The sequence below is a fragment of the Kitasatospora sp. NPDC057015 genome (genome assembly GCF_042673745.1).
Lineage (GTDB): Bacteria > Actinomycetota > Actinomycetes > Streptomycetales > Streptomycetaceae > Kitasatospora.
Genome location: NZ_JBHUSG010000005.1, coordinates 258911 through 314092, shown reverse-complemented (window position 1 = coordinate 314092; position 55182 = coordinate 258911). Strand labels below are relative to the sequence as shown.

54 protein-coding genes and 2 pseudogenes (2 of these 56 only partly in view) are annotated in these 55182 nt (G+C 73.6%); 26 read left to right on the top strand and 30 right to left on the bottom strand.

All coding sequences use genetic code 11. The annotated features are described in order from the left end of the window. Positions 1-273: the final stretch of a UDP-glucose dehydrogenase family protein gene (locus ACFTWP_RS07750; protein ID WP_380263329.1), read on the top strand. The gene continues 1065 nt to the left of window position 1, outside the view; the window shows 273 of its 1338 coding nt (coding positions 1066-1338); its start codon lies beyond the left edge, outside the window; it ends in the stop codon at positions 271-273. Between the two features lie 167 nt (positions 274-440). On the opposite strand, the gene ACFTWP_RS07745 is transcribed toward ACFTWP_RS07750, so the two are convergent. After that, positions 441-746: a cupin domain-containing protein gene (locus ACFTWP_RS07745; RefSeq protein ID WP_380263328.1), complete on the bottom strand. Its 306-nt coding sequence runs from the start codon at positions 744-746 to the stop codon at positions 441-443. A gap of 160 nt (positions 747-906) precedes the next feature. Between ACFTWP_RS07745 and ACFTWP_RS07740 the strand changes: the two genes are divergently transcribed. From ACFTWP_RS07740 to ACFTWP_RS07730, 3 genes are all read left to right on the top strand, one after another. Next, positions 907-1317, top strand: a complete 411-nt coding sequence (locus tag ACFTWP_RS07740; RefSeq protein WP_380263327.1) for a CoA-binding protein — start codon at positions 907-909, stop codon at positions 1315-1317. A gap of 49 nt (positions 1318-1366) precedes the next feature. Continuing rightward, the gene (locus tag ACFTWP_RS07735; protein WP_380263326.1) at positions 1367-1603 is read left to right on the top strand and encodes a DUF397 domain-containing protein; all 237 of its coding nucleotides are present in this window, start codon (positions 1367-1369) and stop codon (positions 1601-1603) included. Between the two features lie 61 nt (positions 1604-1664). After that, positions 1665-1991: a YrhB domain-containing protein gene (locus ACFTWP_RS07730; protein ID WP_380263325.1), complete on the top strand. Its 327-nt coding sequence runs from the start codon at positions 1665-1667 to the stop codon at positions 1989-1991. A gap of 52 nt (positions 1992-2043) precedes the next feature. Here the strand turns inward: ACFTWP_RS07730 and ACFTWP_RS07725 are convergent, their stop codons facing one another. Then, positions 2044-2268 carry a DUF397 domain-containing protein gene (locus tag ACFTWP_RS07725; protein WP_380263324.1) on the bottom strand — a complete coding sequence of 75 codons (225 nt, stop codon included), beginning with the start codon at positions 2266-2268 and terminating at the stop codon, positions 2044-2046. Beyond that, on the bottom strand, positions 2265-3107 hold the full coding sequence (locus ACFTWP_RS07720) for a helix-turn-helix domain-containing protein (protein WP_380263323.1): 843 nt from the start codon (positions 3105-3107) through the stop codon (positions 2265-2267). Before ACFTWP_RS07720 ends, ACFTWP_RS07725 begins: the two co-directional genes overlap by 4 nt. A 342-nt stretch (positions 3108-3449) precedes the next feature. Here ACFTWP_RS07720 and ACFTWP_RS07715 point away from each other — a divergent pair, with 342 nt between their 5' ends. Both ACFTWP_RS07715 and ACFTWP_RS07710 read left to right on the top strand, forming a co-directional pair. After that, a complete protein-coding gene (locus ACFTWP_RS07715) occupies positions 3450-4058 on the top strand; it encodes an ATP-binding protein (protein WP_380263322.1) in 609 nt (202 codons plus the stop codon). Further along, positions 4055-4342, top strand: a complete 288-nt coding sequence (locus ACFTWP_RS07710; protein ID WP_380263321.1) for a hypothetical protein — start codon at positions 4055-4057, stop codon at positions 4340-4342. Before ACFTWP_RS07715 ends, ACFTWP_RS07710 begins: the two co-directional genes overlap by 4 nt. Before the next feature lie 60 nt (positions 4343-4402). On the opposite strand, the gene ACFTWP_RS07705 is transcribed toward ACFTWP_RS07710, so the two are convergent. After that, positions 4403-4783 (bottom strand): hypothetical protein, encoded by a 381-nt coding sequence (locus ACFTWP_RS07705; protein ID WP_380263320.1) that lies wholly within the window; start codon positions 4781-4783, stop codon positions 4403-4405. 394 nt (positions 4784-5177) lie between these two features. Here ACFTWP_RS07705 and ACFTWP_RS07700 point away from each other — a divergent pair, with 394 nt between their 5' ends. Then, positions 5178-6371 carry a hypothetical protein gene (locus ACFTWP_RS07700; protein WP_380263319.1) on the top strand — a complete coding sequence of 398 codons (1194 nt, stop codon included), beginning with the start codon at positions 5178-5180 and terminating at the stop codon, positions 6369-6371. A gap of 115 nt (positions 6372-6486) precedes the next feature. Here the strand turns inward: ACFTWP_RS07700 and ACFTWP_RS07695 are convergent, their stop codons facing one another. The 5 genes from ACFTWP_RS07695 to ACFTWP_RS07675 form a co-directional block, all read right to left on the bottom strand. Beyond that, complete coding sequence (locus tag ACFTWP_RS07695; RefSeq protein WP_380263318.1) at positions 6487-6840, bottom strand: hypothetical protein; 354 nt, start codon at positions 6838-6840, stop codon at positions 6487-6489. Continuing rightward, complete coding sequence (locus ACFTWP_RS07690; protein WP_380263317.1) at positions 6837-7310, bottom strand: hypothetical protein; 474 nt, start codon at positions 7308-7310, stop codon at positions 6837-6839. Before ACFTWP_RS07690 ends, ACFTWP_RS07695 begins: the two co-directional genes overlap by 4 nt. An 84-nt stretch (positions 7311-7394) precedes the next feature. After that, a complete protein-coding gene (locus tag ACFTWP_RS07685) occupies positions 7395-8681 on the bottom strand; it encodes a dipeptidase (RefSeq protein ID WP_380263316.1) in 1287 nt (428 codons plus the stop codon). A gap of 23 nt (positions 8682-8704) precedes the next feature. Further along, positions 8705-9238, bottom strand: coding sequence for a 5-(carboxyamino)imidazole ribonucleotide mutase (gene purE / locus ACFTWP_RS07680; RefSeq protein ID WP_380263315.1), 534 nt, complete (start codon positions 9236-9238; stop codon positions 8705-8707). Continuing rightward, positions 9235-10425 (bottom strand): 5-(carboxyamino)imidazole ribonucleotide synthase, encoded by a 1191-nt coding sequence (locus tag ACFTWP_RS07675; protein ID WP_380263344.1) that lies wholly within the window; start codon positions 10423-10425, stop codon positions 9235-9237. Before ACFTWP_RS07675 ends, purE begins: the two co-directional genes overlap by 4 nt. A 201-nt stretch (positions 10426-10626) precedes the next feature. On the opposite strand from ACFTWP_RS07675, the gene ACFTWP_RS07670 reads away from it, so the two are divergent. After that, positions 10627-11196: a GtrA family protein gene (locus ACFTWP_RS07670; protein WP_380263314.1), complete on the top strand. Its 570-nt coding sequence runs from the start codon at positions 10627-10629 to the stop codon at positions 11194-11196. Positions 11197-11271: 75 nt separating this feature from the next. Here ACFTWP_RS07670 and ACFTWP_RS07665 read toward each other — a convergent pair whose 3' ends face one another. Beyond that, positions 11272-12543 (bottom strand): ATP-binding protein, encoded by a 1272-nt coding sequence (locus ACFTWP_RS07665; RefSeq protein ID WP_380263313.1) that lies wholly within the window; start codon positions 12541-12543, stop codon positions 11272-11274. Positions 12544-12652: 109 nt separating this feature from the next. Then, positions 12653-13327, bottom strand: a complete 675-nt coding sequence (locus tag ACFTWP_RS07660) for a response regulator transcription factor (RefSeq protein WP_073924168.1) — start codon at positions 13325-13327, stop codon at positions 12653-12655. A gap of 332 nt (positions 13328-13659) precedes the next feature. Between ACFTWP_RS07660 and ACFTWP_RS07655 the strand changes: the two genes are divergently transcribed. Further along, positions 13660-15168: a peptide MFS transporter gene (locus tag ACFTWP_RS07655; RefSeq protein ID WP_380263312.1), complete on the top strand. Its 1509-nt coding sequence runs from the start codon at positions 13660-13662 to the stop codon at positions 15166-15168. A gap of 150 nt (positions 15169-15318) precedes the next feature. Here ACFTWP_RS07655 and hutI read toward each other — a convergent pair whose 3' ends face one another. From hutI to ACFTWP_RS07620, 7 genes are all read right to left on the bottom strand, one after another. Further along, positions 15319-16530 (bottom strand): imidazolonepropionase, encoded by a 1212-nt coding sequence (gene hutI / locus ACFTWP_RS07650; RefSeq protein WP_380263311.1) that lies wholly within the window; start codon positions 16528-16530, stop codon positions 15319-15321. A gap of 85 nt (positions 16531-16615) precedes the next feature. Further along, complete coding sequence (locus ACFTWP_RS07645) at positions 16616-17965, bottom strand: formimidoylglutamate deiminase (RefSeq protein WP_380263310.1); 1350 nt, start codon at positions 17963-17965, stop codon at positions 16616-16618. Beyond that, positions 17956-19140: an allantoate amidohydrolase gene (locus ACFTWP_RS07640; protein ID WP_380263343.1), complete on the bottom strand. Its 1185-nt coding sequence runs from the start codon at positions 19138-19140 to the stop codon at positions 17956-17958. The genes ACFTWP_RS07645 and ACFTWP_RS07640 overlap by 10 nt, the downstream gene beginning before the upstream one ends. Before the next feature lie 20 nt (positions 19141-19160). Further along, positions 19161-20831 (bottom strand): urocanate hydratase, encoded by a 1671-nt coding sequence (gene hutU, locus ACFTWP_RS07635; RefSeq protein ID WP_380263309.1) that lies wholly within the window; start codon positions 20829-20831, stop codon positions 19161-19163. 122 nt (positions 20832-20953) lie between these two features. Further along, a complete protein-coding gene (locus ACFTWP_RS07630; protein WP_380263308.1) occupies positions 20954-21796 on the bottom strand; it encodes an EamA family transporter in 843 nt (280 codons plus the stop codon). A 148-nt stretch (positions 21797-21944) separates the two neighbouring features. Then, a complete protein-coding gene (locus tag ACFTWP_RS07625) occupies positions 21945-22322 on the bottom strand; it encodes a hypothetical protein (RefSeq protein WP_380263307.1) in 378 nt (125 codons plus the stop codon). A 97-nt stretch (positions 22323-22419) separates the two neighbouring features. Then, positions 22420-23289, bottom strand: coding sequence for a MurR/RpiR family transcriptional regulator (locus tag ACFTWP_RS07620; RefSeq protein ID WP_380263306.1), 870 nt, complete (start codon positions 23287-23289; stop codon positions 22420-22422). Between the two features lie 197 nt (positions 23290-23486). Here ACFTWP_RS07620 and ACFTWP_RS07615 point away from each other — a divergent pair, with 197 nt between their 5' ends. Beyond that, entirely contained in the window at positions 23487-23882 is a 396-nt protein-coding gene (locus ACFTWP_RS07615; RefSeq protein WP_380263305.1) for a hypothetical protein, read from the top strand. A 30-nt stretch (positions 23883-23912) separates the two neighbouring features. On the opposite strand, the gene hutH is transcribed toward ACFTWP_RS07615, so the two are convergent. Continuing rightward, positions 23913-25490 (bottom strand): histidine ammonia-lyase, encoded by a 1578-nt coding sequence (gene hutH / locus ACFTWP_RS07610; RefSeq protein WP_380263304.1) that lies wholly within the window; start codon positions 25488-25490, stop codon positions 23913-23915. 162 nt (positions 25491-25652) lie between these two features. Here hutH and fdhD point away from each other — a divergent pair, with 162 nt between their 5' ends. Next, a complete protein-coding gene (gene fdhD / locus ACFTWP_RS07605; protein WP_380263303.1) occupies positions 25653-26558 on the top strand; it encodes a formate dehydrogenase accessory sulfurtransferase FdhD in 906 nt (301 codons plus the stop codon). 123 nt (positions 26559-26681) lie between these two features. Here fdhD and ACFTWP_RS07600 read toward each other — a convergent pair whose 3' ends face one another. The 4 genes and pseudogenes from ACFTWP_RS07600 to ACFTWP_RS07585 form a co-directional block, all read right to left on the bottom strand. After that, positions 26682-27023, bottom strand: a complete 342-nt coding sequence (locus ACFTWP_RS07600) for a hypothetical protein (RefSeq protein WP_380263302.1) — start codon at positions 27021-27023, stop codon at positions 26682-26684. Positions 27024-27838: 815 nt separating this feature from the next. Next, positions 27839-29038: pseudogene (locus ACFTWP_RS07595) on the bottom strand (diguanylate cyclase domain-containing protein); the annotation flags it as partial. A gap of 302 nt (positions 29039-29340) precedes the next feature. Beyond that, positions 29341-30453, bottom strand: a complete 1113-nt coding sequence (locus tag ACFTWP_RS07590) for an adenylate/guanylate cyclase domain-containing protein (protein WP_380263301.1) — start codon at positions 30451-30453, stop codon at positions 29341-29343. A gap of 189 nt (positions 30454-30642) precedes the next feature. Beyond that, positions 30643-31560: a biotin--[acetyl-CoA-carboxylase] ligase gene (locus tag ACFTWP_RS07585; RefSeq protein WP_380263300.1), complete on the bottom strand. Its 918-nt coding sequence runs from the start codon at positions 31558-31560 to the stop codon at positions 30643-30645. A 280-nt stretch (positions 31561-31840) separates the two neighbouring features. Between ACFTWP_RS07585 and ACFTWP_RS07580 the strand changes: the two genes are divergently transcribed. From ACFTWP_RS07580 to ACFTWP_RS07555, 6 genes are all read left to right on the top strand, one after another. Then, entirely contained in the window at positions 31841-33430 is a 1590-nt protein-coding gene (locus tag ACFTWP_RS07580) for an acyl-CoA carboxylase subunit beta (protein ID WP_380263299.1), read from the top strand. 25 nt (positions 33431-33455) lie between these two features. Then, complete coding sequence (locus ACFTWP_RS07575; protein WP_380263298.1) at positions 33456-33674, top strand: acyl-CoA carboxylase epsilon subunit; 219 nt, start codon at positions 33456-33458, stop codon at positions 33672-33674. 130 nt (positions 33675-33804) lie between these two features. Beyond that, entirely contained in the window at positions 33805-33930 is a 126-nt protein-coding gene (gene mmpB / locus ACFTWP_RS07570) for a morphogenic membrane protein MmpB (RefSeq protein ID WP_380263297.1), read from the top strand. Between the two features lie 112 nt (positions 33931-34042). Further along, positions 34043-34642: a nucleoside triphosphate pyrophosphatase gene (locus tag ACFTWP_RS07565; protein WP_380263296.1), complete on the top strand. Its 600-nt coding sequence runs from the start codon at positions 34043-34045 to the stop codon at positions 34640-34642. Between the two features lie 208 nt (positions 34643-34850). Continuing rightward, positions 34851-35636, top strand: coding sequence for a hypothetical protein (locus ACFTWP_RS07560; protein ID WP_380263295.1), 786 nt, complete (start codon positions 34851-34853; stop codon positions 35634-35636). Positions 35637-35855: 219 nt separating this feature from the next. After that, positions 35856-37631 carry an acetyl/propionyl/methylcrotonyl-CoA carboxylase subunit alpha gene (locus ACFTWP_RS07555; protein WP_380263294.1) on the top strand — a complete coding sequence of 592 codons (1776 nt, stop codon included), beginning with the start codon at positions 35856-35858 and terminating at the stop codon, positions 37629-37631. Positions 37632-37793: 162 nt separating this feature from the next. Here the strand turns inward: ACFTWP_RS07555 and ACFTWP_RS07550 are convergent, their stop codons facing one another. Both ACFTWP_RS07550 and ACFTWP_RS07545 read right to left on the bottom strand, forming a co-directional pair. Then, positions 37794-38750: a DeoR/GlpR family DNA-binding transcription regulator gene (locus tag ACFTWP_RS07550; RefSeq protein WP_380263293.1), complete on the bottom strand. Its 957-nt coding sequence runs from the start codon at positions 38748-38750 to the stop codon at positions 37794-37796. A 198-nt stretch (positions 38751-38948) separates the two neighbouring features. Beyond that, positions 38949-40403, bottom strand: coding sequence for an NAD(P)H-quinone dehydrogenase (locus ACFTWP_RS07545; RefSeq protein WP_380263292.1), 1455 nt, complete (start codon positions 40401-40403; stop codon positions 38949-38951). A gap of 158 nt (positions 40404-40561) precedes the next feature. On the opposite strand from ACFTWP_RS07545, the gene ACFTWP_RS07540 reads away from it, so the two are divergent. Continuing rightward, on the top strand, positions 40562-40999 hold the full coding sequence (locus ACFTWP_RS07540) for a gamma-glutamylcyclotransferase (protein ID WP_380263291.1): 438 nt from the start codon (positions 40562-40564) through the stop codon (positions 40997-40999). A gap of 70 nt (positions 41000-41069) precedes the next feature. Here the strand turns inward: ACFTWP_RS07540 and ACFTWP_RS07535 are convergent, their stop codons facing one another. Further along, the gene (locus ACFTWP_RS07535) at positions 41070-42080 is read right to left on the bottom strand and encodes a hypothetical protein (protein WP_380263290.1); all 1011 of its coding nucleotides are present in this window, start codon (positions 42078-42080) and stop codon (positions 41070-41072) included. Between the two features lie 289 nt (positions 42081-42369). Between ACFTWP_RS07535 and ACFTWP_RS07530 the strand changes: the two genes are divergently transcribed. From ACFTWP_RS07530 to ACFTWP_RS07505, 6 genes are all read left to right on the top strand, one after another. After that, entirely contained in the window at positions 42370-44631 is a 2262-nt protein-coding gene (locus ACFTWP_RS07530) for a HAMP domain-containing protein (protein ID WP_380263289.1), read from the top strand. 114 nt (positions 44632-44745) lie between these two features. Further along, positions 44746-46500, top strand: a complete 1755-nt coding sequence (gene pgsB, locus ACFTWP_RS07525; RefSeq protein WP_380263288.1) for a poly-gamma-glutamate synthase PgsB — start codon at positions 44746-44748, stop codon at positions 46498-46500. After that, complete coding sequence (locus ACFTWP_RS07520; RefSeq protein ID WP_380263287.1) at positions 46497-46979, top strand: poly-gamma-glutamate biosynthesis protein PgsC/CapC; 483 nt, start codon at positions 46497-46499, stop codon at positions 46977-46979. Before pgsB ends, ACFTWP_RS07520 begins: the two co-directional genes overlap by 4 nt. An 80-nt stretch (positions 46980-47059) precedes the next feature. Further along, positions 47060-48142, top strand: a complete 1083-nt coding sequence (locus tag ACFTWP_RS07515; protein ID WP_380263286.1) for an NlpC/P60 family protein — start codon at positions 47060-47062, stop codon at positions 48140-48142. 231 nt (positions 48143-48373) lie between these two features. Beyond that, positions 48374-49207 (top strand): purine-nucleoside phosphorylase, encoded by an 834-nt coding sequence (locus tag ACFTWP_RS07510; RefSeq protein ID WP_380263285.1) that lies wholly within the window; start codon positions 48374-48376, stop codon positions 49205-49207. Positions 49208-49472: 265 nt separating this feature from the next. Then, positions 49473-51179 carry a phospho-sugar mutase gene (locus tag ACFTWP_RS07505; protein ID WP_380263284.1) on the top strand — a complete coding sequence of 569 codons (1707 nt, stop codon included), beginning with the start codon at positions 49473-49475 and terminating at the stop codon, positions 51177-51179. Between the two features lie 93 nt (positions 51180-51272). On the opposite strand, the gene ACFTWP_RS07500 is transcribed toward ACFTWP_RS07505, so the two are convergent. From ACFTWP_RS07500 to ACFTWP_RS07485, 4 genes are all read right to left on the bottom strand, one after another. Continuing rightward, positions 51273-51725, bottom strand: coding sequence for a PH domain-containing protein (locus ACFTWP_RS07500; protein WP_380263342.1), 453 nt, complete (start codon positions 51723-51725; stop codon positions 51273-51275). A gap of 308 nt (positions 51726-52033) precedes the next feature. Continuing rightward, positions 52034-52771: an ABC transporter permease gene (locus ACFTWP_RS07495; RefSeq protein WP_380263283.1), complete on the bottom strand. Its 738-nt coding sequence runs from the start codon at positions 52769-52771 to the stop codon at positions 52034-52036. Then, positions 52768-53511, bottom strand: coding sequence for an ABC transporter ATP-binding protein (locus ACFTWP_RS07490; RefSeq protein ID WP_380263282.1), 744 nt, complete (start codon positions 53509-53511; stop codon positions 52768-52770). The genes ACFTWP_RS07495 and ACFTWP_RS07490 overlap by 4 nt, the downstream gene beginning before the upstream one ends. Before the next feature lie 53 nt (positions 53512-53564). Beyond that, complete coding sequence (locus ACFTWP_RS07485) at positions 53565-54176, bottom strand: TetR family transcriptional regulator (RefSeq protein ID WP_380263281.1); 612 nt, start codon at positions 54174-54176, stop codon at positions 53565-53567. A 323-nt stretch (positions 54177-54499) separates the two neighbouring features. On the opposite strand from ACFTWP_RS07485, the pseudogene ACFTWP_RS07480 reads away from it, so the two are divergent. Next, a pseudogene (locus tag ACFTWP_RS07480) lies at positions 54500-54922 on the top strand (PDDEXK nuclease domain-containing protein); the annotation flags it as partial. Positions 54923-55051: 129 nt separating this feature from the next. Beyond that, a protein-coding gene (gene deoC / locus ACFTWP_RS07475) for a deoxyribose-phosphate aldolase (RefSeq protein ID WP_380263341.1) crosses the window boundary here: on the top strand, positions 55052-55182 show its start. 856 nt of this gene lie beyond the right edge of the window; only the first 131 of its 987 coding nucleotides appear in the window; the start codon lies at positions 55052-55054; its stop codon lies off the right edge, out of view.

Genomic DNA, 55182 nt, shown 5'->3' with positions numbered 1-55182 from the left:
GGCGCGCAGGTCACCGTGTACGACCCCAAGGCGATGGACAACGCCCGCAAGATGTTCCCCAGCCTCGCGTACGCGGACAGCGCGCTGGAGGCCGCGCAGGGCGCCCACGTCGTGCTGCACCTGACCGAGTGGCAGGAGTTCCGCGAGCTGGACCCGGCCGAGCTGGGCGCGGTGGTCGCGGAACGCCGGCTGCTGGACGGCCGCAACGTCCTGGACGGCGCCGCCTGGCGCGCGGCCGGCTGGACGTACCGCGCGATGGGGCGGCCGAGCTAGCGCTCCCGTCGAGCAGCAGTCCCGTCGTACGAGCCCGCCCCGACGTGATCGGGGCGGGCTCGCCCGCTGTCCCGCCGGGTGGCCGGGTGACCGGGTGGCCGGGTGGCCGGGTGGCCGGGTGGCCGAGGTCGGACGCCCGGCCTGCCGTCGGTGCCCCTCCAGTTCCGTCAGTCCCCCTCCAGTTCGAGGACGACCAGCGTGCCCGTACTGCCCGGGCGGACGGCGTGCGGGGTGCCCGCCGGCACCAGGTACAGCTCGCCCGCCCGCACCGGCACCGGGGTGCCGTCCACCTCCAACTCCAGCCGACCGTCGAGGACGATCAGGGCCTCGTCGGCGGCGTGCCGTTCCTCCTCCAGCGGCAGCCCGTCCATCCGCAGCACCTTCACGCAGGCCGCTCCCACCCGGCCCAGCCCGCGCGAGCTCCACGCCTGCGGCAGACCCACCGCCGTCGCCACCAGGTCGACCACACTCACGGCACACCCCTCCCACCGGACCGGCCGGTCGAGTCGACCGGCCTCCGGGTCACGTTCAACGGATGCCTCGGAAACTACTCGCCCGGCGGCGCGAAGTGGTCGACCGTTTGGCAAAGACTCGGGCCGGAATTGCTGCGGCGGCCCGCCCGTTGGAGCAGGCATGACGAACTACGGAGACGACGCCACCGTCCGCGAGATCCTCACCGGCACCGGCGAGGTGTGGGCCGTGGTCGGCCTGTCCAACAACACCGCGCGGGCGGCCTACGGAGTGGCCCGGGTGCTGCAGCGCTACGGCAAGCAGGTGGTGCCGGTTCACCCCAAGGCGGAGACCGTCCTCGGCGAGCAGGGGTACGCCACCCTCGCCGACGTACCGTTCCCGGTCGACGTGGTGGACGTGTTCGTGAACTCCTCGCTGGCCGGCGCGGTCGCGGACGAGGCCGTCGCGGTCGGGGCCAAGGCGGTCTGGTTCCAGCTCGACGTGGTCGACGAGGCCGCCTACGCTCGCACCACCGAGGCCGGTCTGAAGATGGTCATGAACCGCTGCCCCGCGATCGAGATCCCGCTGCTCTGAGGCCGGCTCCGCGCCCGGCCCCGGACCGACCACCAGGAGCACCCGCACGATGACGGACGCGCCTTCGCCGAAGCCCACCCTGGACCTGACGGACGCCGTCTGGCTCGCCGCCCCCGGCCAGTCGGACGGCCCACAGATCGCCTTCGTCGACGACCACATCGCCATGCGCAACGGCGCCGACCCCGACGGCCCAGTGCTGGTCTTCACCCCGGGCGAGTGGGAGGCGTTCCGACTCGGCGCCGTGGACGGCGAGTTCGACATCGGCTACGTACCCAAGTCGCGCTGACGGAGACCCGCTGACGGAGGCCGGCCCGGGCTCCGCCTGGTGGCCGTGGGAGCATCGCCCCATGTTGACCAAGGACGAGGCGACGGCACTGGTGATGGAGCAACTGGCCCTGGTGGAGGACAAGTACTGGCTGAACCGGCCCGAACGCACCCGCCCGGACGGGCCGGAGTGCCTGTTCGCGATCAGCCACATGGACCGGGTCTCCTTCGGGTGGGTCGCCTACTGGACCCTTCGGGAGGCCGTCGAGGGCCGGACGACCCGCCCCCGGCTCGGCGGGAACGGCCCCTTCCTGGTGGACCGCGAGAACGGCACGGTCCACCAGGTCGGCACGGGCCGGAGCCCGCGGCACTACGTGGCCGAGTACGAGCGGACCCGAGCCGCCGGCTGAGGCGGCCCGCACCGCAGGTTCCGGTGCGGGCCGCCTCCGCGATCACCTGCGCTCAGCCGTCGACCCGGACGAGCCCCCCGGCACCCACGGCCCGGGCGAAGTCGGCGAAGACCTGGGCCGGGTAGCGGTGCGCCGGACCATCGGGGTCCTTGCTGTCCCGGACGGCGGTGACCGCGCCCAGGAGCCCACACTCGACACAGTTGTCGTTGGGGTCGCTGAAGCTCGCCTTCCTCCACTGCACGGGAAGGGCGGAGGCCACGGGGAAGGACGGGTTCATTTGAGCTGGTCTCTCTTCTCTTGGATGAGGCTGAGCGACTGGTCGAGATCCAGTGCGGTCGCAATGATCTCGTCGAAGGCCGCTCGGTAGATGTCCACGTGATCCGGCTCTTCGACCCAGTTCCCGCCGAGCATTCCGCTCAGCAGAACGAGATCAAGGTCCCGCTGGCGGAACTCCAGGAGGGCAAAGGGCCCACTCATTCCAGGATTCGGCGGAGCCACCGTCGGCATGATCTGGATCTTGATGTTCGGGTACCGGCTCAGATGGACCAGCTTGTCGAGCTGGTCGACCATCACACCGTCCCCCGCGCCCATGCTCAGCGCCGACTCATGGATGACGGCCCACACCTTGAGCGGATTCTCCGAGCGCGTGAGAACCGCTTGCCGAGCGAGCCGAACCTCCACTCTCTCCTCGACGCTGGACGTCTTGAGCACGCCCATCGAGATGATGGCGTGAGCGTATGCCCGGGTCTGGAATAGCCCAGGAATGAAGGACACCTCGTACGACTTGTTGGCGATCGCCGTCTCTTCGAGCCGGATCAGGTCGGTGTACAGCGGGTTCAGCTGGTCGTAGCCCGCCACCCAGCCCGGCCGTCTCTTCTCCTTGAGGATCTCGACCAGGACTTCCTTGAGCTCCTCGTCGCACCCGTAGAAGTCCAGGAGCGCGCGAACCACCTCGGGCTTCAGCTGGACGCGGGCGTTCTCGTATCTGCTCAGCTTGACCAGGTTGATCCCTCCGACGCCGGCCACGACCTCCTCGGCCGACATGCCCTTGGCCTCGCGCAACTTCCTGAGCTCACCCGCGATGCGCCGATACCGCACGGCTGGCACAGATGCCATCTGATCGCCCCTCCAGACCTGTTCGTGGACCAGTGTGCCCGTCCCGTCGGACGGTCCGCCACCTCCTTCATGCCCGCTGGCCCGGCACCTTCAGATCCCAACTGAAAGTTTTCATATTTCTTCGACATGACTTGCCCTGATGGTGAATCAGGAGCCATGCTGAGTGCGACGAACCGAGAGCTGAGGGTGACATCCATTGATGCTCTGCTTCGTCCGCCTATCACCGCCCCGGCATATCTAGGCGGGCGTTAGTGCCCTGCACAGGGCCCCGCCCGATCCGTCACCGACAGCCCTCACGCACGCAACCCACCTCACCCAGCCACCCGGCCAGGAGGATCCGCCATGCACCAGAACCACTTCCGCCTCCCCGCGTCCGAGTCGTCCGTAGCCGTCGCCCGAAGACTCGCCGTGGCCCAACTGGGCACCTGGGTGGGGGAACTGGATCCGGACGACCGGGCGGTCATCGAACTGCTGGTCTCCGAACTGGTGACCAACGCGGTGCGCTACGGCAAGACGGAGACCACCACCGTCGAACTCATCGGGACCGAGGACGGCACCCTCATCGTCACCGTCGAGGACGCCAACCCGACCGAACCGCAGCCGCGGGCCCCGGGGGCCGACGACGAGGGCGGGCGCGGCCTGTTGCTGGTCGACGCCCTCGCGGTGCGGCGGGGCGTGATCCGGCTGAACTCCGGCAAGAAGACGTGGGTCGAGCTGCGGCTGTCGGACGGCACGGAGGCCCGACTCCGCACGTTGGCGACCCCTCGCCGGATGGCCGACTCCCGCCCGGGCCCACCGGATCAACTTCCGTCGCCGCTGCTCGACCACCGCATCCGCGCGCTGCGGCCCCGGCCGGGCGTGGGCGACCTCACCGCCCGGCGGCCACCCCTCGGTCGCCATCGCTGCTCCGGGCCGGCGGCGGCCGGGACGCCCGTCGGAGGGCGGCCGTGACCAGGAAGGCCGTCCCGGCGCCGAGCCCCGTCACCGTCGAGATCGAGGACGTGACACCGCCCGCCACCTTCGACCGTCTCCCCGACGCCCTGGCCGCGTTGTGGGGTTCGCTGCGCACACTGCCGCTCGGCGCCACCCAGTACGACGCCTACCGGTACTTCCTGACCCGCCCGAACGCCGTCGAGCGGGTCACCGAACACCTGGACCGGGACGGGGAGTTGCAGCTCTCCTTCCGGATGGACGGCCGCCTGCACGCCGTCCGGATCCGTCCGGCCGGGGCGTAGCGGAGCGGCGGCGGGCCGACGGGGAGTGCCGCCGGCGCCCCCACCGGCCGACCGGCGGGCCTACCGGCCGCCACCCCCGGCCGGTCCGGCCGCCACCGTCCGGGCCCGGACCGCGATCGCATCCGACTGCCGCTCCACCAGGGCGAGTTGTTGCCGGTACGCACCCACGGCCTCGGCCAGGACCTCGGCTCGCAGCGGATCCGACACGTCCATGCGCTCGGCCGCCGCCACGGCCTCCTCCAGGAACGCCGACCACATCTCCGGCCGCGCCCAGCGCTTCAGGCCACTGCTGGACGCCACCAGTGCCCGGGAGAGCTTCGGCAGGTAGGCGGCCGGGCTCACCGAGGCCATCAGGCGGAAGGCCCGCAGCTCCACCATCGGGCTGAGCCGGCCCTCGTCCAGCAGCAGCACCCTGGTCCGCAGCACCATGTCGTGATTCATCCGTCCCCCTCGTCGCCCCGCCCCGACGCCGTACCCGCCGACGCCAGGGCAGCGCGACGGACGCACCGGCCTCTCCGGGGAGAAGTCGGCACGTGGGATCGAGGTGGATGGATCGAGTCTGAGGGGCGGCGACGGCCCGGACAAGATCGGACGGACGTGCTCTCGGTCCTACCGGAAAGGCCCTCTGACAAGGCATGATTGGACTCGACACGCTGCCGACAGCAGTCTGGGGGACCGGGCGAGGGCCTCCGGTCAGGGTCTCCGTTCAAGACTGCGGAGACGCCGGCCGCGAGCGGGATCCGAGCCGACGGGACGGCTCGGAAATGCACGTGCCCGCCTCGGCGGCGGGCCGTAGGGTGACCGGCACAGAGATCGTCTGATTGCCGGAGGTTACGTGCGGGTCGCAGAAGTACCTGGCTGGGAAAGGGAATTCCCGCTCCGATACCTGCTCGTCCGAGAGAGCCGGGACGAGGAGGACCCAGAGGCCGTCGACCTGCTGGCGCGATGCGCGGACGTCGAGGGGCTGTACCTGGAGCCCGTTCCCCCGCCCCGGGAGATCCTCACCCTGCGCGGCTGCCCCCGCGACAGTCGGCTCGCCGAACTGGCCACCCGGCCGACGCAGTCGGAGCGACTCCTCGGCAACTTGCTGCTGGAGGTCTTCGACCCGGCCGGCCGGGTCCCGCCGGACTCCTGCATCCTCGTGGACGTCTCCGTCATCACCCACCGCCCGACCCTCGGCGACCCCGAACGAATCGATCTGGTCATCGGCACCGGGGTCGGGGACGGCCTGTACGACGGCAGGAAGTTCCTGCCGCCGGTCACGCCCCACTTCGAGTTCTCCTCGCTCAAGGGGCGCACCGAACTGATCGGCAGCTGCCTCGACATCGGCGGCCTCTACGTGGAGCTCCCCAGACGGCCGGACCCGATCCAGCTGATCGGCTGCGAACCCACCGAGGTGCTGCTCGACCGCCTGCTCGACCCGAACCCGCGGCGGGGCGACCGGGGCCAACTGGTGGCGCTGGACCGCACCGGCCGGATCATGTCCGACCACGACGTCGTCCTCGACGTCACCTCGGCCCGCCCCTCCGTCCTCGGCGGCTCCCTGCTGGACGTCACCCTCGCCGACGGCGGCCTCGACCGCCCCGCGCCCGAGGCGCGCGCCGTTCGCGAGCTCTGGTACGACGGCGAACCGACCGTGCCCAACCAGTGGGCACCACTCGCCACCCGGGGCCGGTGGGAGTGGCTGCGTCTCACCAACCTCGGACCGTACCGCCCTGATCCCGGTCATTCCGGTGGCGAGTACCACCTCGACGGCCGCTTCGTCACCGACGCGCCGGGCCTGTTCCTCGCCATCGGCGAGGCCGTCCTTGGGCCCGGCCGCGAACTCGGCAGGTCCCTCTTCTGGCTGCGGGACCGGCTGGGCGGCGGACCTTCGGTAGTACCACCGTTCACCCTGGTCTGGCACGACGCCCAAGTCGCCCGCCAGGCGCTCGCCGACGACATCGCCACCGCCGACCCCGGGCTGTCCCTCTTCGAAGAGGTCCTGGACATCCTGCGCGAACGCGGGGTCACCGTGGTCCTCGCCTAGGGACGAGAGGTTCCGCCCTTGACGAGGCGTGACGAGTACGCCGTCTCCCGCGCGCGGCTCGATCCGCCGCAAGCGCAGCACGGGGGACCGATTGTCGCCGCCCTGACTCCCCCGGTCAGTCCGTCACCTTGGGATGCCCGGTGCCCGCGTAGGTGATCCAGACAGTGCGGTCACCCACGTCCAGGACGTACCAGATACGGCCTCCGCCGGTGACCTCGTACTGCCACCGTTCCAACTCCTGGCCCTTGAACCGGGCGGTACCGAGCTTGCCCTTGAGGCGGTGGTGCCGTTCGGGACTGTCGGTGGCTCGCGGCGTCGCGCGAAGTCGGTCGAATGCGCGGCGCAGATTGCCCGGTGCCTGGCGGCTCAGTTGCTCCCATCCGTCGGCTGCCTCACTGTTGGCGAACCTGAGGTCGTACTCGTCGGCGGTGGGCGGCGGCGCGGCGCGGTCGCCGCGCTTGGGGCTCACTCCGCCGGCCCGGGGGCAGGAACGGGCCCAAGGTCGCCCTCGGGTTCACGGGTGAGGATGTCGAACAGAGCCGGGTCGGCGTGGATCTCTGCGCTGTGCCGCCACTGGGCGAGGAGGAGCGCGATCGGGGTGAGGTTGTCGAGGGCCACTGCTCCGCGAGCGGTGTCCACCAGTTCCGAGATCAGGGTGTCGATGTCCTCGGCCGGTAGGAAGGTGCTCCACGGCAGAGCCTCGGGCAGTGCCTCCCTGAGTGCCGGAACGTTCTCGGTGCGGACCAGCGCGGCCAGCAGTCGAGAGGTGAAGTCGACGACATCCGCGTCCCGCTCCATCCGGTCCACCCGCATCAGGGCGAGGTCACCGGCGTCGCGTCGTCGCAGTCGAAGGACACGGACAGCATCCAGTCTTCGCGCGGTGGCGGCCGGGTGGTGGAGCAGCTCGCTGAAGGGCACGTCCTCGAAGGCTGCAGTCATGACATCCACACTAGCTTGGATATCGATGGTCCGGAGGCAACGGCAGTCGGCGGTCCGGCCCCGGAGGCCCGGACCGCCCCGGGATCAGTCCGTGCCCGGCCCGTCCGGTTGCTCCCCGTCCAGTTGCTCGATGGTGGCCAGTGACGGCCGCCGGGTGCGCTGGAGGTCGCGGGCGACGTCCTCGGCGGCGCGCAGGACGCGTACCGCGTTGTGCCAGGTGAGCTTGGCGAGGTCGGCCCGGGACCAGCCGCGGTGGAGGAGTTCGGCGATCAGGTTGGGGTAGCCGGAGACGTCGTCGAGGCCGGCCGGGACGAAGGCGGTGCCGTCGAAGTCGCCGCCGATGCCGATGTGGTCGACGCCGGCCACCTCCCGCATGTGGTCCAGGTGGTCGGCGACGGTGGCGGGGGTGGCCTCCGGGCGGGGGCGGGTGACCTCGAAGGCGCGCTGGCAGTCCATCGCGGCGGGCGTGGTCTCCAGCGCGTGGAAGCCGTGGGCGCGCATGTTCTCGTCGGCGGCGAGGGTCCACTCGATCGCGGCGGGCAGGACGAACTTCGGCACGAAGGTGACCATCGCGACCCCGCCGTTGGCCGGCAGCGCGGCGAGCACGTCGTCGGGGATGTTGCGCGGGTGGTCGCAGACCGCGCGGCTGGAGGAGTGCGAGAAGAGCACCGGCGCCTCGCTGACCCGCAGGGCGTCGCGCATGGTGGTGTCGGCGACGTGCGAGAGGTCGACCAGCATGCCGAGGCGGTTCATCTCGCGGACCACCTCCTCGCCGAAGCGGGTGAGTCCGCCGCTCCTCGGCTTGTCGGTGGCCGAGTCGGCCCAGGGCAGGTTGTCGTTGTGGGTGAGCGTCAGGTAGCGCACGCCCAGCCGGTGCAGGGCACGGAGGGTGGCGAGTGAGCTGTTGATGCTGTGGCCGCCCTCGGCGCCCATCAGCGAGGCGATCCGGCCCTCGGCCCGGGCCGCCTCCATGTCGTCGGCGGTGAGGGCGAGCCGGAGCCGGTCCGGGTAGCGGTCGGTGAGCGCCCGGACGAAGTCGATCTGCTCCAGGGTGGCGCTGACGGCGCGGTCGCCGGCGAAGTCCGAACGGACGTAGACGGACCAGAACTGGGCACCGACCCCGCCCGCTTCCAGGCGGGCGAGGTCGGTGTGCAGGCGCATGCTCTGGTCGGCCGCGAGGTCGACGGCGTCCAGGTCGTAGCCGGCCTGGGCGCGCATCGCCCAGGGGAGGTCGTTGTGGCCGTCGACCACCGGGGCCTCCCTGAGCAGGGCCCTGGCGCGGTCGACCAGCGCGGCGGCCGGCTCCGCACCCGTCGCCGCAGGCGCGGGGGTCGGTTCGGGGGTCGGCTCGGGGATCAACTCAGAAGTCATATGACCTCTTGTATCCCGGAGGGCTACTTCCCGAAACCGAAGGACGTGGAGCCCGCCACCTTGGCGCGCAGCTTCTTGCCCTTCTCGGTGGCCTGGCTGTTCAGCTCGGCCTGGAACTCGGTCATCCGCTCGGTGAGCTCCGGGTCGAAGGCGGCCAGGATCCGCACGGCCAGCAGGCCGGCGTTGCGCGCGCCCGCGACCGAGACGGTGGCGACCGGCACGCCGGCCGGCATCTGGACGATCGACAGCAGGCTGTCCATGCCGTCCAGGTAGCGCAGCGGCACCGGGACGCCGATCACGGGCAGCGGGGTGACCGAGGCGAGCATGCCCGGCAGGTGGGCGGCGCCGCCGGCGCCCGCGATGATCGCCTTGAGGCCGCGGGTGTGGGCCCTCTCGCCGTACGCGACCATCTCGCGCGGCATCCGGTGCGCGGAGACGACGTCGACCTCGTACGGGATCTCGAACTCGTCGAGCGCCTGGGCGGCGGCCTCCATCACGGGCCAGTCGGAGTCCGAGCCCATGACGATGCCGACGACGGGACCAGTGGGGTTGGTCATTCGGTGATCGTTCCTCGCAGGTAGGCGGCCGCGTGGCGGGCGCGCTCGCGGACGTCGTCGAGGTCGTCCCCGAAGACGTTGACGTGGCCGACCTTACGGCCGGGCTTCACGTCCTTCCCGTACATGTGGATGCGCAGCCCGGGGTCACGGGCCATGCAGTGCAGGAAGGCGTGGTACATGTCCGGGTAGTCGCCGCCGAGGACGTTCACCATCACGGTCCACTTCGCGCGCGGGCGGGGATCGCCGAGCGGGAGGTCGAGGACGGCGCGCAGGTGGTTCTCGAACTGCGAGCTGGTCGAGCCGTCCTGGCTCCAGTGGCCGGAGTTGTGCGGGCGCATGGCCAGCTCGTTCACCAGGATCCGGCCGTCGCGGGTCTGGAACAGCTCGACCGCGAGGTGCCCGGTGATGTCGAGGTCGCCGGCGATCCGCAGCGCGAGCGCCTGGGCCTCGGCCGCCAGGGCCGGGTCCAGGTCGGGTGCGGGGGCGGTGACCTCGGCGCAGACGCCGTTCTCCTGGACGCTCTCCACCACCGGGTACGCGACGGCCTGGCCGCTGGGCGAGCGCACCACGTTCGCGGCCAGCTCGCGCAGGAAGTCGACCTTCTCCTCGGCGAGCACCGGGACGCCGGCGAGGAACGGCGCCTGCGCCTGCTCCTCGTCGTCGACGACCCAGACGCCCTTGCCGTCGTAGCCGCCGCGGACGGTCTTCAGCACGACGGGGTAGCCGGCGCCCTCGTTCGCGAAGGCGGTGACGTCGGCCGGGTCGGCGACCAGGCGGTGGCGGGGGCAGGGGACGCCGATCGAGTCCAGCTTGGCCCGCATGACGCCCTTGTCCTGGGCGTTGACGAGCGCGTCCGGGCCGGGCCGCACCGCGATGCCGTCGGCCTGCAGGGCCCGCAGGTGCTCGGTCGGGACGTGCTCGTGGTCGAAGGTGACCACGTCGCAGCCGGCCGCGAAGCGGCGCAGGGTGTCCAGGTCGCGGTAGTCACCGAGGACCACGTCGGAGACCACCTGCGCGGCGGAGTCCTGCGGTGTGTCGGCGAGGAGCTTGAACCTGATGCCCAGCGGGATGCCCGCCTGATGCATCATGCGGGCCAGCTGCCCGCCGCCGATCACGCCCACCACTGGAAAATTCGCCTTACCCGGGAAAGTCACCCTGCAAGGATATCCGGGCCGGTGGGGGCCGATGGACGGGTCGCCGCGGGGCTCCGCGGCCCGTTGCGGGGGCGGGCCCCGGCGCACCTCTCTGCAGGAGCCCCCCGCGGAAGCGAGTAGCCTGGATCGCTGGGTCCCGGAGCACGCTGATCGGATCATGTGTGCGGTGGGTTCACGGAGTGCTGCGCGACCGCGCAGACACCTCTCGTCCGCAGGCACAGGAGACAGCCGGGTATGACGACGACCGCCCCCTCGCGACCTTCCCTCACCCAGCGGCTCCGCGGCCTCTCCGGTGAAGTGGTCAAGTTCGGCATCGTCGGGCTGATCGGCGTCGTCGTGAACTTCGGCGTCTCCAACGCCGTCCTGCACCTCACCGGCTGGGCCCCCGTCCGGTGCTCGGTGATCGGTACCGCCGTGGCCATCGCGGCCAACTACCTCGGCTACCGCTACTGGGTCTACCGCGACAGCGACGCGGCCTCCCGCCGCCGCGAGATCACCCTGTTCCTGATCTTCAGCGGCATCGGCATGCTGATCGAGAACGGCACGGTCTGGTTCACCACCTACACCCTCGGCCTGCACGGCCCGCTGGCCTACAACGTCTCGAAGGCCATCGGTACGGGCATCGGCACGCTGTTCCGCTTCTTCTCGTACCGCACCTGGGTCTTCAAGGCGATCCCCGAGCTCGCCGAGCCGGAGGACGTGCAGCTCCCCCGCCCGCAGGACGGCGCCGGCCAGGCCTCCCGCACCGGCTCCGTGCCCGCCGAGCGGATGCCGGCGCGCGAGAAGGTCGAGTACGCGAAGTAGGGCCCCGCAGGCCCCGGCCCCCCATCGGACGGACCGCCCCCACGGGCCCGGCCGGCCGCCCGGGCCCGCCCGGTGTCAGGGCTTCGGCGCCGCCTCCGGCGGGTCCTCCCGGTGGCTGCGCCCGAGGAAGAGCGCGAACACCGGCGGCCGGAGCGAGAGCAGTTCCAGCCGTCCGCCGTCGGCCTCCGCGAGGTCGCGGGCGACGGCCAGTCCGATGCCGGTGGAGTTGCGGCCGCTGACGGCCCGCTCGAAGACCCGGTTGCCCAGTTCCGGCGGCACGCCGGGGCCTTCGTCCTGCACCTCGACCACGATCGAGGTGCCGGAGGGCCGGACCCGCAGCACGATGGTGCCCGCGCCGTGCATCAGCGAGTTCTCGATCAGGGTGGCGAGCACCTGGGCGACCGTGCCGGGGGTGCCGACGGCCGCGACACCGCGCAGGCCGTCCACCTCCAGCAGCCGGCCGGTGCCCCGCAGCGAGGGCGCCCACTCCTCGACCTGCTGCTTGATCACCTCGTCCAGGTCGAAGGAGACGGCGGCCGGACTGCGCGGGTCGCGCTGGTTGGTCAGCAGCCGCTGCACGACGTCCGTGAGCCGTTCGACCTGCTGGAGGGCGATGGTCGCCTCCTCCTTGACGGTCTCCGGGTCCTCGGCGACCGCGGTGATCTCCTCCAGGCGCATCGACAGCGCGGTGAGGGGGGTGCGCAGCTGGTGCGAGGCGTCGGCGGCGAGCCGCCGCTCGGCGGTGAGCATCCGGGCGATCCGCTCGGCGCTGAGGTCGAGGACCTCGGCGACCCGGTCCAGCTCGGGGACGCCGTAGCGGCGGTCGCGCGGACGGGGGTCGCCCGAGCCGAGGCGCTCCGCGGTCTCGGCGAGGTCGGTGAGCGGCCGGGCCAGCCGTTTGGCCTGCCAGACGGCGAGGGCGACGGCCGCCTGGACGGCCAGCAGGGCGACGACGCCGAGCAGCAGCAGCATGTTGGCGATCTCGTGGTCGACGTCCGCGCGGGACTGTTCGACGATCACCGTCTCGCCGCTGGCGCCCTTCTCCACGGCCTTGAGGACGTGGTCCCCCGCCGGGCGGGTGCCGGTGGAGACCACGGCCTGGCCGGGGATGTCGACCTCGACGTAGCTGCCGTCCGTCACCTGGTTGGCGAACTTGTCACCGGTGACGGGCTCCCGGGCCGCGAGCCGGTCCTCGACCAGGGCGAGCACCCGGGCGGCCGTGGCCTCCACCCGGTCCTGGGCGGAGTTGACGATGGTGCGCTTCTCGACCAGGGCGAGCGGCACGCAGAACACCACGACCACCACCAGCACCACGCCCAGCAGCGAGTTGATCATCCGGCGTTTCACGCTGCTGCTCCTGGGGTGGTCCGGGCCGGCCGGCCCGGGTTCGTACGGGGTCGTTCACGTCCTGGCCGGCGGTCCGCCGGCCCGGGGGCGGGCGGCCGGCCGCCGCGGGTCAGTTCTTCTCGAACCGGAAGCCGACGCCCCGCACGGTCGCGATGTAGCGGGGGTTGGCCGCGTCGTCGCCGAGCTTCTTGCGCAGCCAGGAGATGTGCATGTCGAGGGTCTTGGTGGAGGTCCACCAGGTGGTGTCCCAGACCTGGCGCATGATCTCCTCGCGGGTGACCACCCGGCCGGCGTCGCGGACCAGCACCCGCAGCAGCTCGAACTCCTTGGCGGAGAGGGTCAGCTCCTCCTCGCCGAGCCAGGCCCGGTGCGACTCGATGTCGATCTTGACGCCGTGCGCACCGGTGGTCAGCTGGTCGACGTTGCCGCGCCGCAGCAGCGCCCGGACCCGGGCGAGCAGCTCGGCCAGCCGGAACGGCTTGGTGACGTAGTCGTCGGCGCCGGCGTCCAGGCCGACCACGGTGTCCACCTCGTCGGCGCGGGCGGTGAGCACCAGCACCGGGCAGCTCTTGCCGTCGGCGCGCAGCCGGCGGCAGACCTCCAGTCCGTCCATCTCGGGCAGGCCCAGGTCGAGGACGACGAGGTCGACCTCCTCGGTGAGGCCGGCGGCCAGGGCGGCCGGGCCGTCCTCGCGGACGAGCACCTCGTAGCCCTCGCGTCGCAGGGCCCGGGCCAGCGGTTCGGAGATCGCCGGATCGTCCTCGGCGAGAAGCACACAGGTCATGGGGCGATCGTAGTCCGCCCGGCACTCCGCGTTGACCCTGTGAGGTGTTTCACAGAGAGTGATCAACTCGCGGGGCCCGCGCACGATCGGGCGAGATGGCACCCTTCGGCCCTTCGTTGAACATTCTGCGATTTGATCTTGATTTCCAAGGAAGATGTTCACGTTTACCATCGATAGACGATGCGTGGCCATCGGGGACTTTGCCTTCTCCATACCTTTCCGGACTGATTTGTCAGCCGATGTCGCCAAAAACGCGCACGTACAGTGGTTTGGTCCCCGTCCAGTCCACCACCCTCGGCGGACGGGTCCCCCGCAGCAAGGAACCTCTACTCATGGCGTCATCGACTCTGGACGTCGGCGTACAGCGCCCGACGTCCCCCGGCGGCAAGACCTTCCTCGGCCACCCCCGAGGCCTTGCCACCCTCTTCATGACCGAGATGTGGGAACGCTTCAGCTTCTACGGAATGCGCGCCCTGCTGGTGCTCTACCTGGTCGCCGGCACCTCCGAGGGCGGGCTCGGCTACACCGCCGCCGTCGGCGCCGCGATCTACAGCGTCTACAACGCGATGCTCTACCTGCTCGCCCTGCCCGGCGGCTGGCTCGCCGACCGCTTCTGGGGGGCCCGCAAGACGGTGGCCGTCGGCGGCGCCGTCATCATGACCGGCCACTTCCTGCTGGCCGTGCCGTCCAGCGCCTCCTTCTTCGCCGGCCTGGCCCTCATCGCCGTCGGATCCGGCCTGCTGAAGGCCAACATCTCGACGATGGTCGGCCACCTGTACGACGGCCCGAACGACCCCCGCCGCGACGGCGGCTTCACCATCTTCTACATGGGCATCAACCTCGGCGCCTTCCTGGCCCCGCTGGTGATCGGCACCGTCGGCCAGAACGTGGGCTGGCACCTGGGCTTCGCCCTCGCCGGCGTCGGCATGGCGCTCGGCCTGGTCCAGTACCTGCTGGGCACCCGCCACCTGAGCGCCCGCAGCGACGTCGTCGCCTCGCCGATCACGCCCGCCGAGAAGACCGCCGTGCTCCGCAAGGCCGCCCTCTGGGCCGCCCTCGCCGTGGTCTTCTTCGGCGTCGTCGGGCTCACCGGCCACATGTCCGTCGACTGGGTGATCTGGCCGCTGTCGATCGCCGGCATCGCCGTCCCCGTCGTCTACTTCGCCCGGATCAAGCGGGACAAGGACCTCGACGAGGCCGAGCAGTCCAAGATGAAGGGCTTCATCTGGTTCTTCGTGGCCGCCGCCGTGTTCTGGATGATCTACGACCAGTCCGGCTCCACGCTCAACATCTTCGCCACCGACTCGACGGCCTCCACGCTGTTCGGCTTCGACTTCCCGTCCAGCTGGTTCCAGTCGCTGAACCCGCTGTACATCATGGCGCTGGCCCCGGTCTTCGCCTGGCTCTGGGTCTGGCTCTCGCGCCGCGGGAAGAACCCCAGCACCACCATGAAGTTCGCCTTCGGCCTGCTGCTGATCGGCGGCTCCTTCCTGGTCATGATGCTGGCCATGGGCGCGGCCGCCGGCGGCGCCAAGGTCTCGCCCATGTGGCTGGCGATGGTCTACCTGATCCAGACCGTCGGCGAGCTGACCCTCTCCCCCGTCGGCCTCTCCGTCACCACCAAGCTGGCCCCCGCCAAGTACGGCAGCCAGATGATGGGCCTGTGGTTCCTCGCCGTCACGGCGGGCGACTGCGTGGCCGCCGTCATGCAGCTGCTGGTCGGCGACGCCACCGGGTCCACCTGGTACTTCGCCTCGCAGGGCGTGCTCGCGGTGATCGCCGGCATCGCGCTCACGATGTACCGCAAGAACGTGGTCCGGATGATGGGCGACGTGCACTGACGGGCCGCGCGACCCGACGGGCGACGTGACCTGACAGCACGCCCGCCCGGGCGGACGGGAAGGGCCGGTACGGATTCGTCCGTACCGGCCCTTCCCGCATGTCCCTTTCCGCATGCCCCTTCCCGCGGGCCGCCGGGCGGGCCGCCGGCCTCAGAGCTCGCGCACCCCGCCGCGCCAGACCGCCGCGGTGAGCGGCACGCCCGGACGGTAGGCCAGGTGCACGTGCGAGGGCGCGTCCAGCAGCAGCAGGTCCGCCCGGGCGCCGGGCGCGATCAGGCCCACGTCGGTCCGGCGCAGCGCGCGGGCGCCGCCGGCGGTGGCGCTGTGCACGGCCTCGTCCGGGGTCATCCCCATCTCGCGGACGGCGACGGCGACGCAGAAGGCCATCGAGCTGGTGAAGCTGGAGCCCGGGTTGCAGTCGGTGGACAGCGCGACGGTGGCGCCCGCGGCGAGCAGCCGGCGCGCGTCCGGGTAGGGGGCGCGGGTGGAGAACTCGGCGCCGGGCAACAGCGTGGCCACCGTCGCCGAACCGGCCAGCGCCGCCACGTCCTCGTCCGTCAGGTGGGTGCAGTGGTCGGCGGAGGCCGCGCCCAGCTCCACCGCGAGCTGCACGCCCGGGCCGTACGACAGCTGGTTGGCGTGCACCCGGGGGGTCAGGCCGCGCTCCACGCCGGCCGTCAGCACCGCCCGCGCCTGGTCGCCGTCGAAGGCGCCGTTCTCGCAGAAGACGTCCACCCAGCGGGCGTACGGGGCGCAGGCGTCCAGCATCTCGCCGGTCACCAGGTCGACGTAGCCGGCCGGGTCGTCCGCGTACTCGGGGGCGACCACGTGGGCGCCGAGGTAGGTGGTCTCCGGGGTGTGCCCGGCGGCGATCCGCAGCGCCCGGGCCTCGTCCTCGACGGTGAGGCCGTAGCCGGACTTGCACTCGATCGTGGTGGTGCCCTGGTGCAGCGCCTCCCGGACGAAGCGGGCCAGGTTGGCGTCCAGCTCGGCGTCCGAGGCCGCCCGGGTGGCCGCGACGGTGGTGCGGATGCCGCCGGCCGAGTACGCCTGCCCGGACATCCGGGCGTTGAACTCGGCCGTGCGGTCCCCCGCGAAGACCAGGTGGGCGTGCGAGTCGACGAAGCCGGGCAGCAGCGCGCGGCCGCCCGCGTCGAACCGCTCGTCGGCGGCCGGCGCCGAGCCGGCCGGGCCGACCCAGGCGACGGTGCCCCCGTCGATCACCACCGCCGCGTCGGCGAGCAGCCCCAGCGGGCCCGTCCCGTACGCGGTGTCGTTGGTGACCAGGCTGCCGATGCCGGTGATCAGCGTGCTCGGTGCGGCCGGCCGGCCGGAGGCGGCCGGGGTGCTCTGGGTGCTCACGGGAGCCCTTTCGAGGTGGTGGCCCCGGCGGCGGGCAGCCGGGCGGTGCCGCGCCCGCCGCCGGGGCGTCTTCGGGAGCTCGGCTTCAGGAGCTCAGCGCCGCGATCGAGTCGCGCAGCGCCGCCGGGACGTCGGTGACCAGCTGGTGCACGCCGTCCCGGACGATCTGGCGCCCGCCCACGACCACGTGCCGGACGTCGGCGGCGGAGGCGGCGAACACCGCGGTCTCGGCACCGAGGCGGGCCGGCGGGCCCGCGGTGCGCACCGAGTCGAGGGCGAGGACGGTGAAGTCGGCGAGGGCGCCGACCTCGATCCGGCCCGACTCGGGCCAGCCGAGCGAGGCGTGGCCGTCCTCGGTACCGGCCCGGAGCAGCGCGTTGGCCGTCCAGTGGCCCCGGGTCCGGGTGTGCAGCCGCTCGTTCAGCTCCAGCGCGCGGGCCTCCTCGAACGGGTCGATGACCGCGTGGCTGTCGCTGCCCAGGGTCACCGGGCAGCCGGCCGAGGCGAGCCGGCGGGCCGGGCCGATGCCGTCCGCGAGGTCCCGTTCGGTGGTCGGGCACATGCAGATGGTGGTGGCGGAGTCCGCGAGCAGCCTGACGTCCTCGTCGGTCAGGTGGGTCGCGTGCACCGCGGAGGTGCGCGGGCCCAGCACCCCGTGGTCGGCCAGCAGCCTGGTCGGGGTGACGCCGTGCGCGTTCAGGCAGGCGTCGTTCTCGGCGGTCTGCTCGGAGAGGTGGACGTGCAGCGGCGCCCTGCGCATCGACGACCAGTGCGCGACGGTGTCCAGCTGGTCGGCCGGCACGGCCCGGACCGAGTGCACGGCCGCGCCGATCCTGGCGTGCTCGCGCGGCTTCAGTCCGTCCGCGCGGGCGGCCCAGGCGTCGGCGTCCCCGTCGCTGAACCGCAGCTGCGGCTTGGTCGGCTCGGTGCCGAAGCCGGAGGCGAGGTAGCAGGTGTCCAGCAGGGTGATCCGGATCCCGGCCCGGGCGGCGGCCTCGATCAGCGCCTCGCCCATCGCGTTCGGGTCGTCGTAGCGGGCGCCGCCGGGGGCGTGGTGGAGGTAGTGGAACTCCCCCACCGCGGTGATCCCGGCGAGCGCCATCTCGGCGTAGACGGCGGTGGCGAGCGCCAGGTAGCTGTCCGGGTCGAGCGCCGAGGCGACCCGGTACATGGTGTCGCGCCAGGTCCAGAAGGTGCCCGAGCCGACCTGGACGGTGCCGCGCAGCGCGCGGTGGAACGCGTGCGAGTGCGCGTTGGCCTGGCCGGGGACGAGCAGCCCCTCCAGCCGGACGGCACCCGGCGGGCAGGGCCCGCTGTCCGGGGTGACCTCGGCGATCCGGCCGCCGTCGACGGTGCCGATCAGCACGTCCCGCTCGACCACCTGGCCGTTGACGTGCGGGAGCCAGGCGTACTGCGCCCAGAAGGTTACCGACACGCCAGGTCCTCCAGTACGTGGGCCAGCGCGGCGACACCGGCGAGGCAGTCGGCCTCCTCGGCGTGCTCGGCCGGCGAGTGCGAGACGCCGGTGGGGTTCCGTACGAACAGCATGGCGGTCGGGACGGCCGAAGCCAGGATCCCGGCGTCGTGTCCCGCGCCGGTCGGCAGGACGGGCACCCCGCCGAGCGTGCCGGCCAGCCGGTCGCGCAGGGCCGGGTCGAAGTCGACGACGGGGGTGAACGACTCCCGGGTCAGCTCGACCCGGACGCCGTCGCGCTCGCCCTGCTCGGCGGCCGCCGCCCTGATCTCCTCGACCAGCCGCTCCAGGGTGGCCTCGTCGGCCGCCCGGGAGTCCAGCCAGCCGCGCACCAGGGAGGCGATCGCGTTGGTGCCGTTCGGTTCCACCGCGACCTTGCCGAAGGTCGCCAGGGCGCCGGCCAGCCGGGCCCGCTCGCGGGCCGCGAGCACGGTGCCCGCGTAGGAGAGCATCGGGTCGCGGCGGTCCTCGATCCGGGTGGTGCCGGCGTGGTTGGCCTCGCCGTGGAAGTCGAAGCGCCAGCGGCCGTGCGGCCAGATCGCGCCGGCGACGCCGACGGGCTGCTCCTCGGTCAGGTAGCGGCCCTGCTCGACGTGGAGTTCGACGAACGCGCCGACCCGGGCGAGCCGGTCGGTGTCCGCGCCGATCGCGGCGGGGTCGTGGCCGGCCCGCTCCATCGCGTCCGGCAGCCGGACGCCGTCGGCGTCGCGCAGCTCGAACGCCTGCTCCCTGGTGAGCACGCCGGCGGTCAGCCGGGAGCCGATGCAGGCGACGCCGAAGCGCGCGCCCTCCTCGTCCCCGAAGTTGACGATGGCCAGCGGCCTGCGGAACTCCGCGCCCCGGGAGCGCAGTTCGTCCAGCGCGGCGAAGGAGGAGACCACGCCGAGCGGGCCGTCGTAGGCGCCGCCGTCCGGTACCGAGTCCAGGTGCGAGCCGGTGACGACCGCGTCGCCGGCCTGCGGATCGCCGAGCCAGGCCCACTGGTTGCCGTTGCGGTCCAGCTCGTAGGTCAGGCCGCGGCCCACGGCCTGCTCGCGGAACCACTCCCGGCACTCGGCGTCGGCCGTGTTCCAGGCGTGCCGGCGGTACCCGCCGGAGGCGGCGGAGCGGCCCACGGGGAGCAGCTCCGCCCACATCCGACGGAAGGAGTCCTCGCTCACAGCTCGTTCATGGGGACGCGGACCCCGCGCTCGTTCGCGACCTCGTCGGCGCGGTCGTAACCGGCGTCGACGTGCCGGATGACGCCCATGCCCGGGTCGTTGGTGAGCACCCGGCGGATCTTCTCGCCGGCCAGCGCGGTGCCGTCGGCGACCGTCACCTGGCCCGCGTGGATGGAGCGGCCGATGCCGACGCCGCCGCCGTGGTGGATGGACACCCAGGAGGCACCGGAGGCGACGTTGACCATGGCGTTCAGCAGCGGCCAGTCGGCGATGGCGTCGGAGCCGTCGAGCATCGCCTCGGTCTCGCGGTAGGGGGAGGCCACCGAGCCGCAGTCGAGGTGGTCGCGGCCGATCACGATCGGGGCGGACAGCTCGCCGCTGGCGACCATGTCGTTGAAGCGCTCGCCGGCCTTGTCGCGCTCGCCGTAGCCGAGCCAGCAGATGCGCGCGGGCAGGCCCTGGAAGTGCACCTTCTCCTGGGCCATCTTGATCCAGCGGTGCAGCGACTCGTTCTCGGGGAAGAGGTCGAGCACGGCCCGGTCGGTCTTGGCGATGTCCTGCGGGTCGCCGGAGAGCGCCGCCCAGCGGAACGGGCCCTTGCCCTCGCAGAACAGCGGCCGGATGTACGCGGGGACGAACCCGGGGAAGGCGAACGCCCGGTCGTAGCCCGCGAGCTGGGCCTCGCCGCGGATCGAGTTGCCGTAGTCGAAGACCTCGGCGCCGGCGTCCATGAAGCCGACCATGGCCTCGACGTGCCGGGCCATCGACTCGCGGGAGCGGGTGGTGAACTCGGCGGGCTTGGCGGCGGCGTAGTCCGCCATGTCCTCGAAGGCGACACCGGTCGGGAGGTAGCTCAGCGGGTCGTGGGCGCTGGTCTGGTCGGTGACGATGTCGATCGGCGCGTCCATCGCGAGCAGCTGCGGGAAGACGTCCGCGGCGTTGCCGAGCAGCCCGATCGAGAGCGGCTGGCGCCGGTCGCGGGCGTCGGTGGCGAGCTCCAGCGCGTGGGCGAGGCTGGTGGCCTCGACGTCCAGGTAGCGGTGCTCGATCCGGCGCGAGATCCGGGACGGGTCGCAGTCGACGCAGATCGCCACGCCGCCGTTCATGGTGACGGCCAGCGGCTGGGCGCCGCCCATGCCGCCGAGCCCGGCGGTGAGGGTGATGGTGCCGGCCAGCGTCCCGTCGAACTTCTTGTTGGCGACGGCGGCGAAGGTCTCGTAGGTGCCCTGGAGGATGCCCTGGGTGCCGATGTAGATCCAGGAACCGGCGGTCATCTGGCCGTACATGGTGAGCCCGAGGCTCTCCAGCCGGCGGAACTCCTCCCAGTTGGCCCAGTCGCCGACCAGGTTGGAGTTGGCGATGAGCACCCGCGGCGCCCACTCGTGGGTCTGCATCACGCCGACCGGCCGGCCGGACTGGACCAGCATGGTCTCGTCCTGCTTCAGGGTCTGCAGGGTGCGGACCATCGCGTCGTACGAGCGCCAGTCGCGGGCGGCCTTGCCGGTGCCGCCGTAGACGACCAGCTTGGACGGGTGCTCGGCCACCTCGGGGTCGAGGTTGTTCATGAGCATCCGAAGGGCGGCCTCCTGCTGCCACCCCTGCGTGGTCAGGGCCGTCCCGCGTGCGGCACGCACCTCGCGCGGACCACTCGTCTGCTGCTGCACCATGCTCGGTCTCCTTGCCGCCCACCCGGGTCACCCCGTATGGATACAGTCATTCATCATCAGCTCCTCTGAATATATCCAAACACCCGGTCGGGGGCCACCCCTCGCGGGGCGCGACGCGGCCGTCAGAGGCTGACCAGGACGATTCCGCCCGCCACGACCGCCGCGCAGATCACCCGGTGGCGCCCGAGCGCCTCCTTGAAGAGAAAGGCGCCGATGCCGGCCGCGAGCAGCACGCTGGTCTCGCGCAGCGCCGCGACCCTGGCCGTGCCGCCGACCGAGAGCGCCCAGAGCATCAGGGTGTACGAGAGCAGGGCGACGAGCCCGCCGAAGAGGCCGAGCCGCCACTGCAGGCGCAGGGTCCGCAGCGCCTCGCGGCGGCGGACGGCGAGCGCGAGCAGCGGCATCGGGACGCTCTCGACCAGGAAGAGGTAGACCGTGTAGCCGAGCAGGTCGCTCGCCGCGTGCACGCCGCCGGCATCGGAGACGGTGTAGCCGGCCACGCACAGGCCGGCGCAGACGGCGTACGCGATCGGCACCGCACGGATGTCCGCGCGGCTGTTCGAGAGCACCAGGCTGGTGATCCCCACCGAGATCAGGGCAACGCCGAACCAGGCGGTCCGGCCCAGCGGTTGGCCCATGACGAGGACCGACAGGACGGCGACGGACAGCGGCGAGACGCCCCGGATGATCGGGTACATCTGGCCGAAGTCGCCCAGTTGGTAGGCCTTCACGAGAAACAGCCGGAAGGCGGTGTTGAGGACGGTCGAGACGGCGACGAAGGTCCAGGCGCGGCCGTCGGGCGGGGCGACGAAGGGTGCGGCGGCGGCGCAGAGCACCAGCGCCGTGGCGTCGACCATGCCGATGGACATCAGGCGGTCGCTGCCGGCCTTCACGGCGGCGTTCCAGGAGGCGTGCGTCAGGGCGGAGGCGAGCGCGAGGACGGTCGCGAGCAGGGGGAGGGACACCCGGGCATTAGATCCAAGTTAGCTGTACAACTTCTTCGATTTTCGGCGGGCCGGCGAAGTGTTGGGCAGCGTTTCACCTGCCCGACACCCGCCTCCCGCCCGGCCGCTCCCGGCCGCACACCCGCCGGGCGGCCGCGGCGGCCCGCACTCAGGCCGCCGCGTCGCCGTCCCAGTCGATGCCGATCTCGGCCAGCCAGCGGCGGTCGTCCGCGTGCGGGTCGTGCCGCGCGGCCGGGGTGGCCGAGGAGGCAGGGGTGGCGGGAGTGGCCGGCGTCGCCGGGGTGCGGGGCGTACGGGGGATCTCCTGGATCGGGCCCAGGCCGTAGCGCTCCGCGGCGGCCGAGGCCGCGGCGTCCGTCTCGATCAGGCCGACGTGGACGGCGCTGTCGTCACCGGGTTCGAGGACGACGAGTTCGGGTTCGGGAAGGCGGCGCAGGGTGACCCGGCGTCCGCAGGTCGGGCAGGTCCACTCGTCGGCGCCCGTGGCGAGCCGGCCGACCAGCTTCATCTCGTGGATCACACGCATGTCGTGTACCCCCCGTCGGGCCCCGTCAACAGGGCCTGAGAAGGGGATGCCCCGGTTTGGGCGGACTCACTCCCCGACGCGCCTGCTCAGGATGTGTCTACTCCAAAAAGAGACCCCGGGCCGCCGCCGACTGCTCGATGGTCTCCAAACGGGCCTCCGCCCCGGGCAGTTCGTCGCACATCGCCTGCAGCAGCACCCGGCCCAGCATCATCGGGGCGCACGCCGTGTCGAAGACCAGACCGGTGCCGACGGCCGCCGGGAGCAGCACGTCGGAGAGCTTGGCGACGGGCGCGAAGGAGCTGTCGGCGACCGTCAGGACGGTCAGCCCGCAGTCCCTGGCCGCGGTCAGAGCGTCCATCAGCTCGCGCGGGTAGCGCGGCAGTGCGAAGCAGAGCAGGGCGCTCGCCCCGGCCGCGGCGGCCTGCTCCAGGCGGTCGACGAGCATCGAGCCGCCCTCGTCGATCAGCCGGATGTCCGGGTGCACCTTGGCCGCGAAGTACGCGAAGCCACGCGCCTGCGCCGAGGCGGCGCGCAGGCCGAGCACCGGCAGCGGCCGGGAGGCGGCCAGCACCCGGGCCGCGCGCAGGATCGGGCCGGGGTCGGCGAGCAGTTCGGCGAGGTGGCGCAGGTGGGCGATCTCGGCCAGCACCGCCTGCTGGTGCTCGTTGCGGACGGCGTCGTCCGGCGACTCGGGCGCGGCCGGCTCCCCGGCGCCCAGTTCGCGCAACTGCTTGCGCAGGGCCGGATAGCCGTCGAAGCCGAGCGCCACCGCGAAGCGGGTGACGGAGGGCTGGCTGACTCCGGCCAGTTCGGCGACCTCGACGCTGGAGAGGAACGGCGCCTCGGTGGCGTGCCGGACCAGCGAGTGGGCGATCCGGCGCTGGGTCGGGGTGAGCCGGTATCCCTCGAAGAGCTGGAGCAGCCGGGCGGAGGGGCCGACGGTGCCGGCGTCGTCGGTGGCGGTCATCGGCTTTTCCTCCGGATGCGGGCTGTTCGGACGACTGTGCAGCAGTCTCGCCCCACGGGCAAAGACGTCTCGACCGCCGGGACGCCCCCGACCGGGCGGACGGCGGTCTCGGGGTGACCCTGATTTACCCCTGAACCGCCCCGGAGAGCGGCGCGCGGCCATGGACCGCGGCCCGGCCGGGTGGTCACCATGGGCTCATGGAATCTCGCCAGGACGAACTGCGCCGCGACCTAGAGGCCGCGGTGCAGACCCGCAAGGAACTGGGCGCGGAGTACGAGAGCGAGATCGTCGACTCGTTCCTCGCCCGGATCGACGCCCGGCTGGACGCCCGGATCGCCCAGCGCACCGCCGACCGGCCGGAGTACCCGGCCGCCGAGCGGGAGCGGCGCCGCGGCCGGGGCAGCCGGTTCGGCCTGAGCGTCGTCTCCCTCGTGATGGGCATCCCGCTCACCGCCATCGCCTCCGAGAGCGCCGGGATCACCGGCCTCGTGGTGAGCTGGGCCGGGATCGTCGGAGTCAACGTCTCCGCGGCCCTGGGCGACCGCCTCCGGGAGCGGAAGCCGGACCGCGGCGCCCGGAGCGAGTGGATCTGACAGCCACTCACCACGGGCGCCGGCGGCCGGTCAGGCCAGCGGCCCGGTGACCCGCTCGACGGCCCGCAGCAGCTCGCCGGAGGCGACCAGCTCCGCGGCGGCCTCCAGGTCCGGGGAGAGGAAGCGGTCCCGGCCGGCCCCGCCGACGCCGGCCTCACGGGCGGCGGCCAGCGCCGCGGCGGTGGCCGGAGCGAGCGGTCCGCTGCCGTCGGCCTGCTGACGGATCTCCAGCGCGCGGGCGGCGGCGGTCAGCTCGACGGCGACGATCCGGCCGAGGTTCTCGACGGCCTGGCGCAGCTTGCGGGCGGCCGACCAGCCCATCGACACGTGGTCCTCCTGCATCGCGGAGGACGGGATGGAGTCGACCGAGGCCGGGACGGCGAGCCGCTTGTTCTCGCTGACCAGCGCGGCCTGGGTGTACTGGGCGATCATCAGGCCGGAGTCCACGCCCGGGTCGTCCGCCAGGAAGGCCGGCAGGCCGTGCGAACGCGCCTTGTCCAGCAGCCGGTCGGTGCGCCGCTCGGAGATCGAGCCGAGGTCGGCGGCGGCGATGGCGAGGAAGTCCAGCACGTACGCGACCGGGGCGCCGTGGAAGTTGCCGTTGGACTCCACCCGGCCGTCGGCCAGCACCACCGGGTTGTCGACCGAGGCGGCCAGCTCGCGGGAGGCGACCAGCTGGGCGTGCGCGAGGGTGTCGCGGCCCGCGCCGGCCACCTGCGGGGCGCAGCGGATCGAGTAGGCGTCCTGGACGCGCGGGGCGTCGTCCTGGTGGTGGCCGGTGAGGCCGGAGCCCTTGAGCACGGCGAGCATGTTGGCGGCGCTGAGCGCCTGGCCCGGGTGCGGGCGGATCGGGCCGTGCAGCTCGGGGGCCAGCACCTTGTCGCTGCCGAGCAGGGCCTCCAGCGACATCGCGGCGGTGATGTCGGCGGTGGTGAACAGCCGGGCCAGGTCCGCGATGGCCATCACCAGCATGCCGAGCATGCCGTCGGTGCCGTTGATGAGGGCGAGGCCCTCCTTCTCCAGCAGCTCGACGGGGGTGATGCCGGCCTCGGCGAGCAGCTCGCCGGCCGGGCGCTCGACGCCGTCCGGGCCGTACGCGACGCCCTCGCCCATCAGGGCGAGCGCGCAGTGCGAGAGCGGCGCGAGGTCGCCGGAGCAGCCGAGCGAGCCGAACTCGCGGACGACGGGCGTGATGCCGGCGTTGAGCAGGGCGGCGATGGTCTGCGCGACCAGCGGGCGGACGCCGGTGCGGCCCGAGGCGAGGGTCTTCATCCGCAGGAACATCAGCGCGCGGACGACCTCCCGCTCGACGGCCGGGCCCATGCCGGCGGCGTGCGAGCGCACCAGCGAGCGCTGCAGCTGGGCGCGCAGCTCGGGGCTGATGTGCCGGACGGCGAGGGCGCCGAAGCCGGTGGAGACGCCGTAGACGGGGCGCGGTTCGGCGGCGAGGGCCTCGATGGTGGCGCGGGCGGCCGCCATCTCGGCGAGCGCGTCGGGGCCGATCTCGACCCGGGCGTTGCCCCGGGCGACGGCGAGGACGTCCTCGGCGCTGACGTCGGCCTTGCCGACCTGGACGAGCGGCGCGTCATGGGCCACAGCACTGTGCATATCCATATACACCATCACATCAGGTGAATGAAGATATGACAACCGGCGGCGGAGACCCGTCCGGGTGATCGACCCCCGGACCCCCGGGCGGACCCCGGATTACCCGGCCCGCCCCCGGGTGGCGCAGGCTGGTGGGGCAGAGCGAGCGGAGGGACAGGGCTGATGGTGCGAGCGACAGCACGGCGCCGGGTGGTACGGCTGCGGGGGGACGGATCCAGCACCCGGCCGGACGCGCTGGCGGCGGAGGAACCCCTGGAGATCCGGGTCGGCGGCGAAGCCCTGACCGTGACCATGCGCACCCCCGGCCACGACTTCGACCTGGTCGCCGGGTTCCTGGTCGGCGAGGGGCTGGTGCACGGCACGGACGAGCTGGCCTCGCTGCGCTACTGCGCCGGAACCGACCAGGACGGCGCCAACACGTACAACGTGGTGGACGCCGGCCTGCGCACCGGCGGCGCCCTGCCGCTCTCCGCGCACCGCAACCTGCTGACCACCAGCGCCTGCGGCCTGTGCGGACGGGACACCGTCGACGCCGTCCGCACCCACGTCCGCTGGCCCGTCGCCGCCGACCCGCTGCGGGTGGCGCCCCGGCTGCTGTACGGCCTGCCGGACCGGCTGCGCGCCGCCCAGCGGACCTTCGACAGCACCGGCGGCCTGCACGCCGCCGGACTCTTCGACGCCGCCGGCCGACTGCTCTGCGCCCGCGAGGACGTCGGACGGCACAACGCGGTGGACAAGGTGATCGGCTGGGCCCTGCGCGAGGGCAGGCTGCCGCTGACCGGCCACCTGCTGCTGGTCAGCGGCCGGGCCTCGTTCGAACTGACCCAGAAGGCCGCCCTGGCCGGCATCCCGCTGCTGGCCGCCGTCTCCGCGCCGTCCTCGCTGGCGGCGGACCTGGCCGAGGAGCTGGGCCTGACCCTGGTCGGCTTCCTGCGCGGCGAGGGCGCCAACGTCTACACCCGGCCGGACCGGGTGGCCGGCGGCCGGCCGCTCGTACCGGGGCCGGACACGTCCCCGCTCGCCGACCCCGCTCCGACCCCGGCTCCGGGGCCCGCCCACCGGAGCTGAGGCCCGGTCCGGTCCGCCGGACCCCCGAACGGCGAACGCCGGCCGTCGCACCCGCTCACGGCGGGTGCGACGGCCGGCATTCGCGGGCGGCAGCCGGTCGCCCGGAGGTCAGTCGCCCGGCGGTCAGTCGCGGCTGCGGCGACGGAGCATCAGCACCACGGCGATGATCACGGCGATCACGACCAGCAGCACCACGATGCCGATCACCACGCCGATCAGCTTCCCGAAGAACCCGGACTTCTTCTTGGACTTGGACTTCGACTTCGCCAGCTCGGTGTGCTTCTTCGCGGCGGCGGCCGTGTGACCGCCGACCGCGGCCGGTGCGGCCTGGGCGGCCTGCGCGGGCGCCCCCTGGACGGCGGCCACCGCCACCCGGGGCGCGGCCTGGGCCGGCCCCGCGGCCACGGCCGCGCCGCCGAAGGCCAGCGTTATGGACAGGACCACACTCGCCAGACGTGCTCTCATCGACTCATCTCCCCGATCCGGACGGGCCCGGGTGGCCGCCGATCGCGCTCACTGTGCCACGCGCTGCGACGGGTGCGACAGGCCCGCGTACCCGACTGTTCCCGGACCGCTACCTGCCCGGCACAGGGCGGTCACCGACGCTGGTCCGGCTACCCCGCCGGGCCCGGTCCATGCGGGACCTCTCGGGGACGACGGGATCGGGTCGGCGGCCTCGGATCGGCGGCGCCTCAGGACGGCGGCGGAGAGGCCGGCCCGGAGAGGGCGACGGCGACCAGGGCGCGCATCGCGGCGGCGACCTGACCCAGCGGCAGCGTCGCGTCGTCGGCGAAGAGTTCGACCAGCCAGCCGCCCGCGACGTTCTGCCCGCCCGCGCCGACCATCCCGCGGTAGCCGCTGACCACCAGCATGGCCTCCTCCGCCGGGTCGTTGCCCGCCGCACCCGCGCGCAGTGCGAAGGCGCCGCCCCGGACGGCCCGCCGGGTGAGCGGGTAGTGGCGCAGGTCGAAGATGGCGTCCGGGGCCTCGATCTGGGCGCGCTGGGTCTCCGCCCGCGTACTGCTGGGGCCGCTGGTCATCCGGTACACGGCGTGCTGGACGGTCCGCATCAGGTGCGAGCCCGGCGGGACGTAGGAGATCCACCAGCCGACCGCGTCCAGCAGCCGGGCCGCGGTCTCGGCGACCCCGGCCAGCCGGCCCAGGGTGTCGGCGGGGTGGTGGGCGCGGACGGAACCGACCTGGTCGAGGGTGGCCAGGACGGCGGTGAGCAACTGGCCCGGGTCGGCGCTGTGGGCGGCGCCGCGGATCCGCCGGCGGTCACCGGCGGCCCGGGAGCCGGGGCCCCGGCCGCGGCCGTCCGCCCGGTGGTGCGGGTCCGCGGCGTCGGCGAGCAGCACCGTCGGATCCGGGGTGAAGCCGGGGCCGTGGCTGCGGCCGGCGACCACGGGGTGGGCGGCCCGGGCGGCCTTGGCGCGGTACTGGGCGGCGTCGGCGAGCCGGAACAGCCGGTCGGGCGTGGTCACCGGGCCGATCGAGTCGCCGGTGGAGGCGACCCCGCAGGCCACGCCCTCGCCCTCGGCCAGGGCCAGCGCGCGGGCGCAGAGCTCCTCGGCGACGGCGACCACCTCGTCCGCCTTCTGGCCCTCCGCCAGCAGGCAGAACTCGTCGCCGCCGAGCCGGGCGGCGAGGCTGCCGGGGAGCTTGGCGGCGGCCAGCGAGAGCTGGTGGGCGAACCGTTCCAGCAGCCGGTCGCCGACCTCGTGGCCGAGCTGGTCGTTGACCCGCTTCAGACCGTTGACGTCGCAGACCACCAGCGACACCACGGCGCCGTCCCGGTTGTGGGCCTCCAGTGCGCTCTCCAGCCGGGCGTCGACGGCGCGCCGGTTGGCGAGTCCGGTGAGCGGGTCGGTGAAGGCGAGCCGGCGCAGGTCGGCGAGCCGCTCGGTCTGGGCCAGGCCGGCCGAGATCTGGGCGGCGAGCAGGGTGGCGTAGTCGGCGTCCCCCTGGGTGAACGTCGGCAGTCCGGCCGTCCGGGCGAGGTAGAGCTCGCCCCAGGCCTGGCCGTGCAGCACGATCGGTGCGACCAGGCAGCACTCGCGCCCGCGCCGGCGCAGTCCGGCGGCGCGGTGCTGGCGGAACGCGCCGGCGCCGGGCTGCGCGTGGCCGGCCGGTTCGGCGCCCTGCTCGGGCTCGGCGGGTTCGGCGGTCTGGAGCCAGGCGCGCGGCAGCCGGCCGGTGGTCCAGCGCTCCTCCAGGTAGGTGACGATCTCGGGGAAGTCCGCGACCGGGTAGGACTCGTCCTCCGGCAGCTCCTCCTCGCCCGGCGCCAGGTCCCCGTGGTTGACCAGCACCCGCAGCCGCCCGGACTCGCGGTCCCAGACGGACACGGCCGCCATGGTGGCGTCGAGGGCGGCGGTGGCGCGGACGGCGGCCACCCGGACGGCCTCCAGCGGGGTGAGCGCGCCGGCCATGTCCTGGGCCAGCTCGACCACCGACTGCAGCCGCAGGTCAGGGGTCAGCGCGGACTGTTCGCAGTCCGTGACGCTCGCCTCACCGCTCACCGGCTCGCCTCGATCCTGTGGTCGGTCTGTCGGTCGGTCCGTGGTCACCGGCCCCGCGGCCCGGCCCGTGCCGGAGCGCGGTCCGTGCCCCAAGACTAGGGGGGATACACAGTCGTATGCCCCATTTGTCAGGGATAACGTGTCCGACCGCGCCGTGGTTTCAGTCGTTGCGCGTAGGCGCGGGCCCGGACCGGCGGCCACCGCGGGCCCTGCTCACCACGGCTCCCGGGCTCAGCCGCGCGGGGGCCGCCCGGACGGGCTCAGCCGCCGTGCACCCGCCGCGAGAGCAGCCAGGGCTCGACCAGGCCGAGACCGCGGACCGGGCGGCGCCACATCGGCTGCAGCCGGAACCGGTGCCCGGCGTTGACGTCCACGCCGACCGGCAGGCCGGCCGCGGCCGAGAGCGCCTCGGCCAGGTCCGGGCCCTCCAGCTCGGTGGGGGCGACGCTGCCGTTCTGCTCCAGCGCGGCGGCGAACTCGCCGTCGATCAGCACCGCGTCCTTGGGCGCGATGGAGGTGAGCCGGCTCGCCAGGTTCACCGTGGTGCCGAAGACGTCGCCCATCCGGGAGGTCACGGTGCCGAACGCCAGGCCGACCCGGAGTTCGGGCATGGTGTCGTCGCCCGCGAGCGTCTCGACCAGGCCGAGGGCGATCTCGGCGGCCGTCACCGGGTCCTCCGAGACGTACAGGATCTCGTCGCCGAGCGTCTTGATGACGCGACCGCCGAGGCCGGCGATCAGGTCGGAGCAGGTGTTCTCGAAGGTCTCGACGAGTTCGCCGAGCTCCTCCTCCTCCAGCCGGCGCGACAGCCGGGTGAAGCCGACCAGGTCGGCGAAGCCGACGGCGAGCCGGCCGCTGGTGATCTCGGCGTCCTCGGCGGCCTGCACCACGCGGCCGGTGACGGCCGCCAGCTGGCGGCGCCAGACGTAGACCAGGAACTGCTCCAGCTCCGGCAGCAGCAGCTCGACCAGCGGGTACGCGACGTCCGCGCGGGTGAGGCCCGGCTCGACGGCCTGGGTGAGGCTGTCGAGGAAGGTGTCCATCTGCCAGCCGGCCAGGCGGGCGGTGGTCTGGCCGGTGGAGCGGGCCACCTGGATCGCCATCGACTCGCTCAGCAGGCCGGACTCGACCAGGCCGGCCAGCCGGCGCAGGGCGATCACGTCGCCGTCGGTGAGCGCCCGGGACTGCCCGATGTCCGGGAACCCCATCGCCCGCCAGAAGCGGGTGGCCAGCTCCATCGGCACGTCGGCGGCCCGGGCGGCCTGGTACGGGGTGTAGCGGCGTGGTGCGTCCAGGATCAGCCGCTCAAGATCCAGCGCGACCGTCTGGTCGTCCGCATCCGCCTTGTCGCCGCCGCTGCCGTCCTCTGCCACCGGTCCGTCCCCGTGCGGTCGCCGCACTCGCTCTTGTCCCGCCTACTCGACTACCCCGGCGGTGGCGCACACCGCCCCGCCCGCCCAGGGGGTAGTGGCGCGCCTCACACCGCTGCCAGGTGGAATGTTCGCACGAAATCGCGTAATCCGGGGCATCCGGCCGGGGCCGACGGGCACCGGGGCACCGACTCAGCCGCTCTCCGGCCGTACGTGTACGACGTCCCCGGCCGCGACCGGCTGCCGCGTCCCGTCCGCCGTCCGGACCACCAGCCGCCCGTCGCCGTCGATCGCCACCGCCTCCCCGGTCAGCTCGCGTCCGCCCGGCAGCTGGACCCGCACGGCCCTGCCGAGGGTCGCGCAGCGGTCGGTGTACGCGGGCAGCAGGCCGCTCGCGTGCGGGTCGCCGGCGGCGGCCGTCCACTCGCCGTAGAGGTCGGCGAACTCGCGCAGCAGCGCCCGCAGCAGGGTGCCCCGCTCGGTGACGGCCGCGCCGGCCAGCGCGAGCGAGGCGGCGGCCGGCACCGGCAGCTCGTCCTCGCGCAGCGAGACGTTCAGGCCCAGGCCCGCCACCACGGCGCCGCCGGCCAGCTCGGTGAGGATGCCGCCGACCTTGCGCTCGGCGCCGTCCACGGTCACCTGGAGGTCGTTGGGCCACTTCAGGGAGACGTCCACCTCGGCGACCCGGCCGAGGGTGCTGGCCGCCGCCACGCCGACCAGGATCGGCAGCCAGCCGTAGCGCTCCACCGGGACGGCGACGGGGCGCAGCAGGACGGAGACGAAGATCCCGGAGCGGGCCGGCGCGGACCAGGTGCGCTCCAGCCGGCCGCGGCCGGCGCTCTGCTCCTCGGCGACCAGCACCGCGCCCTCGGGGGCGCCGTTGCGGGCGCGGGCGGCGAGGTCGCTGTTGGTGGAGCCGGTCTCGGTGACCACGTCGAAGGAGGTCCAGAGGCCGCCGGGGGCCAGCAGGTCGCGGCGCAGGGCGGCGGCGTCCAGCGGCGGACGGTCGAGGTCGGTCCAGGGGGACGGGCCGTTCTGGCCGAAACCGCGCAGTCCGCTGCGGCGGGGGGCGGTGGACCCGCCGGCAGGTTCGCTCTGTGACTCGCTCATGGGGCCGAGCCTAGAGTCTGGGCGTGGCGGCGGCGCGCAGGCGGGCCAGGAGGGGTAGGAGAGGAATGAGAGGAACGCGTGGCGGGAGTGGTGCTCCCGGACGCGGCCCAGCCCGTAGGCCGCCCCATCGTCCCGCATAACGCTGGTTAACACACTGTGTCGCTGGCCATAACGGGAAACCGTCCGCGCTGGCTACGCTACTCAACGGTAGTTCGTTGCGCCGCCCTGCCCTCACCCAGTACTGACAGGTCGCGGCCCATGGATCAGGGAGAGCCACCGGATGACCGAGGCGTCGTACGACCCGCACACCACCGCCGGCAAGCTCGCCGACCTCCGGCGCAGGCTCGACGAGGCGGTGCACTCCGGCTCCGCCGCGGCCGTGGAGAAGCAGCACGCCAAGGGCAAGCTGACGGCCCGTGAGCGGGTCGTGGAGCTGATGGACGAGGGCTCCTTCGTCGAGTTCGACGAGTTCGCCCGGCACCGCTCGACCAACTTCGGGCAGGCGAAGAACCGCCCGTACGGCGACGGCGTGGTCACCGGCTACGGCACCGTCGACGGCCGCCAGGTCGCCGTCTTCGCCCAGGACTTCACCGTCTTCGGCGGCTCGCTCGGCGAGGTGTTCGGCGAGAAGATCGTCAAGGTGATGGACTTCGCGCTGAAGACCGGCTGCCCGGTGATCGGCATCAACGACTCCGGCGGCGCCCGGATCCAGGAGGGCGTGGTCTCGCTCGGCCTGTACGGCGAGATCTTCCGCCGCAACGTGCACGCCTCCGGCGTGATCCCGCAGATCTCGCTGATCATGGGCCCGTGCGCCGGCGGCGCGGTCTACTCCCCCGCGATCACCGACTTCGTGGTGATGGCCGACCAGACCTCGCACATGTTCATCACCGGCCCGGACGTGATCAAGACCGTGACCGGCGAGGACGTCGGCATGGAGGAGCTGGGCGGCGCCCGCGCGCACAACGCCAAGTCCGGCGTCGCGCACCACCTGGCCGCCGACGAGAAGGAGGCCATCGAGTACGTCAAGAGCCTGCTCTCGTACCTGCCCTCCAACAACCTCAGCGACCCGCCGGCCTACCCCGAGGAGGCCGACCTCACCGTCACCGACGAGGACCTCGAACTCGACACCATCGTGCCCGACTCGGCGAACCAGCCGTACGACATGCACAAGGTGATCGAGCACATCCTGGACGACGGCGAGTTCCTGGAGACCCAGTCGCTGTACGCGGGCAACATCCTCACCGGCTTCGGCCGGGTCGAGGGCCACCCGGTCGGCATCGTCGGCAACCAGCCGATGGACCTGGCCGGCTGCCTGGACATCGCGGCCAGCGAGAAGGCCGCCCGCTTCGTGCGGACCTGCGACAGCTTCAACATCCCGGTGCTGACCTTCGTCGACGTGCCCGGCTTCCTGCCCGGCACCGGCCAGGAGTGGGACGGCATCATCCGGCGCGGCGCCAAGCTGATCTACGCCTACGCCGAGGCCACCGTCCCGCTGATCACCGTGATCACCCGCAAGGCCTTCGGCGGCGCCTACGACGTGATGGGCTCCAAGCACCTGGGCGCGGACCTCAACCTCGCCTGGCCGACCGCCCAGATCGCCGTGATGGGCGCTCAGGGCGCGGTCAACATCCTGCACCGCCGCGAGATCGCCGAGGCCGAGTCCGCCGGCCACGCCGAGGCCAAGCGCGCCGAGCTGCTCGCCTCGTACGAGGACACCCTGCTCAACCCGTACCTGGCCGCCGAGCGCGGCTACGTGGACGCGGTCATCGCGCCCTCCGAGACCCGCCGCCACATCGTCCGCGGCCTGCGGGCGCTGCGCGGCAAGCGCGAGGTCCTGCCGCCCAAGAAGCACGGCAACATTCCCCTGTAAGACCTGTTCCGGGAGAGGATTGAGCATGGCCCCGATCCACGTGCTGCACGGGCAGCCGACCCCCGAGGAGCTGGCCACCGTCCTGGCGGTGGTCTCAGCCCGGGCCGCCGCCGCGCAGGCCGCCAACGCGGCGGCCCGCGCGGGCGCCGGCCCGGCCTCCCCGTGGAACGACCGCGCCCGGCGCCTTCGCACCACCCCGAAGCCCGGCCTCAACGTCTGGCGCACCTCGGGCTGGGCCGGCTGACCCGGCCCCTCCACCCGCACGACCCGGGGCAGTCCGGGGCGCACCGGCCGACGCCGATGGCCCGGATTGCCCCGAAACCTGAGTACGGATACTCAGGCGCCCCGCCGACCGGGCGGCGCACCCTGGAGAAGTGCTCTGGTCAGACCCCCGCGACGAGCCCTCCCCCGACGTTCGTCAGCTGCAAGAACGGCTGCGCCGTGCCGGACCGCTGCTCGCCGTCCTCGCACTGGTGATGGCCGTGCTGCTGATGCTGTGAGCTCCCCGCCGGGCGGCCGCCCGGCGGGAGGCCCGCCCGGGGGGGCCGGACCGGGCCGCGAGGCGGTCCACGGCGGCCCGGGCCACCCCCGGCACCCCCTACCCTGGTGCCCATGACCGACCGCCGCGCCCTCGTCCTCGCCTCCGCCTCCCCCGCCCGGCTCGGGCTGCTGCGCCAAGCGGGCCTCGACCCGCGGGTGGTCGTCAGCGGCGTCGACGAGGAGGCGGTGACCGCCGCCAGCCCCTCCGCGCTCGCCCTGGTGCTCGCCGAGGCGAAGGCCAAGGCCGTCGCGGCCGAGCTGACCGGCGGGGAGCTCGTGATCGGCTGCGACTCCGTCCTGGAGCTGGACGGCGAGGCGCTCGGCAAGCCCGCCGACGCCGCCGAGGCGCTGGTGCGCTGGCAGTCGATGCGCGGTCGCTCCGGCGTCCTGCGGACCGGGCACTGCGTGATCGACACCGTCACCGGCCGGCAGTCCTCGGCCACCGCCTCCACCACGGTCCGCTTCGGCACCCCGGACGACGCCGAGGTAGCCGCGTACATCGCCTCCGGCGAACCGCTGTACGTGGCGGGCGCCTTCACCCTGGACGGCCGCTCCGCGCCGTTCGTGGACGGCATCGACGGCGACCCCGGCAACGTGATCGGCCTGTCGCTGCCGCTGCTGCGCCGGCTGCTGGCCGACCTCGGGGTGCGCATCACCGACCTCTGGACCTGATCCGCACCCGGGCCGCCGCCCGGCCCGCCACCTGCACCGCCGGCTGGGCCGGGGCCGCACCGGGCCCGCGCCGAACCACATTCGCCAGGCCCGAACCCTGCCGATTCCGACAGATCCCGGGCCGGACATCTGTCCCGGTGATCCAGCCTGGTGACGCGGCCGCGCCGATAGGCTGGCCGGGCCGCCGACCCGGAGAGGACAGCAGGGGATGACCGACAGCGTGCTCAACGTGGTGCTCGGCCTGGTCGCCACCGGGATCAGCGCCGCGCTCGGGTGGCTCGCCCAGAACCTGCGCCGACGGCGCCGGCTCGGCCGGGTCCGCGAGTTCTTCGGCATGCCCGGCGGGACGGAGTGCCTGCTGGTGGTGAACCGCCACGCGGCGTCCGCCAGTTCGAAGAGCGTCTCGCGAAACGACGTCTTCGCCCTGATGGAGCTCTCCGCCCTGGTGAAGGAGTGCGGTGCGCGCGCCGAACTGGTCGGCCACGACGAGGTGCGCCAGGGGCTGGGCCACAAGGCCGAGTTCTGCCTCGGCGGGCCCGCCAGCAACGACCGGACGGCCGCCCACCTGATCTCCTGGCTGCCGGGCGTCTCCTTCGCCCAGGACCCGGTCAAGCACCACGAGATGCGCCTCACCGTCGGGTCCGAGGAGTACCGCTACCAGAGCCCCTCCGAGACCCCGGGCGGCCGGGTCTACATGCTGCTGGCCCGGATCCAGACCGGGCACGGCGGCCGGCCCGCCTTCCTGATCGCCGGGCAGACGGCGACCTCCAACCACGCGGCCGTGCGCTACCTGGTGGCCAACCACCGGAAGCTGGCCCGCAGGCACGGCACGGACGGGACCTTCGCCCTGGTGCTGGAGCTGATCAACTCCAGCGCCTACGGACCGGACCTGGTCGAGCCGGTCGCGGACGTCACCCGCCAGGCCCTCACCCGGCCCGACACCGGCGCCACGCCGACCGTCGTACCGGCCCAGGCCCCGGCGCCCTCGTCATGATGTGGCGAAGGCCACGGCCCGACCGGGCCCCCACCCGACCACCCGTCCGGCCCCCGGCCTGACGGCGCCACCACCCACGACCTGCGGAGCGTCCCGTTCCGTGCCCGACCGGTCACGCATTCGCGTCACCCTCCGTGTGGGCTAGCTCACCACCTTGGGCTACTCGCCGGTACCACCCTGTAATCCCTAGACTCGACGAGGTTCAAGAAGGGAGCCATTGTGCGCAAGGTGCTCATCGCCAACCGCGGAGAAATCGCCGTCCGCGTCGCCCGGGCCTGCTCGGATGCCGGTATCGCCAGCGTCGCCGTCTACGCCGAGCCGGACCGGGATGCGCTGCACGTCCGCGCGGCCGACGAGGCGTACGCGCTCGGCGGCGACACCCCCGGCACCAGCTACCTGGACATCGCCAAGGTGCTGAAGGCAGCCGCCGACTCCGGTGCGGACGCCGTCCACCCGGGTTACGGCTTCCTGTCCGAGAACGCCGACTTCGCCCAGGCCGTCATCGACGCGGGCCTGACCTGGATCGGCCCGCCGCCGCAGGCCATCCGCGACCTCGGTGACAAGGTCACCGCCCGGCACGTGGCGCAGCGCGCCGGTGCCCCGCTGGTCGCCGGCACCCCGGAGCCCGTCTCCGGCGCCGACGAGGTCGTCGAGTTCGCCCGCGAGCACGGCCTGCCGGTCGCCATCAAGGCGGCCTTCGGCGGCGGCGGTCGCGGCCTCAAGGTCGCCCGCACGCTGGAGGAGATCCCCGAGCTGTACGACTCGGCGGTCCGCGAGGCGGTCGCCGCCTTCGGTCGCGGCGAGTGCTTCGTCGAGCAGTACCTCGACAAGCCGCGGCACGTCGAGACCCAGTGCCTCGCCGACCAGCACGGCAACGTGGTGATCGTCTCCACCCGTGACTGCTCGCTGCAGCGCCGCCACCAGAAGCTGGTCGAGGAGGCGCCCGCGCCGTTCCTGACCGAGGAGCAGAACGCCGAGCTGTACCGGGCGTCCAAGGCGATCCTGCGCGAGGCGGGCTACGTCGGCGCCGGCACCTGCGAGTTCCTGGTGTCGCAGGACGGCCTGATCTCCTTCCTGGAGGTCAACACCCGCCTGCAGGTCGAGCACCCGGTCTCCGAGGAGGTCACCGGGATCGACCTGGTCCGCGAGATGTTCCGGATCGCCGACGGCGAGGAGCTGGGGTACGACGACCCGGCGGTGCGCGGTCACTCGATCGAGTTCCGGATCAACGGCGAGGACCCGGGCCGCGGCTTCCTGCCCGCCCCCGGCAACGTCACGCTGTTCGCGCCGCCGTCCGGCCCGGGTGTCCGGCTGGACGCCGGTGTCGAGACCGGCTCGGTCATCGGCCCGGCCTGGGACTCGCTGCTGGCGAAGCTGATCGTCACCGGCGCCACCCGCAAGCAGGCGCTGCAGCGCGCCGCGCGTGCGCTGTCGGAGTTCAAGGTGGAGGGCATGGCCACGGCCATCCCGTTCCACCAGGCCGTCGTCACCGACCCGGCGTTCGCGCCGGAGGTGCACGGCGGCGAGGGCCCCTTCACGGTCTTCACCCGCTGGATCGAGACCGAGTTCCAGAACACCATCCCGGCGTTCTCGGGCGCGGGCGGCGAGGCCGAGGAGGCCGACGTCCGCGAGACCGTGGTGGTCGAGGTCGGCGGCAAGCGGATCGAGGTCTCGCTGCCCTCGTCGCTGGGCGTCTCGGCGGCTCCGGCCGGCGGCGGCGTGGGCACCAAGACCAAGCGCCGGGTCGGCGCCAAGAAGGCCGGTTCGGCGGTCAGCGGTGACACCCTCGCGTCGCCGATGCAGGGCACCATCGTCAAGGTCGCCGTCGAGGAGGGCCAGGTCGTCGCGGAGGGCGAGCTGATCGTCGTCCTGGAGGCGATGAAGATGGAGCAGCCGCTGAACGCCCACAAGGCCGGCACCGTCGTCGGTCTGAAGGCCGAGGTCGGTGCGAGCGTCAGCAGTGGCGCCGCGCTCTGCGAGATCAAGGACGTCTGACGCTCGGGTCCGCGTCGGCGAGCGGTCCGCACACCTCCGGGTGTGCGGGCCGCTCCGCGTTTCCGGGGCGCCGGGACGGACTCCGGGCCGCGCCCGACCCCGGTAGCGGCACGCCGGTAGCGGCGTTCGCCCCCGACAGCGGCGCACCGGCCGCCCGGCGGGTCAGGGGCGCCCGGAGGCGAGCGGGCGGACGACCATCCCGCCGTGCGCGCCCGGGCGGCGCTGACCGGGCAGCGGGGCACCGCCGGGCGGCGGACCGGCCCGCCGCGGACCGATGCCCACGGGAGCCGGGTGCTGCACCGGGCCGGTGCCGTGCACGGGCGGCTCGGCGGGCAGCCCGAGCGGGGCGACGTCGATCTGGACACCGCAGTCGGCCAGCGCGTCCAGCTCCCGGGCGGTGGTGTCGTCCGCGGTGGCGTGCTCGTCCGTCACCAGCCGGGTGATGGCGTCGGTCGGGACGGTCTGGAACATGGTGTCCGCGCCGAGCTTGGTGTGGTCGGCGAGGACGATGACCTCGGCGGCCGACTGCACCAGAGCCCGGTCCACGCTCGCGGAGAGCATGTTCGTGGTCGACAGCCCGCGTTCGGCGGTCAGCCCGCTGCCGGAGATGAAGGCCTTGGAGACCCGCAGCCCGTGCAGCGACTGCTCGGCGCCACTGCCGACCAGGGCGTAGTTGGAGCCCCGGAGGGTGCCGCCGGTCATCACCACCTCCACCCGGTTGGCGTGGGCCAGGGCCTGGGCGACCAGCAGGGAGTTGGTCACCACCGTCAGCCCCGGCACCCGGGCGAGCCGGCGGGCCAGCTCCTGGGTGGTCGTGCCGGCGCCGACCACGACGGCGTCGCCCTCCTCCACCAGTCCGGCCGCGAGATCGGCGATGGCGCTCTTCTCGGCGGCGGCGAGGTGGGTCTTCTGCGGGTATCCGGGTTCGCGGCTGAAGCCGCCGGGGAGCACCGCGCCGCCGTGACGGCGGTCGAGGAGCCCTTCTGCCTCCAGTGCCCGCACGTCCCTGCGGACGGTCACTTCGGAGGTCTGGACGACGCGGGCCAGCTCGCGGAGCGAGACGGCTCCGTTGGCGCGCACCATTTCGAGGATCAACTGGCGACGTTCTGCTGCAAACACAGAACCGACCGTAACCTGAATGACCGTCTGCTTTCAGGCGTTTGCTCCTGGTAACGGGAATTGCTCACGCAGGGGCGGCGCGTGACCGTACACTACGCGCCGTCAGCTCACGGGGGCACGCCCGCCGTCCGGGTGAAGCGCCGGAGCGCGAAAGGGGCGGTCGCCTTCCGGCGACCGCCCCAACTGCTCATTCCCGGCTCAGGATTCGCCCTCGGCCCGCTTGCGGATGTGCAGCTGGCGGGCGGCCTCGGCCGTGGATCCGGACACCGACGGGTAGACGGTGAAAGCGCTGGCCACCTGTTCGACCGTCAAATTGGCGTCCACCGCGAGCGAAATCGGGTGGATCAGTTCGCTCGCGCGCGGGGCGACGACCACGCCGCCGACCACGATGCCGGTGCCCGGGCGGCAGAACAGCTTCACGAAGCCGTCCCGGATGCCCTGCATCTTCGCCCGCGGGTTGCCGCGCAGCGGGAGCTTGACCTCGACGGCGTCCATCTTCCCGCACTTCACGTCGGCGGCGGTGTAGCCGACGGTGGCGATCTCCGGGTCGGTGAAGACGTTGGAGGCCACCGTCTTCAGGTTCAGCGGCTGCACCGCGTCGCCCAGCGCGTGGTACATCGCGATCCGGCCCTGCATCGCCGCCACCGAGGCCAGCATGAAGACGCCGGTGCAGTCGCCCGCGGCGTAGACGCCGGGGGCGCTGGTGCGGGAGACCCGGTCGACCTGGATCTGGCCCCAGTCGTTGAGCTTGACCCCGGCCTCCTCCAGACCCATGTCGGCGGTGTTGGGGATCGAGCCGACCGCCATCAGGCAGTGCGTGCCCCTGATGACCTGGCCGTCGGCGAGCGTCACCTCGACGTGGTCGCCCACCCTCTTGGCGCCCTCGGCCCGGCTGCGGCTCATCACGTTCATGCCGCGGCGGCGGAAGACCTCCTCCAGCACCTCGGCGGCGTCCGGGTCCTCGCCCGGCAGCACCCGGTCGCGGCTGGAGACCAGCGTGACCTTGGAGCCGATCGCCTGGTAGGCACCGGCGAACTCGGCGCCGGTGACGCCGGAGCCGACCACGATCAGCTCGCGCGGCAGCTCCTCCAGGTCGTACACCTGCGTCCAGGTGAGGATGCGCTCCCCGTCGGGCTGCGCGTCGGGCAGCTCGCGCGGGTGGGCGCCGGTGGCGATCAGCACCGCGTCGGCGCGCAGCGACTGGACGCTGCCGTCGGGGCCGTCCACCAGCACCTCGCGGGAGCCGTCCGCGCCCTGCCCGTCGGCGCCGAGCCGGCCGCGGCCGCGCAGCACGGTCACGCCGGCCCGGGTCACGGACTGGGTGATGTCGTGCGACTGGGCGATCGCGAGGCGCTTCACCCGTCGGTTGACCTTGCCGAGGTCCACGCCGACCACCCGGGCCGATCCCTCGATCGGGGGCGTGTCGTCGGCGACGATGATGCCGAGCTCCTCGTACGAGCTGTCGAAGGTGGTCATCACCTCCGCCGTGGCGATCAGGGTCTTCGACGGCACGCAGTCCGTCAGCACCGCCGATCCGCCGAGCCCGTCGCGGTCGACGACGGTCACCTCCGCGCCGAGCTGGGCCGCCACCAGGGCCGCCTCGTATCCGCCGGGTCCGCCACCGATGATCACGATCCGAGTCACGTGCACCATTGTCCCGCACGCCGGGGCCGCCGCCACGCCGGGGTCACGGCTGCCCGGCGAACGGCGGGCGGCGATCCGCCCGGCACCGCCCGGCCGGGGGCGACGGCCGCCCCGGCGCCGCCGTCCCCCGGCGGATCACGGGTGCCAACTCCCGTAGGCTGACGCCCATGCCCCTCTACGCCGCGTATGCCACCAACCTCGATGCCCGGCAGATGACCCGCCGCGCTCCGCACTCGCCGCTGCGCGGCACGGGCTGGCTGGACGGCTGGCGGCTGACCTTCGGCGGCGAGCAGCTGGGCTGGGAGGGCTCGCTGGCCACCGTGGTGGAGGACGAGAAGGAGCAGGTCTTCGTCTCCCTCTACGACGTCTCGCCGATGGACGAGGAGGGGCTGGACCGCTGGGAGGGCGTGCAGCTCGGCATCTACCGCAGGATGAAGCTGCGGGCGCACACCCTGGACGGCGACATCCAGGTCTGGACGTACGTCCTCAACGACTACGAGGGCGGCCTGCCCGCCGCCCGCTACCTCGGACTGATCGCCGACGCCGCCGAGAGCGCCGGCGCCCCCGACGACTACGTGCTGGACCTGCGCCGCCGGCCCTGCTGACGGGCCGCCGACACCCCCGCCGGGGGGCCTTCCCGCCGCCGGGGCCGGGCCCCCGCCCCCGCCGCACCGCTCAGGGGCGAACCGCCCCGCCCCAGGACCGGGCCGTGGCGGCCAGTACCGCCGCCACCTCGGCGCGCTGCTCCGGATCGGTGCGCAGGCCGTTGCCCAGCTCGACGTGCAGCCACGGCACGCCGAGCCCCGCGGCGAAGCGCCCCTGCACGTTGGTCGTGCCCTCCAGGTGCCCGCACTTGTCGCGCCAGGCACGGCAGACCGCGAAACCGGCCCGCTCCAGGCCGTCGGCGGTGAGGTCGGCGGCCGGCCCCGCGGGCGCCGTCCCGCCGGAGACCACGGCGTCCCGCCCGGGCAGGCTCCCCTCGTCGAAGCCGTGCACCTGGACGCCGGGCAGCCCGCGCGCCGCCAGCGCCGCCGTCACCGCGTCGAACACCGTGTCGGTCCGGTGCGCGGGGTCGGAGGAGCCGTCCGCGCCGGCCTTGCGGTGCGCCCCGGCCAGCACCAGCACGCCGCCGGGCGCCGCCCGGAAGACGTCGACGCCGAGCAGTTCGGTCCGGCTGTCGAAGATCGGGTGCGGCACCTGCACCGACCAGGACGCCTTCGCCGACAGGTCCAGGTAGACCCGGCCCCAGCCGCGCTGCGCCTCCGCCGCCGACGACGCGTCCGCGATCTCGGTCAGCCGCCGCCCGGAGCCGCTGTCGACGAACTCGGTCAGCCGGTAGCCGACCGTCCGCAGGCTCCGGCCGGCCCGGTCCCGGTCGCCCTCCACCGCCTGCGCCACACCGTCCGCGATCGCCCGCCGCTGCCCCTCGTCGGGGGAGGTGTACGGCGTCGAGGGCCCGAACCCGGCGGTGTACGCGTCCACCCGGGCCGCCAGGTCGACCCGGTCGGACCCGCCCGCGCCGGAGGCCGAGCGGCCGGGCCGGGCGTCCGCAGCACCGGAGCGCGCACCACCGCCCGGCACGCCGCCGGCGCCGAGGGCCGCCGCCGTCAGCACCACCGCCAGCGCGGCCAGGACCAGCAGCAGCACCAGCGGCAGCACCCGGCGTCCGGAACCCCGTATCTCCATGCCGCAGAACCTACCGGCCCGCACGGGCCGTGACCGCCGGGCCCCGGGGCGGCCCGGCGCAGGGCCGTCGGAACGGCGCACCGTCACCCCCGCGATCGGTATCCACCCGTTACCGCTACCGGCCGGTCGGGCGAACAGACATGCGTATGCTTTTCTGGCTCCCTTCACGGAAGCATCACGACAGCCGTCCCGGGCGGGCGGGCCGTCCGCCCTCCATCGACATCGAGGCAGTCTCTTGAGCTCGGCAGCGTCAGCGCCTCGTCAGCACCGCTACCGGCGCCGGGCCGACATGCCCCTGCTCGGTGGGATCCGGCCGCCGATCGCGCTGCTGCTCGTCCTGCTCCTGGGGGTCTCCGGCCTCACCGCCGTCGCCGTCGGCGGGCTCCACCTGGACGACGCCCCGCAGGCGATCCGGGAGTCGCAGCAGTACGCGGCCGTGGACGCCGCCACCGCCCTGCGCGCGTCCGTCAACGAGAACGCCACCGACCTGCGCCGCGCCGCCGCCCGCTTCGACGCCGCCCCCGCCGAGCCGGCCGCCGTGCTCGGCGCGCTCGGCCAGGCGTACCAGAAGTGGCGCGGCACCGTGATCCTCCAGCCGGGCAGCGGCAAGCTGCTCGCCGCCCGCGGCGAGACCGTACCGCTGGCCGGCCTCGACCTCACCGCGCTCGGCGAGAACGCACCCGCCCCCGCACTCACCTCCTCCGCCGGCGGCCCGCGGCTGCTGACCTTCGCCCTGGTCGCCACCCCGGCCGGCGGACGGGCGCTGCTGGTGGCCTCCGGCGGCCTGCGACTGCCCAGCATCACCACCGGCAAGACCCAGAGCCTTCAGGTGCTCGACGACACCGGCGCCGTCCTGGACAGCACCGGCCCGCTGCTCACCGCCGAGCCGGACAAGCGGATCGTCACCACCGCCCGGGCCCGCGCGACCCGGCAGCCCGCCGGCGGGGAGGACCTCGTCTCCGGCAGCCTGGTCGGCTCGGCGGACCAGCACGGGGCCCGCCGGATCGTCGGCTACGCGGCCGTCGCCGGCACCGGCCCGCAGGACCTCGCCGCGCCGCTCGGCCTGACCATGGTCTCCAGCACCACCGTGGACCGGCAGGCGGGCAGCCTGCGGCACCCGCTGCTCGGCCTGGCCGCCGCGGGCATCCTGCTCCTGATCGCCCTGCTGGTGGCCGGCCTGCTGGTGCGCACCCTGCAGCGTCCGCTGCTGGGGCTCTTCCTGGAGTCCCGCCGGCTCACCCGCGGCGAGCGACTCGACCAGCCGGTCACCGGCCCCACCCGGGGCGAGGCCGGCCGGATCACCCGCGCGCTGGAGGAACTGCGCCTCCAGCTGCGCGACCCCGCCCGGCAGCCCCCCGCCGCACCGGAGGAGGGCGGCGGGCGCCGACGCCGCTTCGCCCCCGGCATCGCCCTGCCGCTGGCGCTCAGCGCCGTGGTCGTGCTCGGCTGGTCCGGCCCGCTGCTGCTGCTCAGCGGGGACAAGGGCGCGATCCGGGTCCCCGGCCAGGTGGTCTCCGCGCAGCGGGACCGCACCGACACCACCGCGGACCGGGTCCGGCAGGCCCTGAACGAGGGCTACGCCGACCTGAAGTCGATCGCCCCCGGTCTCGGTGACGGCACCGAGGCCAAGCCGATCGAGACGGTGCTGCGCGCCGCACTCGCCGACCACGGCCGCTACCGCTCGCTGTACGTGCTCGGCCCCACCGGCGCCGTGGTGGCCCGGGCCGGCGAGGCGCCGCGGCACTCCGGCGCGGCGACGCTCGGGGCGGACGGCGTCCTGCTCCTCAACAAGTCCGGCAAGGAACCGCAGATCGCCGCCCGGGTCGTGCTCGGCCCGCAGGCGGCCGCCGCCGCGGCCGATCCGAACGCCGACCCGAACGCCGAGCCGGCCGCACCGGCCGTGCCGACCGCCGTGGTGGTCGGTGAGTTCAAGCGCGAGTTCCTAGACGGCCTGCTGACCCGGCCCGGTCTCGGCCGGGTCTGGCTGGTCGACGAACGGCACCGGATCCTCTCCGCCAACGAGGCGTTCAGCTCGTTCGGCGAGCTCCCCGAGCACCGCGCCGAGGGGGTGCTGACCGCGGCGGCCAAGAGCGCCGAGGCCGACGTGGTCCGCCACGACGGGGATCCGGCCGTGCTGGCCGCCGCACCGCTCGGCGGCAACGGCACCGTGGGCAGGCTCGGCTGGTCCGTGGTCAGCGCCCAGCCCGTGGCCTGGCTGCACCTCGACCAGAACAAGGCCGACCGGCGGGCGGTGCTCGCCGGCATGCTCGGCCTGGCCGCCGCCGCGCTCTGTCTCGGCTGGCTCTTCATCGCCGTCGGCATCCCGCTGCGCCGGCTCGCCGCGAGCGCGCGGGCGCTGGCCGCCGGCGACCGGCGGACCGTTCTGTACCCCGTGCACCACGACGAGGTCGGGGCGGTGGCGAGAAGCCTGGAGCTGCTGCGCCAGTACCTGGAGCAGCGCGGCCGGCAGGCCGCCGGCCGGAGCGCCGCACGGGCGGCGGGTCAGCCGGCGGACCCGCCGGGCGCCCCGGCCGCCGCCGGACACCGCTGAGGCCCGGACCGCACCGACCCGCCGCACCTGCCGACCCGCCGACCCGCCGACCCGCCGACCACCACGCCACCGCCCGCCACGACCGCCCGCCGCACCGGCCGAAGGACTGTCCCCGTGCTCTTCCTGTACATCGTTCTGGTGGTGTGCTGCGCCGTGCTCCTGGTGGCGGGCATCGTCGAGCAGCGCCGGCACTTCGCCGCCCTGGAGCAGATCCCGGTCCGGGTGCTGGTCAACGGCATCCGGGGCAAGAGCTCGATCACCCGGCTCTGTGCGGGCGCGCTGCGCGGCGGCGACCTGGTCACGGTGGCCAAGACCACCGGCACGGCGGCCCGCTTCATCCACCCCGACGCCACCGAGGAACCGGTCTACCGGAAGTTCGGCATCGCCAACGTGGTCGAGCAGATCGGCATCGTCCGCCGGGCCGCCACCTACCGGCCCGACGCCCTGGTGATCGAGTGCATGGCGGTGATGCCGGCCCTCCAGGAGGTCAACCAGACCAAGCTGATCCGCTCCACCATCGGCGTGCTCTGCAACGTCCGGGAGGACCACCTCGCGGAGATGGGCCCGACCCTGGACGACGTCGCGCGCTCCCTCTCCCGCTCGATGCCGGTCGACGGCATCTGCGTGACCGCCGAGCGCGACCGGGTGGACATCCTCCGCGAGGAGGCCGCCAAGCGGAACTGCGAGCTGATCGTGGTCGACCCGGAGACGGTGAGCGACGAGGAGCTGCGCGGCTTCAGCTGGTTCACCTTCAAGGAGAACGTGGCGATCGCCCTGGCCGTCGCCGAGCTGCTCGGCGTGGAGCGCGGGACGGCGCTGCGCGGCATGTGGGAGGCGCCGCCGGATCCGGGCGTGCTCTCGGTCGAGCGGTACCTCACCGCGGACGGCAAGCGCCTGCGCTTCGCCAACGTGTTCGCGGCGAACGACCCCGAGTCGACGCTGATGAACGTGCAGCAGCTGCTGGACCTCGGGGCGATCCACCGCCCGCTGAACGTGGTGATCAACTGCCGCCCGGACCGGGTGGAGCGCAACGGCCAGATGGGCTCCATCGTGCCGGACCTCGACCCGGAGACGGTCTTCCTGATCGGCCACCCCACCAAGAGCGCCCGGGACGGCATCCCGGCCGACTGGCAGGGCCGGGTGGTGGACCTGGGCGGCGACCGCCGCGACCCCGCCGAGCTCACCGCCGAGCTGCTGGCCGAGCTGGGCCGGGACTCCTCGCTGGTCGCGGTCGGCAACATCCACGGGCAGGGCGAACTCTTCCTGGAGGAGCTGGCGCTGCTGGCCCCCGACGACGACCAGGAGCAGCCCGAGCCCCTGTTCGAGTCCCCGCCCGATCCCCTGCCCGAGCCCCAGCCCTGGTCGGAGCCCGCACCCGCGCACCGACCGCTGCGGACACCGGAGGCCGAACCCGCGGCGGCCGGCTGGTACCGGCCCCCGGCCGGCGCCGAGCCCGACCCCGGCGCGCACCGGCCCTGGGAGACCGCGGCGCCGTGGGAGACCGGCGCACCCCGGGTGCCCGAACAGCCCGGGCCCTACCGGCAGGAGCACCCCGCCCCGTACCAGCCGCAGCAGCACCCGTACCCGGAGCCCGCGCAGCAGTACCCGTACCCCGAACCGGGCCCGTACCAGCCGCAGCCGTACGAGCAGCCGCAGCAGTACCCGTACCCCGAACCGGGCCCGTACCAGCCGCAGCCGTACGAGCAGCCGCAGCAGTACCCGTACCCGGAGCAGCAGCAGTACGAGCAGCCGCAGCAGTACCCGGAGCAGCCCGGGCAGTACCCCGTCCCGGAGCAGCCCCGGCCGTACCCGGCCCCGCAGCAGCAGCCCCCGTCGCAGTACCAGTACCAGTACGGAGACCAGCAGTGATACCCACCGAGCTCACCCCCGAGATCGCCGCCATCGGCATCGCGCTCGGCCTGGTCTTCTCGCTCGTCTGCTACCTGACCACCAACCTCTCCCCCGGCGGCATGATCACCCCGGGCTGGCTGGCGCTGACCCTCGTCGAGGACCTCCAGCGGGTGGGCATCGTGGTCGGCGTCACGCTGCTGACCTACCTGGCGACCCGGCTCGTCCAGAAGCTCGTCATCCTCTACGGCAAGCGGCTGTTCGCCGCCGTGGTGCTCACCGGGGTGATGCTGCAGGCCACGGTGATGCTGGTGCTCCAGCGCGAGCTGCCGACCCTGTACGCCAACCAGACGCTGGGCTTCATCGTGCCCGGCCTGATCGCCTACCAGCTGGTGCGCCAGCCGAAGGCCGCGACGCTGATGGCCACCAGCACGGTGACCCTGGCCAACTACGTGGTGCTCACGGCCGGCCTGCTGCTCGGCGCCCTGCCCGGCTCCTGAGCGCGCGACCCGCCGCACCGCCGACCGCACGGCACGCACCGACCGGCCCCGTACCCCGCCACCTCCCGAGGACCCCCGTCATGAGCCTCTCCCGCAAGTCCCTGGCCAGTGGCGCGCTCGCGCTGACGCTGCTCGCCACCAGCGGCTACCTGACCGTGGAGCTCCGGCGACGGGCGGACCAGCCGGCGGCCACGGCGGCGCCCCTGCTCGCCTCGGCCGCGCACGCCTCCGTCCAGGCGGCGCCGCAGGCCTCGGGGGCGTACCGCTACGAGCGGCTGGCCGGCCCCGACCGCACCGTCGTGCGGGATGCCGGCGGCGCCGTCCTGGCGACCCTCACCGACAAGGCCAGGACGGCCGTGCTGACCGGCCCCGGCCGGACCTTCGCCGAGCCGGGCACCACCACGGCGACCGTGACCGGCGACTCCTGGGTGCGGCTGCTGCCGCAGCCGTGGAAGGCCGGCGCCGAGGGCGAGGCGTGGTTCCGGACGTGGTTCCAGCAGTCGCTGGGCAGCACCGCGGACGACGTCCTGGCGATCGCCACCCAGTACATGGCGGGCGCGGCGGCCGAGAAGGACGCCAAGGGCGTCCGGTACCGGGGTGACGCCTCGTTCGGCCCGATCAACCCGGACGGCTCCTCGGGCCAGGACCTGCGCCTGGAGCAGACCGACTTCTTCGACTACCTCGGGATCCCGTTCACCTTCGCCGACAAGACCACCCGTCAGCCGGACAAGACCCGCTACGGCGCCTTCGACTGCTCCGGCTTCGTCCGGATGGTGTACGGCTACCGCTCGGGCTACCCGCTGCTCAGCAAGGACGTGGCGGGCGCCGGGCTGGCCCGCAGCGCCAACGGCCTGGCCAGGCTCTCCCCCGGCGTGCCGGTCCTGCCGCTGACCACGCTGCCGGGCTCCGACGTGACCGTCCGGCCCGCCTCGATCGACACGCTGCAGCCCGGTGACCTGGTCTTCTTCGAGATCGACACCCGGACGGGCGCCCGGCTGGACCACACCGGGATCTTCCTCGGCATCGACACCGACGGGCACCCGCGCTACATATCCAGCCGGGAGGAGGCCGACGGGCCGACCTTCGGCGACAAGGGCGGCACCGCCCGACTGGACGACAACGGCATGTACGCCAAGGGCCTGCGCAGCGCCAAGCGGCTCTGAGAGCGCGGCTCCGGGGCCGGGCCGGCGCCCTCGCGGTCACGGTGCACCCGCCCCGCGACCGCCCCCGGGCGCCCGCTGCGCCGTCCGCGCCGCGGGCGTTTGTAGGTACCGCCGGGCGGGCACGGTCAGATCCGGCCTCGACCTGTGGTTTTGGGTCATCCGGGTAACAATCCGGCACGGCCTGGCAGGGTTTTCTACGCGCGTAGCCGATTCCCGTCTATCCTCGGCTACGTGAACGTATCTCCTCAGTCGGTCGTCTCCGCCGACCCCTACGCCGCCGCCCAGGCCGCCGCCGAGCGCCTGCGCGAGCTGACCGGTGCCGAGCGCCACGATGTCGCCCTGGTGATGGGCTCCGGCTGGGTGCCCGCCGCCGATGCCCTGGGGGAAACGGTGGCCGAGTTCGCGGTCACCGAGCTCCCCGGCTTCCCCGCCCCCGCCGTCGCCGGCCACTCCGGCAAGATCCGGTCCGTGCGGATCCCCGGCGCCGACGGTGAGAAGCGCGCCCTGATCTTCCTCGGCCGCAACCACTACTACGAGGGCTACGGCGTGGCCACCGTGGTGCACGGCGTGCGCACCGCCGCCGCCGCCGGCTGCCGCACCATCGTGCTGACCAACGGCTGCGGCGGTCTGCGCGAGGGCTGGGTCCCCGGCCAGCCGGTCCTGATCAGCGACCACATCAACCTCACCGCGGACTCCCCGATCGTCGGCGCCAACTTCGTCGACCTGACGGACCTCTACTCCAAGCGGCTGCGCGAGCTCTGCCGCGAGGTCGACCCCTCCCTCGACGAGGCCGTGTACGTGCAGTTCCGCGGCCCGCACTACGAGACCCCGGCCGAGGTGCACATGGCCCGGGTGATCGGCGGCGAGCTGGTCGGCATGTCCACCACGCTGGAGGCCATCGCCGCCCGCGAGGCCGGTGCCGAGGTGCTCGGCATCTCCCTGGTCACCAACCTGGCGGCCGGCATCACCGGCGAGCCGCTCAACCACGCCGAGGTGCTGGAGGCCGGCAAGGCCTCCGCCGAGCGGATGGGCGCGCTGCTGGCGAAGGTCCTTGAGCGGATCTGAGCCGCCCACGGCGCAGAATCATGAGTGACGGGGTCCGCGGGACGCGTCCCGCGGACCCCGTCACCGCGCGCCACCCCCTGCGCCGCACGGCCCCGCCCGTCCGAAGCAGCCGTCCGCCCGCGGGCCCCGGCGTCCGCACGTCCCGCCCGGTCCGCGGAGCCCGACCCGTCCACGGACCCCGTCCCCCGCGACTCCCGTCCGTCCGCGGACCCCTCGCGGACCTCCCGGCCGATCTCCGCCCGACACCCCGCTGGAGCTGGAAGCCATGACGCAGGCACCCACCACCACCGACCTCCTCGCCCGGGCCCGGGCCTGGCTGGCCGAGGACCCCGACCCGCAGACCCGCGCGGAGCTGTCGGCCCTGCTCGCCGAGGCGGAGGGCGAGACCGAGACCGGCAACCGGATCGCCTGGTCCCGGCTGAGCGAGCGCTTCGCCGACCGGCTCCAGTTCGGCACCGCCGGGCTGCGCGGCGAACTCGGCGCCGGCCCGATGCGGATGAACCGGGCCGTGGTCATCCGGGCCGCCGCCGGCCTGGCCGCGTACGTCCGGCGCGAGCAGCTCGGCGACCTCGTGGTGATCGGCTACGACGCCCGCCACAAGTCGTACGACTTCGCCCTCGACACCGCCGCCGTGATGGTCGGCGCCGGGCTGCGCGCCGCGCTGCTCCCGCGCGCCCTGCCGACGCCGGTGCTCGCCTTCGCGATCCGCCACCTGAGCGCCGCCGCCGGCGTCACCGTCACCGCCAGCCACAACCCGCCGCAGGACAACGGCTACAAGGTCTACCTGGGCGACGGCGCGCAGATCGTGCCGCCCGCCGACGCCGGCATCGCCGACGAGATCGACGCCGTCGTCGCGCTCGCCGACGTCCCGCGGGCCGAGGAGGGCTGGGAGGTGCTCGGCGAGGACGTCGTCGAGGCGTACCTCGCCCGGGCCGCCGGCGTGCTCGAACCGGGCGGCCCGCGGGACCTCGACGTGGTCTACACCCCGCTGCACGGCGTCGGCCGGGACGTCCTGGTCGCCGCCTTCGCCAAGGCGGGCTTCCCCGCCCCCACCTTGGTCGCCGAGCAGGCCGAGCCCGACCCCGACTTCCCGACCGTGGCCTTCCCCAACCCGGAGGAGCCCGGGGCGATGGACCTCGCCTTCCGGACCGCCGCCGCGGCCGGCCCCGACATCGTCATCGCCAACGACCCGGACGCCGACCGCTGCGCGGTGGCCGTCCCCGACCGGACGGCCGCGAGCGGCTGGCGGATGCTGCGCGGCGACGAGGTCGGCGCACTGCTCGGCGAGGCCCTGGTGGCCAAGAAGGCCGTCGGCACCTTCGCCACCACCATCGTCTCCTCCACCCTGCTCGGCCGGATCGCGGCCGCCGCCGGGCTGGGCTACGCCGAGACGCTGACCGGCTTCAAGTGGATCTCCCGCGCGGAGGGCCTGCGCTACGGCTACGAGGAGGCGCTCGGCTACTGCGTCGACCCGGAGGGCGTCCGCGACAAGGACGGCATCAGCGCCGCCCTGCTGGTCGCCGAGCTCGCCGCCGGGCTCAAGCGCTCCGGCCGCACCCTCACCGACCTGCTCGACGACCTCGCCCTCGAACACGGGCTGCACGCCACCGACCAGCTCTCCGTCCGGGTGGACGACCTGTCGCTGATCGCCGACGCCATGCGGCGGCTGCGCGAGCAGCCGCCGACCGTGCTGGCGGGGCTGCGGGTCACCCAGGCCGACGACCTGACGGCCGGCTCCGCCGACCTGCCGCCCACCGACGGCCTGCGCTACCAGCTGGCCGGCGAGGGCGGCGTCCGCTCGGCGCGGATCGTGGTCCGGCCCTCCGGCACCGAGCCCAAGCTCAAGTGCTACCTGGAGGTCGTCCTGCCGGTCGGCTCGGCCGACGGCCTGGGCGCGGCCCGCGAGCGGGCCGCCGCGGTGCTGGCCGGCATCAAGCGCGACCTCGCCGAGGCGGCGGGCATCGACGGCTGACATCCGCACGAGCACCCGCCCGGCGGGTACGCAGTCGCGAACGGGCCCGGCCGACGATCGTCGGCCGGGCCCGTTTCGTGTGCGGGGGCGCGGTCAGGCGGCGATGACCGCGATCAGGGCGACCAGCCCGGCCAGGGTCGGCGCGATGATCCACCAGCACCAGGCGGCGGTCGCCTCGCCGGCGGCCTCCGGCCGCCCGGCGTTGCGCTCGGCGAGCTCCTGCAGCACCTCGACCACCTGGTCGGAGTAGGCCCGGTTCGGGTCCACCGCACCCGGTACCGCGGGCGTGCTCGGCCGGACCAGGGAGCCCAGCCGGGAGGCGTGCGGGTCGCCGGACGCGGCGCTGCGCGCGGCCTGCCGGTTCGCCCGCTTGCGCTGGCGCAGGGACACCGGCACGGCCCAGACCTGGTACTTCTTGCCGCTCGCGAACAGTTCGACCGAGTATCCGGCGCGCAGCCCCTCGACCGAGGCCCACGGCGCGTGGACGGTCCGCAGCGGGTTGCGGACCAGCAGCCGCCGGCTGCCGGCGAGGACGGCGGGGCGCAGCGTGTAGGCGATGACGGGGAACGCGAACACCGGCGCGGCGGCCAGTGCGACCCAGGGGGTCTTGCCGGTGCCGTTGAGGACGGCGTCGCCGATCAGCCAGCCGGCGATGGCCAGCAGCATGACACCGGAGATGATGCCGGGAACGGAGCGGTACACGCGGTCGGCGTACACGGGCTCGTCGTCGGGGGCGGCGGAGCCCTGGTGGGGCGTGCCGTCTGAATCGGTCATGCCGACGATTCTGCCCCATGGGCCCCTCGATCCACAGGGGTCGAGGGGCCCGGGCACCCGGGGAGCGGCCGAGACCGGGCCTAGGCGGTACGGCGGCGCAGGGTGGCGGCGCCGAGGGCGAGGGCCAGCAGGGCCGCGCCCGCGATCACGGCGAGGTCCCGCAGCAGCAGGCCGCCGACCTCGCTCGTGGCGGTGAGCCTGCTCATCGCGTCCACCGCGTAGGAGAGCGGCAGCACGTCGGAGACCCACCGCAGGCCGGTGGCCATGCTCTCGCGCGGCACGAAGAGGCCGCAGAGCAGCAGCTGCGGCAGGATCACGGCCGGCAGGAACTGCACCGCCTGGAACTCGGTGGCAGCGAAGGCGGAGACCAGCAGTCCCAGGGCCATCCCGAGCAGGCCGTCGCCGAGGGCTACGGCGAACACCAGCCAGGTCGGCCCGGCGACGTCCAGGCCGAGCAGGCCCACCGTGAGCGCGGAGGCCAGCGCCGCCTGGACGAGCGCGACCACGCCGAAGGCGAGCGCGTAGCCCAGCAGCAGGTCGAGCCTGCCCAGCGGCATGGTGAGCAGCCGCTCCAGGGTGCCGGTGGTGCGCTCGCGCAGCATCGCCACCGAGGTGACCAGGAACATCACCAGCAGCGGGAAGATGCCGAGCAGTGCGGCACCGATCCGGTCGAAGGCCTGGGGCTGGCCGTCGTACATGAAGCGCAGCAGGGTCAGCAGCAGGCAGGGCACGACCAGCAGCAGGGCGATGGTGCGCGGGTCGTGGCGCAGCTGGGCGAGTACCCGGCGGGCGGTGGCGGTGGTGCGGGCGAGGTTCATGCCGCTGCTTCCGTTCTGCCCGCCACCAGGGTGAGGAAGGCGCTGTCGACGTCGGCGGCGCCGGTGCGGCGCAGCAGTTCGGCGGGGGTGTCGTCGGCGAGCAGCCGCCCCTCGCGCATCAGCAGCAGGCGGTCGCAGCGCGCGGCCTCGTCCATGACGTGGCTGGAGACCAGGAGGGTGCGTCCGGTGTCGGCGAGGTCGCGGAAGAGCCGCCAGAGGTCCTGCCGCAGGACCGGGTCGAGGCCGACCGTCGGCTCGTCCAGGATCAGCAGTTCGGGTCGGCCGAGCAGGGCGGCGGCGAGCGAGACGCGGGCGCGCTGGCCGCCGGAGAGCCGGGCGGCCAGGTCGTGCTCGTGGCCGGTGAGGCCGACCTCGGTGACGACGCGCTTCGGGTCGTCCTTCGGCGCGCCGAGGACGGTGGCGAAGTAGCGGAGGTTCTCGGCGACGGTGAGGTCGCCGTAGACGGACGGTGCCTGGGTGACGTATCCGACGCGGTGGCGCAGGCCCGCGCCGCCGGCGGGTTCCCCGAGCACCTCGACGTGGCCGGCGGCGGTCTTCTGGACGCCGACGATCGAGCGCAGCAGGGTCGTCTTGCCGCAGCCGCTGGGGCCGAGCAGCCCGGTGACCGATCCTCGCGCCACCTCCAGGCCGAGGTCGCGCAGGACGGGCCGGCCGCCGCGCAGCACGGTCAGCCCGGTGACCCGGATCGCGGGGGGTTCGCCCGCGAGTGAATTCATCATGCGATGAGTTTCTCGCCGCGCACCACTCCCGTCAAGCGCCCGGCGCCCCTCCCTCAGGCGCCGCCCAGATACCCCTGAAAGGTCGGCGCCAGCAGCGGCACCAGCTCCGCCCGGGTGGCCGAGGCCAGCGGCTCCACCTTCAGCACATACCGCGCCATCGCCAGCCCGAGCACCTGCGAGAGCATCAGCTCCGCGCGCAACTCGGCCTGCTCCAGGCCCAGTTCGTTCGCGATCCGAAGCACCAGCTCCTCCTGCACGAACCCCCGCATCAGCTGCGCCACCTGCTCGGTGGTGGCGGCGGCCCGCAGCAGTGCCAGCAGCCGCTCCAGCGCCGCCGGCTGCTCCCAGACGTCCAGCAGGAACCCGGCCACCCGCTCGCCGACCGTCGCCCGGTCCCCCGCGAGCACCAGTGCGACCACGGCCTCGGGCTCCACCGGGAACTCCATCGCCGCCATGAACAGGCGGTCCTTGCTGCCGAAGTAGTGGTGCAGCAGGGCCGCGTCCACCCCGGCCGCCCGGCCGATCGCCCGCATGCTGGCCTTCTCGTAGCCCCGCGCCGCGAACTCCGCGCGGGCCGCCTCCAGCACCGTCCGACGGGTGTCGGCGCCGCCGGGGCGCCGACCGGTCTTCTTGCGGGGGGCGGGGGGCTGCTCTGCGGTCGTCACCGGACCATTGTCCGCACCCGGCGCCCCGGCCACCCGTTCGAGTGAGCAGGATCGTTACTTCTCCGCAGGCGAACCGCCGGGCCCCAGGCTCTGCCGCATGAGCAACGAGATCGTGGCGCCCAGCAGCCTGCCCACCCAGACCGGGGCCGGAAACCTCCCGCCCGGGTACGACAGCCTGCTGCGCGACACCAAGGCCGAGATCAACTCGGCCCACTTCCGGGTGCACCGGGTGATCAACACCGAGATGATCGAGCACTACTGGCGGATCGGGCGGATCATCCTGGAGCGGCAGGAGCGGGAGGGGTGGGGGACGGTTCCTCCAGGAGCTCGGCGTGGGCTTCGCCTTCATGGGTCGGCAGTACCCGCTCCAGGTCGGCGGCCAGCAGTTCACGATGGACCTGCTCTTCTACCACGCCCGCCTGCACCGGTACGTCGTCGTCGAGCTGAAGATCGGCCGCGCCCAGCCGGAGCACCTCGGCAAGCTCGGCTTCTACACCGCCGTGGTCGACGACAAGGTCCGCGACCCGAACCGGGACGACGCGACGCTCGGCATCCTGATCGCCGCCCACCGGGACGAGGACGTCGTCCAGTACTCGCTGCGCGGGACCGACCAGCCGCCGGCCGTGACCACCTACCGGACGCTGCCCGCCGAGCTGCGCCCGCTGCTGCCGAGCCCGGAGGACCTGGCCCGGGTGACGCACGAGGTGCTGGAGAAGCACGGGGTCACGGAGGATGGCGAGGCGTAGCGGCGGGCGGGTCCGGCGCCCGGCCCCGGGTGCCGGACCGGCCGAGGTCTCGGTCCCGTATCGAACGGCGACAGAAAGGGGCTCGCCCTAGCGGACGACTACGCGCGTAGATATGCTGGTCTGGTGACTATGTCCACTGTTGCAGCCCAAGCCTCCAGCGCTGCGGGCGGCGGCCTGAGTGACGTCGCGTCCTCCGAGGCCTCGCTCCGCCGTTTCCTGCACGGTCTGCCAGGAGTCGACGCCGTCGGCCTGGAAGCCCG

Coding starts and splice junctions, on each gene's coding strand:
- ACFTWP_RS07725 (WP_380263324.1), bottom strand. CDS start 2,268: ATGAACCCGTCCTTCCCCGTGGCCTCCGCCCTTCCCGTGCAGTGGAGG.
- ACFTWP_RS07490 (WP_380263282.1), bottom strand. CDS start 53,511: ATGATGAATTCACTCGCGGGCGAACCCCCCGCGATCCGGGTCACCGGG.
- hutH (WP_380263304.1), bottom strand. CDS start 25,490: ATGCACAGTGCTGTGGCCCATGACGCGCCGCTCGTCCAGGTCGGCAAG.
- ACFTWP_RS07515 (WP_380263286.1), top strand. CDS start 47,060: ATGAGCCTCTCCCGCAAGTCCCTGGCCAGTGGCGCGCTCGCGCTGACG.
- fdhD (WP_380263303.1), top strand. CDS start 25,653: ATGGTGCGAGCGACAGCACGGCGCCGGGTGGTACGGCTGCGGGGGGAC.
- ACFTWP_RS07540 (WP_380263291.1), top strand. CDS start 40,562: ATGCCCCTCTACGCCGCGTATGCCACCAACCTCGATGCCCGGCAGATG.
- ACFTWP_RS07580 (WP_380263299.1), top strand. CDS start 31,841: ATGACCGAGGCGTCGTACGACCCGCACACCACCGCCGGCAAGCTCGCC.
- ACFTWP_RS07585 (WP_380263300.1), bottom strand. CDS start 31,560: ATGAGCGAGTCACAGAGCGAACCTGCCGGCGGGTCCACCGCCCCCCGC.
- ACFTWP_RS07655 (WP_380263312.1), top strand. CDS start 13,660: ATGGCGTCATCGACTCTGGACGTCGGCGTACAGCGCCCGACGTCCCCC.
- ACFTWP_RS07670 (WP_380263314.1), top strand. CDS start 10,627: ATGACGACGACCGCCCCCTCGCGACCTTCCCTCACCCAGCGGCTCCGC.
- ACFTWP_RS07705 (WP_380263320.1), bottom strand. CDS start 4,783: ATGAATCACGACATGGTGCTGCGGACCAGGGTGCTGCTGCTGGACGAG.
- ACFTWP_RS07720 (WP_380263323.1), bottom strand. CDS start 3,107: ATGGCATCTGTGCCAGCCGTGCGGTATCGGCGCATCGCGGGTGAGCTC.
- ACFTWP_RS07575 (WP_380263298.1), top strand. CDS start 33,456: ATGGCCCCGATCCACGTGCTGCACGGGCAGCCGACCCCCGAGGAGCTG.
- ACFTWP_RS07560 (WP_380263295.1), top strand. CDS start 34,851: ATGACCGACAGCGTGCTCAACGTGGTGCTCGGCCTGGTCGCCACCGGG.
- ACFTWP_RS07530 (WP_380263289.1), top strand. CDS start 42,370: ATGCCCCTGCTCGGTGGGATCCGGCCGCCGATCGCGCTGCTGCTCGTC.
- ACFTWP_RS07690 (WP_380263317.1), bottom strand. CDS start 7,310: ATGACTGCAGCCTTCGAGGACGTGCCCTTCAGCGAGCTGCTCCACCAC.
- ACFTWP_RS07615 (WP_380263305.1), top strand. CDS start 23,487: ATGGAATCTCGCCAGGACGAACTGCGCCGCGACCTAGAGGCCGCGGTG.
- ACFTWP_RS07625 (WP_380263307.1), bottom strand. CDS start 22,322: ATGCGTGTGATCCACGAGATGAAGCTGGTCGGCCGGCTCGCCACGGGC.
- ACFTWP_RS07730 (WP_380263325.1), top strand. CDS start 1,665: ATGTTGACCAAGGACGAGGCGACGGCACTGGTGATGGAGCAACTGGCC.
- ACFTWP_RS07640 (WP_380263343.1), bottom strand. CDS start 19,140: ATGTGGGCGGAGCTGCTCCCCGTGGGCCGCTCCGCCGCCTCCGGCGGG.
- ACFTWP_RS07715 (WP_380263322.1), top strand. CDS start 3,450: ATGCACCAGAACCACTTCCGCCTCCCCGCGTCCGAGTCGTCCGTAGCC.
- purE (WP_380263315.1), bottom strand. CDS start 9,238: ATGACCAACCCCACTGGTCCCGTCGTCGGCATCGTCATGGGCTCGGAC.
- ACFTWP_RS07740 (WP_380263327.1), top strand. CDS start 907: ATGACGAACTACGGAGACGACGCCACCGTCCGCGAGATCCTCACCGGC.
- ACFTWP_RS07600 (WP_380263302.1), bottom strand. CDS start 27,023: ATGAGAGCACGTCTGGCGAGTGTGGTCCTGTCCATAACGCTGGCCTTC.
- ACFTWP_RS07660 (WP_073924168.1), bottom strand. CDS start 13,327: ATGACCTGTGTGCTTCTCGCCGAGGACGATCCGGCGATCTCCGAACCG.
- ACFTWP_RS07495 (WP_380263283.1), bottom strand. CDS start 52,771: ATGAACCTCGCCCGCACCACCGCCACCGCCCGCCGGGTACTCGCCCAG.
- ACFTWP_RS07505 (WP_380263284.1), top strand. CDS start 49,473: ATGACGCAGGCACCCACCACCACCGACCTCCTCGCCCGGGCCCGGGCC.
- ACFTWP_RS07620 (WP_380263306.1), bottom strand. CDS start 23,289: ATGACCGCCACCGACGACGCCGGCACCGTCGGCCCCTCCGCCCGGCTG.
- ACFTWP_RS07535 (WP_380263290.1), bottom strand. CDS start 42,080: ATGGAGATACGGGGTTCCGGACGCCGGGTGCTGCCGCTGGTGCTGCTG.
- ACFTWP_RS07735 (WP_380263326.1), top strand. CDS start 1,367: ATGACGGACGCGCCTTCGCCGAAGCCCACCCTGGACCTGACGGACGCC.
- ACFTWP_RS07545 (WP_380263292.1), bottom strand. CDS start 40,403: ATGGTGCACGTGACTCGGATCGTGATCATCGGTGGCGGACCCGGCGGA.
- hutU (WP_380263309.1), bottom strand. CDS start 20,831: ATGGTGCAGCAGCAGACGAGTGGTCCGCGCGAGGTGCGTGCCGCACGC.
- ACFTWP_RS07565 (WP_380263296.1), top strand. CDS start 34,043: ATGACCGACCGCCGCGCCCTCGTCCTCGCCTCCGCCTCCCCCGCCCGG.
- ACFTWP_RS07685 (WP_380263316.1), bottom strand. CDS start 8,681: ATGACTTCTGAGTTGATCCCCGAGCCGACCCCCGAACCGACCCCCGCG.